Here is a 57,671-nt window from a genome sequence, read left to right as displayed (position 1 = left end):
GCACCTGTTAAATGTAGGAGGACGCTCGGCTGGGGTGGGTCTTTAGCGTTGCCGCCAATGCCCGGCGCGGCCTTGCCAACGCGGCCCCGCAGGTTCCCGGCGATGGGGTTGCCACTCGAAACCAGCTCGTGGGGCTTGCCAATATTCGGGGCGCCAAATATACCCGGTACCAACCCAATCCCAATAGCCGTTTATCCAAAAGTGGTCAAAACCCGGTGCAAGTCCTGCCGCCTCGACTCTGGTGGGAGGCGGGGCTAGTGGCGCCGCGGATGAGGGATAGGCACTTTCCATCTCCCAAATACCGGTAAGGATTTCGGTTAGCGGCAACTCACTCAATCCTTAATTTTTTCTGTGATTTCACCGTTATCGGTACCAGCAACGTGCCAGAGAGTTCCGCCGACATCGACATGAATTTCGTATTCCTCGCCGATGCCGTTAGGATTGACGATGAGTTCGGCCTTTTTAATCTGGCCTCCCGGAAATTGCTCGGTCAGTGCCTTTTTCAACTCAGGCGGGAGGCCTTCGCTGGGCGCCTCTAATGCCATTTTATTCGTGAACAGGGCGCCATTGTTACGAAACAGCTCCATTTTAGTGTCGCCTTCCACAGTTTTATAGCTGATGGCAAGCAATGGGTTTTTGAAATGGACTTCATTACCCGTGGCTTTTAATTCCTCGGCTTGTGGGTGCCGTTTCAGAACATTGGTCCGGACCTTGTCTGGTACGGTTATGGTTTCCGTTGCGGAAGTGTTGGTGATCCACATTGTTAGCGCGGCAACGATGAGGGGTGCTACAAGTTGGTGCATGTGTGCTCCTGTGGTGATTGTTTGTGTCCGGACATTTTAAATGCCAATCGTTTAATACGCGACTTTTGAACGGTCAGACATCTTGCGCCGCATTGCGTTCCTCCGGTCTACGATATTCACTTCAAGCGCTCGGTAACCCGTGGTTTTGGAAGCAGTGCAGCCGGGATTGTTCGTTCAAGCCTGGAGAACTTTTATAGGTGGCTTTGTTTTTGCTAAAGAAATTACCAAGGCGGTATTGTGTGATTCAGTTAAATAACATAGTTAAAAGTCGCGGCTTCGTTTGAATACCTAGTTAGACTGTTAACTCGTGTTCAGGGTGAGGCTGGCGGGAGATGCCGGCATTAGAGCAATTTCGGGCTCAATTTAAGGCCGCCTAACACCGTCGAAACCTTATGTTACCTAAGACCGTAGGAGTTAGCAGATGAATACTGATTTGGTACGAACTGCAGTTATCGTTCCCGTTTGGAATGCCAGTCAGCACTTGGATCGGCTGTTGCCGGCGCTGGCGAATCAGTCGTTACAACCCGATGAATGGTTGGTTATAGATAGCCACTCGACGGACGACACCGTTCAACGTTTTGTGGCGGCGGGAGCCAGGGTTGAAACGATTCCGCCGGGAACATTTAATCATGGCGGGACTCGGCGTTGGGCCAGCCATCAGGTGTCCGCCGACATACTGATCTTTATGACGCAGGACGCGATCTTGGCCGATACGGAAAGTCTGCGTAAGTTGCGCGATGCGGTGTTGTTGGATGTCAATGTCGGCGTGGCATACGGGCGGCAGTTGCCGCGCCCGGAAGCCGATATTCACGAAGCGCACGCCCGTTATTTTAACTACCCCTCGCGGAGCCGAACCAAGGTACTTTCCGATTCCGCCAGATTGGGTCTCAAGACTTGTTTCAGCTCCGACTCGTTCGCGGCATACAGACGCACTGCCCTTGAGGCGGTCGGCGGATTTCCGATCGACGTGATCGGTAGCGAAGACGCCTATGTTGCCGCTAAAATGTTGCTGGCCGGGTGGAGCGTCCGCTATGAAGCCGACGCTCTCGTTGTTCATTCGCACAGTTATTCTCTTTGGCAAGAATTTCGGCGTTATTTCGATATCGGCGTGTTTTACGGGCAGGAAGACTGGATTGAACGCCAATTCGGCAGAGCACGCGGGGAAGGGCGGCGTTTTGTCATTTCAGAAGTTAAGCACATCATTCAGTTGGGACAAACTTGGCGAATACCCGAATGCATTTTGCGTTCCGCGCTAAAATTGTTGGGGTATCGGCTAGGTTGGATACACAAGGCCTTGCCGCTGGCCCTGAAGCGGCGCATCAGCATGTTTCCTCGTTATTGGGAGTCTCTGGATCTATCATGACTTTTGAAAACCGCTACGGACGGGTACGGCGGCATTTTCCGGTTCTTGCATATCTTCTAACTCTGGGATTGGTTGCTTGCGGTTCGCCTGCTAAAGTCGGTTTACCGGATGAGGAAGCAATGGCGGAACGGGATTTGCGAAGGATGGATCTTAGTGAATTGCCGGTTCCGGTTACCAGGATCGTAAGCGGGGACACGCTACGTATCCTCAGGCAGTCTCCAACGCCGATTTCAAAAAGCGAACCAACGGTGTTCCTCGTGCGTCCGGACGGTAAGTTTGCTTACCCGAATGTGGGTTTAGTTCAGGCCGCCGGTCGTGCCCCGGAGCAGGTTGCTAACGAAATTACCGAAAAACTGGGCGAAATTTATCGTTATCCATTGGTGGCGGTCAACATTGCTAACGGGTCGGGCAATCGGGTGTTTGTCGGTGGGGCCGTCGCCAAACCCACCAATATTGACGTCAGCGCGCCCACGAGTTTGGAACAAGCAATACTGGACGCCGGCGGATTGCAAGCGGCGGCGGATGGTGAACACGTCGCATTGCTCAGGATAGGCGAGGACAATCTTTACCAAGTTTATTTTATTGACTACGCTCGGTTGCTGGACGACCCCTCCAGGCAAAAGCGTTTATTGTTGCAGCGCGGCGATGTCGTGTTCGCACCGAAATCCGATTTGGGCAACGCGATAGAAGTGGTGGATTTGTATTTCAGACAATTGATTCCGTTTAGCAAGTCCGTCGGCCTCGGGCTGAGTTACTTCAGTTACGGCTACATCCAATAGGCCGCGAATTTTAAAATGAGCACAATTCACGGAAACCGATACCGTTCCATCCAAATCGCCTGGTTGGACGCCAGCCGACCGACCTTAGCCGGCATTGGCGGATCGAGGCGGCGGACTTCGATCTGTGTGGGCGAGAAGGCATTCGAGCAGTTGTTGATCCCACTATTTCCGAAAACCTTACTCCTTGCGCTTTGCCTAAGCGGTATGGGTTTGACTGCTTGTAGTTCACCCAGCCAAATACCACTGCCCGAAGAAATAGCTTCGGATGCCATGGAATTGCAAGTAGCCGATATCAAAGATTTACCCGAATCGGAAACCCACGTCATGGCCGGAGACGTGTTGCAAATCGTCCGGGACATTGCGCCAAGGGTCGAACCTGAAGAAAATACCCGCTTTCAAGTCCGCCCTGACGGGGGATTCTCTTATCTGGACGCCGGTACCGTAGTAGCCGTTGGCCGTACTCCGGAACAAATTGCCGACGATATTTCCAGCAGGCTTGCCAAAATTTATCGTTATCCCAAGGTTACCGTGAACATCATGAGCGCGCCGGGAAACCGGGTACAAGTCGGTGGGGCGGTGCAGAATCCGGTATCGATCGACATTACGACGCCAACCAGCCTCGACCAAGCCATTGTCGGTGCCGGCGGACTACTTTCTACGGCCGATGCTAGTCACGTCGCATTGTTGCGGCTCGACGCAACGAATCGATACAAAGCGTACTTTACCGATTTCGGTCAGCTTTTGGAAATTCAGGCCCAGCGTCGTCCGGTGATGTTAAAACGCGGCGACATTGTGTTCGTGCCCAAATCCGCGTTGGGCAATGCCATCGAAGTCGTGGATTTGTACATGAATCAGTTACTGCCCTTCACCAAATCCATCGGGTTGGGCGCCAGCTACAGTTGGACGCCGGCCAACAACAACACGACAAACGCCGTTAACAATTCCAATGGAAATTAATTTCTGACGCCATGATTGAGATCCGCTCATTTAGAGACATCGCACGGCTATTTTTCATTTTTTACAACGAATTTCGGCTGGCTGTCGTCGTTACGGTTAGCGTGGCCGTACTCGGCGCGTTTTTATTGCCGTCCCGATTCGAGTCCGAAGCGCGGTTATTGGTCAAGCCGGGCCGTGAAACCAGTATTTTGCCGATCGAGTTTGGCGACCGGCAAACCTTGGTGGCGCCCAGCACGCAGCGCGATCCGGTGGTCGACGAAGAAAAAATGCTGACCGGCCGCCCCATCATACGTAAGGTCGCGGAATATTATTTGACCCAGATGGAAGGTCAAGCGCCCCAGGGCTTCTGGAAAACCCTCAAGCATCATATGAAGGAAGCCGCCGGTTGGGTATTGGACAAACTGCGAAGTGGCTTGGTCTCGGTGGGTTTGTCCGAAGACCAAACGCCAGTCGATCGATTGGTCGGAAAATTGGAGAAAGCCTTCGAGGTCACTCACGCCGCCGGTTCGAATGTGATGGAAGTGGGTTTTACCTGGGACGACCCTTATATAGCCCAACAGGTGGTTTCCAAGTGGATTGAGTTTTATCAAGAAGAGCGCGCGCGAGCGCTCGGGGACAAGAGTCTTTACGAATTTTACGAATCCGAGAGCCGGAAATTGGCAAGACAGATCGCCGAAGATAAAAATACGTTGGCGACATTGCTGATGAGCATCGACGGTATCAGCTCCAAGGATAAGTTGGAAGCCATTAGTAACCGCTTAAACAAGTTGAATGCCGAACGGTCTGAAGCCATCGCGGAACAATCCGGCCTGCAAAAAGGCGTAACCAGCGCCAATCAATTGGCGATGGGCTTGCCTAAGGAAGTCACCACTCTGCGGGAATTGAGTTTGAACCCGGTTCGTCAGGATTTGTTGATCAAACTGAATCAAATGCAGGTTGATCGGGTAGAGGCGCTGAAAGTTTATAAGTCTGACGCTCCGCAAATCAACGATCTGGATGCGGCCATCGATTCGCTGAAGGCTCAAATCGATTTGGAAAACCATTCCATCCAGAATATGGAAAATCGCGCGCCCAACGAGTTGTTTACGACATTGCAACGGAATTCCTTGCAAAGCAGTACGCGGGTCCACGAGCTTGCCGCGCGGATTGCCGCATACGACAACGAACTGGCCGAACTGAAAGGCGACTACCAACGCATCTTGACCATGGAACCGGAAATTTCCCGATTGGAACGCACCTTGGCAGAGGCCGAAAAGAGCCATGCCTTGTATTTAAGCAGTCTGGAAAAAGCCCGAATCGACCGAGAATTGGATAAAAGCCGGATCAGCAACATAGCGGTCATTGAGGAGGCTACGTTTAGTCCGGCCAGAGTGTTTCCCAAAAGTTTGACGATACTGCTGGCGGCGTTTCCGGCCGGTATCGCGGTTGGTTTTCTGGTGATTTATCTGAGCTATCTGCTCGACCAGCGCATCCATGACGGCAGTTCGATCGAAACCGCGTTCGGCGTACCGACTTGGTGCTCGATACCGGATCAGCGGGAGGAAGATAGCCAAACCGCGATTTTCGACGCCGCCATTTACCGCTTTTATAGTTTGCTACCCAGGGACAGACTTGCGAACGAAGGATTGACGATAGGCATAGCCTCGGCTAGGCATGGCGAAGGCGTCAGTTTTATCGCCCATGCGTTTCTGCAGGTATTGGCTGACCGCAAAATCGGCGCCCGAATCGCCGTAAACGAATCGGATGTCGCGAAACCCGGCGAAGTCGTGTTGATTGAAGCATCGGCCCTGTCCAGCAACAGAGCGGCATTTCTGATGCTTAGGAATGCCAATTTGATTCTGCTGGTCGTTCAAGCTGGCCAATCAACGGTGCCCGTCATCGAAAATGCGTTGTCGATCCTGAGAACCGCGTTCCAAAAGGTGGACGGCGTGATCGTCAATCGTCGCAGTTATGAGGTTCCGGCCAGCTTATTGGCTCGGTTCGAAAATTTGAAGCGAGCAATCTGATGCGCATAGCTCTGATTTCGCCATTGCCTCCCGAGCAAACCGGCATTGCCGATTACGCGGCCGCGTTCAAAAATGCGCTTGAAGGGCAGGGCGTCACTGTCGACGTGCCTTTTTCCGGGATGGCTATCGCAGGTACGCCGGAAAGCGTGGCCCGGTACATGGCGACAATCGATTGGGCGGTTTATGACGTGGTGCATGCTGAGTTGGGCGGAGGACGGATACGAGAGTTTCTGGCATTGGAATGGCTAGCCGCGCATGCTCCGACGGTGGCGTTAACCGCCACCGTGCACGATCCCGAGCGCTTAATCTGGAAGCCCGCCAGTTTGCCGGGGCCGTTGGCGATGGCGGCCCGACTACCGCGCGCCGTTTATCAAGCCTTGGTATTGCTAGCCGATCCGTTGACGTTAGCGAGGGAGCGGCGCTTGGCGCGGCGTTTGTCGGGAATTGTCACCTTGACCGAAACTGGAGCGCGTTGTTTGGAGCAGCGGATGAAGCTCGCCAGCGGCGCGGTGACGACGATAGCGCACGGCAACTTTACGATCGACGAGCAAGCTCCACCGATAGCGCCACCGGACGGGCCGTTAAAGCTGTTGTATTTCGGTTTTATTTATAAAGGCAAAGGGATCGAGGACTTGATCGATGCGATTGCCTTACTGTTTCGGCAACGACCGGAAGCCCAGCAGAAATTGAGTTTGACCTTGGCTGGCGGAACCGCGCCAGACATCGCATTCGGCGACGATAATTCCTACATTGCCGGGCTGCAACGCCAATTGACGGAAGCGGGCTTGGCGGAAAGCCATGTTCATTGGCAGTTGGATGTGCCGGCTGCCGAGATTCCCCATATCATCCAGGCGCATCATGTGTTGGTGCTGCCTTATAAGGAGTCGAAAAAACTCGCCTTTTTGGGGCGCATGTTGGGCACCAGCGGCGCTTTGTCCTGGGCCAACGCTTGCGGTCGGGGGGTGATCAGCTCCGATGCCCGCGCATTCGTCGAAGAAGTTTCCCATGGCAACGGTGCCGTGTTTCCGCAAGGCGACAGTGTGGCGTTGGCGACCGAATTGGTCAAATTATTGGATCAGCCGGAAACGATTGGCGCGTGGAGCCGCTCGGCGACGGCAATGGGCCAAGCTCGGGCTTGGCCGCGGATCGCGTCTGCCTTCAGCGCGATGTTTAAATCAGTTTCGGGGAAAAGTCATGATTAGCAAATTTTGGCGTTTAATCGGCTTGGTCTTCTTGTTTGCGGGAATGGCGTTTAACCAGCCAAGGGCCGCGGACCTGTATTTGATTCCGCCCAAGCCATTAGTCTGGAAGGATTTCCTGGGTGTTAATGCCCACCTGCTATGGTTCAATGAGGCGCAATACAGCCAACAGTTGAGTCAACTGAAGGCGCTCGGGCTGGAATGGGTCAGGATCGATGTACATTGGGATCGCCTGGAGCCGGAAGAGAAAAAATTTGTGTGGGAACCCTTGGACGGCGTTGCCGATGCGTTGCAACAACAGCAGGTTAAATCGGTTGTTTATCTGGTTGGTTCGGCACCGTTCGCCAGTAGCTCTATTTTACCGTTCGGGCAGTCCGATCAGTATCCGCCCAAGGATGTCAATGTCTTTGCGGATCGGATGGTGACCCTGGCCAAACGGTATCCTGTAGTCAATGCCTGGCAAGTCTGGAACGAGCCGAATTTGCCGGCGTTCTGGCAACCCTTGGCCAGTCCGGACGACTACGGCAAATTGTTCAACGCATCTTACCAGGCTCTGCGCGGCGGCGCTGCGGACAAGACGGTGGTGATGGCCGGCATGGCGTATTACAGTCAAATGCCGTTGCGCAGCGGTTTGATGTTGGAAGAGTTGGCTCAGAAGATCGGTTCGCCGTGGCGAGGATCGATAGTCGCTTATCACCCTTACAGTTTGTCCCCGGAAGGGGACGACCCGAGCGTTGCGGATTTTGTCGTCCGCACCAAAACTCTGAATGCCCGTTTACGCGCTACCAGCCCGCTTGGGATTTGGGCCACCGAATGGGGATGGTCAAGCTATGACGGTCCTAAGGAAGAGCAGGACTTGATCGGCGTGGATGGCCAAGCCGACTATCTATTGCGGCGTTTGGCGTTGATCAGCGCCGTCGATTTCGATCGAGTATTTTTGTTTGCGCTGTCCGACCTGGACGAGCGCGCCAGTTACCGGGATCGCTATTATGGTCTACTGGACCTGAACGGCAATCCCAAGCCGGCCTATACCGCATTAGCCAAATTTCTGGCCATTACCGGACCGCGTCTTAATCCGGGGACCATGCCGAAAGTCAGCAGTTTGCCCAAGGACTTGGCAACGTTCAGCGTCAGTTGGATGAAACCGGACGGCACGCAGTTGTTGATGTTTTGGGCGAAGAATGCCGGCACGATGGAGTTGGCGAATATCCAGTCGGCGACCTTGCATCAACCGCTCAAGCAGACCTCGAAAGCATTAACCGTGAATGGCGGCAAAGTGTCCGTGCCGGTAGCCCAGCAGTTACAAATTTTGGAGTGGCGCTAATCGCTGCGACCTTTAGTCCATGATCGCCTCAGCAAATTCAACGATGCCAGCACTGAAAATATTGTGGACCTTACCGTATCTGCCGTGGCCGACCACCAGCGGCGGGAAGGTGCGCCAGTACCATTTACTGCGTAGCCTGAGTGAGCGCGGCCATCGGATTACCTTGTTGGTGCAAAGCAAGGAGACCTTGTCGGAATCGGCTCGGGAGCAGTTGGAATCGGTCGTCGAAAGATTGATCGTGTTGCCCAGGCGACCGTTGAAGCATCCCTACTCGCTGGCGGCCGCCGCATTCGCTCCTTATCCGTTGCTAACCAGCGTTAACGGACTGGCACCGGCATTGGAGCATCAGTTCTCGCAATTGCTGAAAGAGCCTTGGGATGTCGTCCAGATTGAACACAGTTACGCACTGCAACCCTATTTGCACTCCTTGCGGGATCGTCGGCAAGATTTCGTATTGACCGAGCACAACGTCGAGTCCTCGCTCGGTGCGGCAACCTATCAGCATTTGCCCAAATGGATTTGGCCTTTCGTGGTTTACGATCAATGGCGCTACCGGCGTTGGGAGAAGTCGGCATTGAAGTCGCCGGCCCGTTTGATCGCGGTCACCGAGAGTGATGCCGCCGAGTTGGGTAGAATTGCCGGGCGCGACGTGGACGTGGTGATTAACGGTGTCGATACTCGGGGGTTCGCTGGCGTCGTCCCGGATTTGACTAGCCAGCGTATCTTATTTGTCGGCAATTTCGAGTATCCGCCTAACCGCGATGCGGTGGAATGGTGTCTAAACGACATCATGCCCAAGGTTTGGGCGCGCATGCCGGAGGCGAAGCTTGCGGTCTGCGGTTACGCGATGCCCGAGAAATGGGCCGGACAATGGCCTGACCCTCGCGTGGAATGGTGCGGTTTCGTTAACGATTTGACCTTGGAGCAAGGGCGCTCGGCGGTGTTTCTGGCCGCGTTGCGCGAAGGCGGCGGGTCCAAACTCAAGGTGCTGGAGGCGCTGGCGGCGGGTTTGCCGTTGGTCAGTACCAGCCAGGGCGTGTCCGGATTAAGCTTGCAAGCCGATGTGGAGTATGCGCGCGGCGACGATGCCGACGGTCTCGCGACAGCCTTGATCGACAGTTTGCGCGATCCGGATCGGGCCGGCGACATGGGGAAGGCAGGGCGGCTTTATGCCGCTAATCATCATGACTGGCGAGTTGCCGCCGATCAATTGGAATCCGTTTACCGGAAAATGACCGATGCGCGTAGGAATTGATTATCGTCCGGTGGTGGCGGCTCCGTATTCCGGCATCGCCAGACAGGTGTTGGCCTTGGAGCAAGCCTTGATCGACGGCGGAGCCGAAGTCTTCCGCTTTAGTCCGGCTCCGGCCGACCACCCGTTGCGGCAACGGTTGCTGCGTCCCGATGAGCCTAGCCCAGCCGAAGGTTTGCACCGGCCGCGAGAGCGCCTCAAGTTCGAATGGGCATTCTTACCGAAAGCTGTCGAAGCTCAGTGTTTAGATTTGTATGTCGCGACCGCGAACACCGGCTTGCCGGTCAAACGCGTGGCGGGGACCCGCTACGCGTTACTGTTGCACGACGTGTTTCAATTGACGATGCAAAACTATCATGCGAGCCGCGTTAGAGCGCTGGTTTACCGGTGGATAGACCGTGTAGGGATTGCTCATTCAGTGCGACTGGCCGATGTAATCTGGTCGCCTTCCGCTTTTACCGCCGGCGAAGTTGCGAGATTGTTTCCCAAACAGGCGCGGCGTATTTCCGTATTGCCGAATGCCGTGCCGGCATCGGCGAATGCCGCCGATGCCCTGCCGGATGGTGTGCCCGATCGGTATTGGCTGGTGGTTGGGACGCGCGAGCCGCGAAAAAACATCCCTTGGTTCATCGAAAATTGGCGGCTGGCTAGGAGTAGCGATGCGGTAATCCCGGAATTGGTGTTGGTCGGTCATCCCCAGGATATACCGGCCGACCAGCGCGATTTGCCTGGTTTGATGATGATAAGCGGTTTGAGCGATAGCCAATTGGGGGCGCTTTATGCGCACGCCGATCGCCTTTGGCAGCCGTCGCTGGCGGAGGGTTTCGGCTTGCCGGTCGTCGAAGCATTGGGCCATGGCACGCCGGTGGCTGTCGCGACCGGTTCCGCGCTGGATGAAGTGGCGCCGCCGTCCGCGCCGAGGTTTTCGCCGTTGGACGGCGAGGCCCTGCAAATTATGATGCGGCGTTTGGCCGGCGACGCGCCTAGTCGCGACACCGATAGCGCGAGGCAATGGGCGGCCCGCTACGCCATGCCCGAATACACCCGGCGGGTTTGGGCCTTGGTTGACGACCTGATCAACGCCAACCACTGATGGCCGTACAGGGCAAATTCCTCGCCGTCGCGTTGGGCTTGCTGTTTGGTGGCTTGCTGACGCTGTTGGATCCGGCGAAAACCGTTTTGGCGTTGGTGGCGCTGGCGATGACGATTGCCGTCATGCGTCGTCCGCTGCTGGGCCTGTTGCTGTTTGCGTTCTTCGCCACCTTGATTCCTTATACGACGGTTCAGTTGGGAATACGGATCACGGTGTCCGAAGCCTTGCTGGCACTGACTTGGCTCGGCGTTTTCTGGCAATTGACGATACGCCGCTGCCGCTGGGTAGTCGGCAGCACCGAGCGGCAGCTGATTTGGCTGATGCTGTTTACGACGATTCCGTTCGCGGTCGGGCAACTGACCATCCAGGCCGAGGGTAGCGGACTGGTCAACTGGATACGTTGGCTGATGAACGTTTCGACGTTGTTGTTGGTGCCTATTTTGATCGACGACGATCGCAAGCGCGACAAACTACTCCTTGCCTTGCTGCTGGGGACTTTGGCGATGCTGACGCTGTCGATTTTTTATTTTTTGAAGGATCGCAACGCCAATACTTTCATTCCGGTGTTGGAAAAACTCAAATACGCGCATCCCGAGGCGGTCAAGGACATTTTCTCGGCCAATTTCAGTCGGATGGCTTCGCCTTGGGTGCATCCGAATCTGACCGGTGGCGTACTGGTGTTATTTTTGCCGTTGGCCTATTTCTATGCCCGTTTTCAAAACGGTTGGCGTAGCCTGCTGGGTTGGACGGTGGCGCTGATGGGCGCGGCCGGTTTGTTGTTCAGCATGTCCCGTGGCGCCATTGTCAGTCTGGCGCTAGTCTTGTTGTGGCTGACTTGGCTGCGAGTGCCGGGCGCCGGGCGAATTATCGGCACCGCGACGGTATTGGTCGTCGGCTTAGTGTTGTTTTATCCGCCGCTGCAAGAGCGTTTGTCGACCACCTTTTCGTCCACCAACGCCAGCACCGAAATTCGGATGGACGAGTACCGGCGTTTTCCGGATGCGATGGCCCGCTATCCCTTGGGCATCGGCTTCAAAACCGATCCGCCGCCGCCGAATACCGGTTTGCTCGGCATTTCCAATCTGTGGCTCAATTTTATTTATAAAACCGGCATTCCCGGCATGTTGCTGTTTATCGCGGTAACGGTGGCCTGGTGGCGAGAGATCAAACCCCGCGGTTGGCTGAATCTGTTGAACCGCGAACGGGCGGTTTGGATCGGCAGCAGCGCGGGCTTGCTGTCGGCCTTGCTGACCGGTCTGTTCGATCACTATTACAGTTTTACGATGGTTTTAGTCGCTCTGTTCTGGATGATCATGGCCCTCGGCCTGCATTCGGCGCGGCGCTTGGCGATTGAGGGCGATCCTTTGTTAATTTCCGGACAAAACAGGAGAGACACGCGATGAAACACCGCATTTACCATTCCAACGCCGTTCGCGATCGCTTGCCGGACTACGCCGTAAAACTGGCGGTCGACGCCGGCGAGTTACTCGTGGCCTATGAGTGGATGTTGGCTAACGACGTTGCTTTCGAGGAAGGCGACGCTGACCGTCCGCGGGTGTCGATTTGCTCGGTCAACATTGAAATGCGGATCGAGCAACCGCTGGCGCGGCGGTTTTACGCCTTATTGCGCGATGAAATTCCGACCACCTTCGTGCCGGCCTACGGCATCAATTGGCCGACGTTAAAGGACCGTTGGCTGCGGGCCTGGGAGCAGTGGTACAACATTTTGATCAACAAGATTCCCAGTCACCATCTACGCATCGCTTGGCTGAGGCTGGGGGGCGCTAAGATCGGTAAGGGATCGTCGATTTGGCGGAATACCGAAATTATCGGCGTCGAAAACTTGGTGATCGGCGACGATACCTGCATTGCTTGGCATTGCCAGATCGATGCCCGCGCCGGTTTGATCATTGGTAATCACGTTGCGGTGGCTTCGCACGCCAAGATCATTGCCGGCACCCACGATTTGGAAGCACCGGAATTTTGGTCGGTATCGGCGCCGATTTACATCGAAGACTACGTCTGGATCGCTACCGGAGCTTTGGTTGGGCACGGTGCCAAGATCGGCAAGGGCGCGGTCGTGACCGCCAACACCGTGGTCAGCAAGGAAATCGCACCGTATAAGATCGTCGGCGGTATGGGGGCCAAACCGATGGGCGAACGGCCTCACGATCTCACCTATAAAGTCGGCGGAAAGGGGCTGTTCTGCCTGTTCTACTAAATGCTGGGTTCCACACTGTTATTGACGCTGGCGACGCTGGCCGGCCTGGTCGCCGGCTTTGGTCGGGAATGGCTGTTGATCGCCGATTGGGGGGCGGGCGCCAAGACCGACGCCTTTCTGGTGGCGATGTTTTTACCGGAGGCGATTCGGGTCATGCTTGCCGGCGGCTTATTGTCGGCGGCGATGTTGCCGCTGTGGCAACGCGCGGATACTCAGATTCAGCCGCATTGGTTGAGCGGTCAAATCGCCCATTGGCTAGCGGCCGGTCTTGGTCTGGCGTTGGCGATCGCGGCCGCCGCTCCGCTATTGATCGGCTGGATCGGTCCCGGTTTGGCGGCGGCGGACCGCGAACGCGGCACCGAGGTTTTGATCTGGCTAGCTTTCACGATTCCCGGTTTTCTGACGCAGGCGGTGTTGACGGTGCCGCTGCAAGCCGCCGGCCGTTTTCTACTGTCGGGCTTGGGTTCTCTGTTGTTCAATTTGCCGCCGGTGGTGTACTTGGGGTGGGCCGGTAAACAGGCCGATGAAATTTGGTTGGCGCAGAGTTTTCTGGTCGGCAGTGCGCTGATGGCGCTGGTATTGTTTCCCTCCGCCTGGGGATTCGGCTGGCGGCCTTGGTTGGCAGGCGCGAAAGGCGAGTTTACTCAGGTTTGGCGCCAGCTTTGGCCGTTGTTGCTCAGTAGCGGCGCCAGCCAAGGTTTGGCGTTGTTAGAGCGACTGACCGCGTCGTTACTGGGCGAAGGTTCGGTGACGCTGGTCAATCTGGCACGTAAACTGGTCAATATTCCGCTGATTGCGTTAATGGGTTTGAACCAAGTGCTGCTCGGCAAAATGAGCGGCGAAGGTGAGCAGAGCCGTTTACGTCTGATGCAGCGAGGCTTGTCGATTTGCACCCGGCTGACCTTGTTGCCGGTGGCCGGACTGATGTTGATTTCGCCGTTATTGGTAACGAAATTATTGCCGGCCGGCTTGAGTCAAGGGCCGTTGCCGTTATTGCTGGCCTTGTTTGCGCTGTCCATCGTGTTCGGCAGTTGGAACGCCTTGCTGGCCCGCTATTTTTACGCCGGCGCCGATACCCGCACGCCGTTGTTGTGCGAATTGTCGGGCAGCGGCGTGCAAGCGGTGTTATTGCTGGCCTTGCCCGCTTACCTCGGCATTTGGGGGCTGCCCGCCGCGGTCATGGGCGGGGTGTTCAGTACCGGCGTGTTGCTGGCCGGCAAGGTTTCCAACGGACTGTGGCGGCGACTCGCCAAGCTCAGCCTACTGGCCTTGCTGGTGTGCGGTGCTTGTCTGTTCACGCTGTTTCAGCTCTATCCGGCGCTGGCCGCCACATTGTAGCGTTTCCCATGGCTTCGGCCACACTGTCGGATCAAGTTTCCAACGGTCTAACCTCGGCGGGCCGGCCCATGCATAATCTGACGAAAACGCGGGCGGCGGCGATGCCGTTGACGACGAAGGCGATCGTGATCGGTAACGCGAACCAGGGATGTTGATTGGTGGCGTGCGCGAGTAACAGGTCTTCGCCCAAAAAGGCCGGCGTGATTGGAAAACCGACCAAGCCCAAAAAGCTCAAAAACAGCAGCAAGGACCAGCCGGGTTGGGTTTCGGCCAACGCCCGATACCGGAATGGCATCGCCGCGAAATCTTCGTTGCGCAGTAGGCGTTTCAGGACGAAAATGCCAAGCAGCCAGGACGGTACAATCCCGCTGGCAAACAGCAGGACATCGGGGGCGGCCTCCGGCGTCATCATCCACACCGCCGCGCCGGCCAGTAGGCAGCTTAGCGCAATTGCGTGCCAAACCCGCAGCGGATTGCGGTTTTGACTGAATGCGCCCAGTGTCGCCAATACCATGGCCAGTGAGACCGGCATGGACAAATACGCCGGATCGACGGATTGTTGCAGTTTCGACACCGGAATCAGCGCCAGTACCGAAAATAGCACCAAGTATTTAATCGCCGGCCGCACGGCGTTCGCTCGACTGCCGATGGCCTTCAACGGGTCCCACAAACTCATTCTCACCAGCCGCTCCAGATTGCCTTCCTGCAACGCGAACACGTACAAGGTGTTTTGCAGCACACCCGGCAGGGTGTCGCGAATCGAGTAGGGCAAACGGTCGCGCATCGCGCTGGGTTTGATGACGAAGTCGGTATCCACCGAGCCCTCGACCCTTAACAGGTGAGCGACGATGGACGGCGAGACCAGCAATTGGTAGCAGCGCAAGAAGGCGTTACCGAGAAAATGCATCAAAACCAGAGGTTCCAGACCGAATGCCAGTTCGACGAACATGAAGCCAACCTGGGTAATCGATGCATAGGCGATCTGACCCTTGATGTTGGATTGGGTTTTTTCAGACAAACTGGCGACGACGATGGTCAGCAAGCCGATCGCCAACACGACCAGACGACTCACATAATGGTAGCTCCAGATCGGCATCGTCCGCAGTAGCAAAAACACGCCCAAATGGATGGACAAGGCACCGTAAAATATCGCGCTGGATGGGGTCGGACCTTCCATCGCCCGCGGCAACCAAAAACAAAACGGAAACTGCGCCGATTTGCCGGAAGCGGCGATCACAATCAACCACGACAAAAACAGCAACGAGGCATAGCCGGCCGGCGGCATGGCCGCGTGATCGAACAAGTTGGCCAGCTCGCTGAAGTGTTGGCTCTCGTGAAACAGCAAATGGCTCATCCAGGCGCCCAGCAACAGACCGACGTCGCAAAACCGGTAGATGGTGTAGGCGCGCAACGCATTACGGACCGGTTGCGGCCGATGTCGATAAAAGGCGATCAGCAGAAACGAACAAACGCCGACAATTTCCCAACCGGCGAACAACATATCGATCGAGCCCGACAAAATCACCAGATTTAAACCGAAGCTAAAGCCGAAGATGGTCAGGAAAAAGCGCTTATAGCCGGATTCGCGGTGCAGGTAGACCCGGCAATAGCGGACGATGATCGCGAATATCGCCCAGGCGCAGAACAGATAGGTCGCACCGACCACGTCCAAATAGAACAGTATCGGGAAGTGGTAGTCGCCGCGAGCGTACAGATCGAACCAAACGAATTCGTGATTCGGGAAGCCGTAAGCGGACCATGTCGCCAACAGGGTCAAAACGCACGAGCCCATCAGACGCGCGGTCCAAAGGCTGATTCTGGCGATGCGGTGTTCGTTCGGCGCCGATGCCAGAATCAGCAAAAAGCCGAGCATCGGTAAAAACAGGCTGGCGAGTATCAAGCCATTCATGCGGGTCTCCCAAGCAATTGATGGACCGGTATCGTTTCGGTTTTACCGACGATAATCCGTTCGGAATGCGGCGCGGCGGGCGGCTGTAACGACGCCGGTAGGCGTACGGCTTCCCAGCCCCGCGCCGAGTAATAAAACAGTTCGTGGCTGAGCGGATCTTGGCAGGCAAAGCGTATCCACTCGTTGTCCAGCCATTCCTTCAGATCGCCGATTAAGGCCAGGGCTTGATCGACGATGTCCCGGCGCTGCTCGATCACCATCAGCAGTCGGGCCGGTTCGTGAACTTCGATCATTTGCTGCGGCAGTCCGGTACGCAAGTCGCCCTCGACGCCATTGGCGACGCCCAGCAGGCCGATCACGTTGTGCGGTAGTTTGGTGCCGGCGCCATAGACCGAATTGTCGACGCGGGAAAATAGGTATTCGAGGTTGATGCCGCCGCACACCGGAATGATGGCGCCAAGGATTTTGGCCAGGATTTCCCCTTGCGGGTCACTGTCCGGCACGTAGGAATGCAAAAATGAACGGCGATCCAAAAATAATTGGCGGCTCAGTTCTCGGCGGCCGACCACGCAGTAAAGATTGTTGGAATGGTTGTATTCCGGACGCGGCTCGAAAATCGACGAGGCGCGCGCTACCACGTGGCGGTGGGCCTCCTTATTGGAATGCGATTGCGGTCCCAATTCGAACCAACGGCAGCGTTCGCGGGCGTTTCTGAGCAAGGCATGTTGCATCGCATGCTTGAACGTATGCAGTTTGCTTAGATCGCGGTGCCGGTAGGCGTTCGGATCGAAGTAGCTGATTTCGTCCCGGCTGGTGTTGTGCAGTGCGGCGACGAAATAGGTGTCGTCCGGAATCGAGATGCCCCGTTCGCGCAGAATGTCGCGTACCGACGAATGGTTGGCCATCCAGGCAAAGGCGCGGGCATTCGGCGCGCCCGGCTTGCCGGAGCAGGCGCCGCAATCGTAGGCGGCGAAGTGCGGGTTGTTGACGCTGCTGGAGCCGTGAGCCACGATGACTACCAATGGCGCGAACCCCTGGGTCAGGCCAATGTTACGCAGTAAACCGCCGACTCGGTCGGCCATCTCCGCAAACGAGAAACCCAGCAAATAACCTTCCTCGGTCGGCTCGTCGTTTTCTCGCAATAGGTGCAGATGCGAGTGGGCTTCGACTTCGCTGAGTTGTTGGACCTTGGGAACGCCGGCGCCGGGACGAAACACGTTCCAGGCCAAACGAATCGCGTATCCCAAGCCGATGGTTTGGGTAAATAGCCAGCCCCGAAACATCGAATGCGCCGAGAAATGCATGCCGGCCAGATTTTTGGTTTTGGTTTTGGTTTTTTTCCGGTGTTGATGGGGGGCTTCCTCGCGTATCAAATGCTTGGGGGTGATGACGGCCGGGCATTGGGCGACCGGGTAAACGTCGTCCAAACCCTGATATAAGAAGTCGATGCCGAAAAAACCGGCGGCGCCGAAAGTTTCGATGCTTGGATCGATTTCTTCCAGATGCCGACGCAGCGAGCATTCTCGGTCGTCGATGCAAAACAGGGCCTGGGCGGTCGGGCTGACTTTGGTCGTATTTGGAGTTGCTCGCGTTACCGGCTGGTTGACCAATGCGGCCAGCAACTCGCTGTGCATGGACCATTCCATCGCTTCGTGCCAGACCCGTAAACGCAACGGGATCGCCAAATCGGCAAGCTGGTGTTCGAAGCGCGGTAAGGTGTCCAACTGGGGTAGCTTGGCGATATTGCTAAACTGCTTGCCGCGTTTTTTGGTCAGAAATGCCAGCTCGCAGGCCATTTCGAAAGCGATCAACTGCTTCAACGAAATCGTCCGTTTAGCCAGCAAGGCTTGCGGATTGAGCTCGATCAACCTGACCATGCCGGCCCAACCGGGGTGAGAGAGCAGCAACTCCAACAGATATTGTTCGTACCAGGACTCCGCGCCGACCATGCGTTCGAGGCAATGAGCGATGACGCCGTCCGGCCCTTGATTTAACAATTCGCGCACTTCGGCGATATGAAAAGGATAGAGCGGCAGCAAACTGTTTTGCGTCAAGCGCAGCACGCAATCCCAGAAGCTTTCGCCGTCCTTGGCCAAGGTCCAGCGGCTGATACCTTGGTCGAGAAAATTGCCCAGCAGGCGGAATACCACCGGATGGGCCAACGCGTTCAAATCGACTTCCAGAGCCGTCATCCAATGCGCGCGTATGCCGTGGTTAGCGAGCGAAATCGGCGGATAGTGACTGTGCTTGTCGTCTTCGAACAGGCGTTCCCGTAGCGCGGCGCGTTCGGCCTCCGGGCAATCGCAGTGCGCCAAGGCCCAGTCGATCGCATCGTCGCGAATACGGCCTTGCCGGTAGCGGCTTTGATAATCGGCTAACGGCAAATAGCTGCGGGCGCCAAAGATGCGAGCGGCAATCGCCACGCCTTCATGGAAGGGCTTGTCCTGCACCGCGTGCAGCGTATTGTGGTGGATAAAATCTTTTAGCGGGCCTTGTGTAGGCAGCCAATGGGCTATGTGTTCGATCGCCGCATCCAGATCGAAGCCTCCGGTACTGCCGAGAAGCTGATCGTTTAGCGGTGTAGTGGGTTTGGAAACCGTCATGGGTACATCAACCTCGTATCAAAAGAAAAGAGCCGGCAAACCTGAGTTCCGTGGGTTGCCCGATGCGCGGGTGGGCGACCACGAGTAAGCGGTCCGGTTTACCTCGGGGCATGCCGGGCTTTAATTTAGTAATGCACAAGTCATGCCTGTTCGTAAATCATTGAATCGTAATATCTAATTCGAGAATATCGATAGGCTTCGGTGCAAATCGCCGGGGTGGCCGGTTGATTTCAACCGGACGCCGGCCACAGTTCGGCGGCTTGAATAGACCGCTAGCCAGGCAGCGTTTGTTCGGTTTGGTGCGGCGCGCGCACCGGAATGATAGGGAGCGTTTTCGTATAGCCGTGCAGCGCGCTCTGTTGGCGTGGATTTGAGGGGCGTGGACCGGGCGATTCGCCGGCAATCAGCAAGAGTTTGCACCGCGAGTGGTGCAAATCGCGCGCGTGGTGGATTTCAACCAAGGTGCGTGGTTTTAATAAACCAGCCTGGTCGAATGCCAAGCGATTGGACGCGAGCCAAAGCCGTGCAAACCTAGTATTTGCGGGAGGTTGAGGTGCTTGGCATATTTCTGGCTTAACAAAGGTTTTCCATTAAGCTGAGATTTACCATGTCGCAAGCATCCACTGTAGCTTTACCTAAAACAGGTATACCGGGGTTGGTCGAAAACTGGCGTAGCGATTTGCTGTCCGGTTTTTTGGTGTTTTTGATTGCGCTGCCGCTATGTTTAGGGATAGCGATGGCGTCCGGGTTTCCGCCGATGGCCGGCATTATTTCCGCTATTATCGGCGGCGTGGTGGTCTCGCGGATCAACGGCTCCTATATGACGATCAATGGCCCGGCCGCCGGTTTGATTGTCGTCATCGTCGACGCAGTGCAATCGCTCGGACAAGGCGATGCGATGGCCGGATACCGCTACACCTTGGCGGCCATTGTCGTTGCCAGCGTGTTGCAGGTGTTGCTCGGCGTCTTCAAGGCCGGCAAGCTGAGTGCGTTTTTTCCGTCCTCGGTGGTGCATGGCATGCTGGCCGCGATCGGTATCATCATCATGGCCAAGCAGATTCATACCTTGTTGGGGGTTAAGCCCGAAGCCAAGACCTTATTGGGGACCATAGCGGAAATCCCGCATTCGATCGTCGAAATGAACCCGGAAGTTTCGTTGATTGGTTTGTGCGGATTAGCTTTATTAATCCTGTGGTCTGTCATCAAACAGCCGACTTTGAAAATGATTCCGGCGCCGCTGTTGGTGGTGATGTTGGGTTTGGCCCTGGGCCAGTTTTTCGATTTGGATCATATCCATCAATACCTGTTCTTGCCCGATGCGGAAATTTTGCCGCACCACGAATTTACCGTGGGTCCGGCCTTTTTGGTGGCGGTACCGGAAAACTTCATGTCCGGGTTTTATTTTCCGGATTTTTCGAAAATCGCCGACCACGAATTTTGGATTTCGGTCGTTACGATCTGGCTGGTTGGTAGTTTGGAAAGTTTGTTGAGCGCCTCGGCGGTCGATAAACTCGATCCTTACAAACGCAACTCCAATTTGAACCGCGATTTGGCGGCGGTTGGGGTCGGCAATTTGGTGTCGGGTATGATAGGCGGCTTGCCGATGATCGCCGAAATTGTCCGTAGCTCCGCCAACATTAACAACGGCGCTAAAACCGGCTGGGCCAACTTTTTCCACGGCTTGTTCTTGCTGATTTTCGTCGCCTTGTTTCCGCGCTTGATACACGAAATTCCGTTGACCTCGTTGGCGGCCTTATTGGTATTTACCGGATTTCGTTTAGCCTCTCCGAAGGAATTCGCCAAAACCCTGACCGTGGGCTTGGACAACTTCGCGGTCTTCGTGATCACGATTATCGGCGTGATTGCCACCGACTTGTTGGTCGGCGTGGCAATCGGCATCGTTGTCGAGTTATTGATCCACGTCAGCCGCGGCTTGAAGCCCGGCAATATCTTCTCGATGGCTTACCACGTTAATCAAACCAACGCCGATACCTACCATATCGCGGTCAGCGGCGCGGCGGTGTTTTCGAACTTCATCAGCCTGAAGAGTTTGCTTGCGGATTTTCCGGAAAAACAAAACGTGTTCTTTGATTTGACGGACGTCGATTTGATCGATCATACCGTGATGGAGTTTATCCATCACTACACCGAGGAATACAATCATGCGGGCGGCCGTTGCCAGATCCTCGGATTGGACGATCATCATTCCTACTCGGATCACCACTTGGCCGCGCGCCGAAAATTGAGTGTCTGAGCGGTCTTAACCGGTGGCCGGTCGGCGTGTGAGCCGGCCGCCGACACCACCTCGAATAATCACCTTTTCCGCCTAAGGCGCAGTCATGCAGCCCAGGCCGGAGGCATGCCCGCGAGACGGGTATTGAAACTTTAGTTTTGTCGTCGGAGGACCGAAATGACATCGAATCGATTGATATTGGCAACGCTTACGGTAACCGCGTTTTTCGTCGCCGGACCGGGTATCTCCAGCGCGCAAGCCGGCGAGTTGGCCGAGGATACCGGGGCCTGGTTGCAAATGGTTGGCGAAGGCAGTCTGAAAGCCGTCAACCCGGATTTGGAAAAGGCCAGAGTTTGGGTGGAAGGTCAGACGCGTTTCGACGGTAACTGGGAGCACTGGTACCAAGGCATGGTGCGCGGCGCGCTGGGCTACTCGTTGAGCGATCGCGCCACGATTTGGCTGGGCTACACCTGGCTGCCGACCCAAAACCAAAACAAGCCGTACATCGCCCAACAGGATTTCTGGCCGGCATTCCGTTACGTGCTGCCGACCGACATCGGTACTTTTACCTTCAGGACCATGTGGGAAAGCAACTTCCTGCGCGGCAACCAAGTCCGCGAACGTCCCCGGCAAATGATCAAATTCGTGCATCCGTTCGAGTTCGAGCCGCGTTTTAGTCTGGTGGCTTGGGACGAAGCGTTTTATCGGGTCAACACCACCGATTGGGGCGGCAAATCCGGTTTCGATCAGAACCGGGTATTCGCCGGGTTTGGGTGGAATTTCAACAGTCATGTCCGTACCGAAATCGGCTATATGAATCAATATCTGGAAGATGCCAAGCACGTGAATATGACTATGCACCATTTAGGGATGGCTTCCGTATTTATTAATTTTTAATGGCTTTGATGTCGTTTATTAAAAGATAAACGGGGGTGGCCTGTTTATACCAGCTTTAGTTCCGTCACTGTTTTAGAGAGTTGTTGATAATAATTTTATAAAATTGGAAAGGCGTTGATTTTTGTCGGCGCTTGGGATTTTATTTGCTTTTTGTATTTATAACTTGTTGTTTTTAACGTAAATTAACGTATTTTTTAATATTTGATTAATCTTGGCTTGGCTATAATTTAAACTCTATTTTAATGGAGTTACTTATGGAAAAACATATTATAACGAGACGATTGATTCGGCGTTTCTTTTGGTTGTTTTGTTCGGTTTTGTACTGGGGTTTCGTCGGTCAAGCGCAAGCCCTGCCGAGTTTTGCCAGGCAAACCGGCATGGCCTGCGCGATGTGTCATACGCAAGCTTTCGGTCCGAATTTGACGCCTTACGGCCGGCAATTCAAATTAAATGGTTACGTGTGGGGTAACAACGATTCGGCCATCAGCCGTTTCGGCGGCATGGCCGTCGGTTCGCTGACCAATACCAAGCGCAACGATAGCGATATACCCGCCGACCCGGTATTGGCGCGGCGCGACTTTAACAGCAACAACAACCTGGCGTTAGATCAGGCCTCGTTGTTTTACGGCGGAAAGGTTTACGGCAACATGGGCGCTTTCGTGCAGTTTACCTACGATGGCGTGGCCAGTCGTTTCGCGTTGGACAACACCGATATTCGGATTGCCGACGAAGCGGATTGGCTGGGGCGCAATTTTGTCTACGGCGTGTCGTTCAATAACAGTCCGACCGTTCAGGATTTGTGGAACACCACGCCGGCTTGGGGATTTCCGTATTCCGGATCGCCGTTGGCGCGTACGCCCGGCGCCGAACCGGCGTTGGCCGCACTGGGCGGTCAAATCGGCGGGGCAACCTTGTACAGCATGATCGACGATACGGTTTTCCTCGAAGCCGGTGCCTATACCAGTTTTGCCAAGTACGCCCAAAAAGGTATGGGGCAGTGGGACGACGGCGCGGTCAAAGTGGATGGCGGAGCGCCGTATTGGCGGATCGGTTTGCAAAAAGATTGGCAAGGCCACTATATATCGTTGGGGCATTTCGGCTTCAGGGCCAACGTTCAGCCCGACCCCACGTTGACGGTCAGCGACCGCTACACCGATTTGGGCGTGGATTTTAATTACCAATACTTGGCCAACCCCAAGCATATCTATGAATTCAAAGCCAGCTACATCCGCGAATCTCAAGATCTACTGGCCAGCGCGGCCGCGGCATCCGCGGCACAGCGCAACCAGCAATTAGGCTTTTTGGGCTTGAACGGCGCTTACACCTTCGAGCAAACCTACGGCTTGACGGTTGGATACAACCATATCCACGGTAATCAGGACGCGGTGTTGTACGAAGCATCGCCGAACAGGCGGCCGAATTCGGACTACTTTACCTTCGAGTTGAATTACATCCCGTTCGGTAAAACGGCGGGTGTTGCCGAGTCCTACTTGAATCTGCGTTTCGCGGCCCAATATGTGGCTTACACGCGTTTCGACGGCGGCGACAAGAATTACGACGGCTCGGGACGCAACGCCAGCGACAACAACACCTTGTATTTCAATACCTGGTTAAGTTTTTAAAGTCGTCCTTAAAGACCTCGATAAACCTCGTGGCTCCCGCTTGACCGGCACTTTGCGTGCCGGTCTTTTTTTGCCAAGTTAAACTATCCATCCAATCAATCTCCGAGGGATCGCATGGGCAAGCAATACACCCGTTTCAAGGATATTTCCGTCAGCGAACGTATCCTCAACACCGTGTTTTTATTGACGATAGGCCTGGGCTACCTGATGGCCCTGGTCAATATGTACTACACCCACCAGGGCCGCGACGGCAAGCGCGGCTTGTCGATCGACGACATCGTCATCATGTACCACGGTTCCAACAGCCAAACCCGCCTGGGCGCGGCGATCAACGGCATCATGGAACCTAACCTGAAATACAAGAGCGACAAGGAAGTTATTCAAAAATGGATACAGGACGGCGCGGAAAAGGACGGCTACGACGAAAAAATCGCGCCGATTCTGAACCGCGATTGCGTGCATTGCCACAATCCGGCCGCCAATCCGTCGCTGCCGGATTTGACCACTTTTACGGGCGTCGCCGAAGTTGCCCACACCGGCGGCGCGTCGATTCCCGCCTTGGTCAGGGTATCGCACATCCATTTGTTCGGCATCGCCTTCATCCTGTTTTTCATCGGCAAGATCTTTTTATTGTGCGACATGAATATTTACGTCAAACGGATCGCGGTGGTGATTCCGTTCGTCGCGATGCTGCTGGACGTCGGCTCCTGGTTCGTCACCAAACATGTCCGCGAGTTCGCTTACGTGGTGGTGCTGAGCGGCGCGCTGATGGGCTTGTCGATGGGCGTGCAAATCCTGCTCAGCGTGTATCAAATGTGGTTTTACCCCAGGGACTGACGGGTGATCGACGTTCACGTTACGCCGGTTAAGCCTTGTCCGGCCATCCTAATCAGCGCGCCGGCGTCCGGTCAGGGTAAAACCACGGTGACGGCCGCGCTGGCCTATTACCATAGGCGGCTTGGTCGCGAGGTGCGGGTATTCAAAACCGGGCCGGACTTCATCGATCCGCAGATTTTGGCCTTTGCATCCGGACACCCGGCCTATCAGCTCGATCTGTGGATGATGGGCGAGGCCCACTGCCGCGAGTTGCTGTATCGCGCGGCCGGCGAAGCCGATTTGATCCTGATCGAAGGGGTGATGGGTTTGTACGACGGCGACAGCAGCAGCGCCGATCTGGCCCAAACGCTTGCTGTGCCGGTCGCGGCGGTGATCGATGCTCACGGCATGGCGCAAACCTTTGCGGCGGTCGCTTACGGCTTGGCCCACTACCGGCCGGGCTTGGCCTTCGCCGGCGTCATCGCCAACAAGGTCGGCAGCGCCGGCCACGCCAATCTGCTGGCCGAAGCCCTTCCGGACGACATGCCGCTGCTGGCGGCGATGCTCGGCGCCGCTTCGGTCGGTTTGCCAGAGCGTCACTTGGGCTTGCACCAAGCCGGCGAAATTGCCGACCTCGATCAGCGCTTGGCCCGCGCCGCCGACCTGCTCAGCGATTGCCGCTTGCCCGATCCGGTGGCGTTCGCCGAGGTCACGAGCGAGCCGCCGCCGCGCCTGTTGGCCGGCCGGACCATTGCGGTCGCTAGGGACGCGGCCTTTTCGTTTCTCTATCCGGCCAACCTGGACTGCCTGCAAGCCTTGGGCGCAACCTTGACCTTCTTCTCGCCGCTGGCCGACAGCGGCTTGCCGGCGGCCGACGCCGTTTACTTGCCCGGCGGTTATCCCGAATTGCATTTGGCTGAACTGGCCGGCAACCAGGCGATGAAGCAGGCCTTGCGCCAGCATCACCAAGCAGGCAAGCCGATGTACGCCGAATGCGGCGGCTTTTTGTATTTGCTGGACAGCCTGGCCGACCGCGACGGCCAGGCCGCCGAGATGGTCGGCCTGTTGCCCGGCCAGGCCCGGATGCAGACCCAACTCGCTAATCTGGGCATGCACAGTCTGGAACTGGAGCACGGCGAAATACGCGGCCACAGCTTTCATTTCTCGACCTTGCAAACCTCGCTGGCGCCGCACACCCAATCCACTACCCGCCGCCATCACGGTCAAGCCGAAGCGTTTTACCGGGTCGGCCGCTTGCAAGCCTCCTATCTACATCTGTATTTTCCGTTCAATCCATGCCAGGCGGCCGCGCTGTTCGCCTGAGCCGGCCGCGAGAAAAGCTGTTTCGAGGCCCCGGCCTATGGGATAATCGCCGGCTTTCAGTAGCCAAACCAAGGCAGGCAACAATGGACGAAAACAAGAAAAAGGCGCTGGGCGCGGCGCTGATCCAAATCGAAAAACAATTCGGCAAAGGCTCGGTGATGCGGATGGGCGACGTCGCCGCGACCCGCGACATCGAAGTCGTTTCGACCGGCTCGTTGTCGGTCGATATCGCGCTGGGCTGCGGCGGTCTGCCGCGCGGCCGGATCATCGAAATCTACGGCCCGGAATCGTCCGGTAAAACCACGTTGACCCTGCAAACCATCGCGCAAGTGCAAAAATTGGGCGGCACCGCCGCCTTCGTCGATGCCGAACATGCGCTGGACCCGGTTTATGCCCAGAAAATCGGCGTCAACATCGACGATCTGCTGGTCTCTCAGCCGGACACCGGCGAGCAGGCCTTGGAAATCACCGACATGCTGGTCCGTTCCGGCGCGGTCGATATCGTGGTTATCGACTCGGTTGCGGCGTTAACCCCGAAAGCCGAAATCGAAGGCGACATGGGCGACTCGCACATGGGTTTGCAAGCACGCCTGATGTCGCAAGCCTTGCGCAAACTCACCGCCAACATCAAGCGCTCCAACACCCTGGTGATCTTCATCAACCAGCTGCGGATGAAAATCGGCGTGATGTTCGGCAACCCAGAAACCACCACCGGCGGCAACGCGCTGAAATTCTACGCCTCGGTGCGCATGGACATTCGCCGCATCGGCGCGATCAAGAAAGGCGACGAAGTGATCGGCAACGAAACCCGTGTCAAGATCGTCAAAAACAAAGTCGCGCCGCCGTTCAAGCAAGCCGACTTCGAAATTCTGTACGGCGAAGGCGTGTCCTTCTTCGGCGAATTGGTGGATTTGGGCGTCGAATTCGGCTTCGTCCAAAAATCCGGCTCGTGGTACAGCTACAACAACGACAAAATCGGCCAAGGCAAGGACAACGCCAAGCAATTCCTGCGCGAACACCCGGAGGCCGCCGCCGAATTGGAAAAAGCCATCCGCGAAAAAGCCTTCGTCAGCCGCGTGACCAACGCCCCAGCGCCGGCCGACGACGAAGACGCCGAGTTCAACGACGCCGACTAACTCCGTCGGCTGAGCGGAGCCGAAGCCGAGCGGAATCGAAGCCGGGCGGAATCGAAGCCGGGCGGAGTCGGGTTGGCTGGCCGCGGCGATCGCTTCGACTCCGCTCAGCGAACGTGGCTCCGCTCAGGGAACGGCGCGTCCGGCTTAACGCAGTTCGCCGCTCAACTCGGCGAACCTAGCCGAATCTTTGGGGGGTACTCAATGCCTTACCTGTATATTTTGCAATGCTCGGACGGCAGCTATTACACCGGCAGTACCTGGGATTTGGAGCGCCGCTTGTGGGAACACCAAAACGGCTTGGGCGCCAAACACACCGCAACGCGATTGCCGGTCCAATTGGTTTATTGCGAGATGTGCGAGCGGATTGAAGACGCTTATATCCGGGAAAAACAGATTCAAGGCTGGAGCCGCAACAAGAAGCGGGCGCTGATGGCGGGTGACAGCAATTTATTGCATCGATTGGCCGAGTGCCGGAATGCGAGTCATAGCCAAAACGCTGGCTTCGACTCCGCTCAGCCAACGGTCCCTGACTCCGCTCAGCCAACACACCCCGAGTAGCCAGCAATACCCGGCACCGCGCAGCCAACGATTCCCGAGCAACTTGAAACACCCGACTCCGCTCAGTCAACGACTCCCGAGCAACCTGAAACACTCGGAGCCGCTCAGTCAACGGGTTCGGAGCAACCTGAAACACCCGGCACCGCTCAGCCGACGGGTTCCCAGCAGCCTGAAATACAGCGTGCCTTCTAGCTAACCGGTTCGAAGTGACGTGAAACGCCGGGTTCAGTTAAACCAGTGAGGTCCAAGCAATCTGAAATATGGGGCTCCGTTGAGCCAATGAGGCTTGAGCGACCAGCGAGTTTGATCTCCGATGAACCTATCAGCATCAAGCGACCAGCAAGTTTGAGATACATTGAGCCAATTAGATCAGAGCGATCTGCAAGTTTGCGCGCCGTTCAGCCAATGAGATTCGAAGGAGCGGCAAGTTTGTGATCCATTGAGCCGATGAGGTCCAAGTGATCAGCAAGCTTGGGCTCGGTTGAGCCGATCAGGACCGAGCAACCAGCAAGATTGGGGGCTGCTCAGCCAGTGGGGCGCGAGAGCCACCTGAAGTTTGGATCCCGCTCTGCCGTCGAGGTCTGAGCGACCTGAAAAGCTGGATTCCGCACGGCTAACGGGCGGAGAGCGTTGCGGAGTGTCGGAAGACCGAAACTGAATCGGCGTGCAGTCGGAGAAGCGCGGATAGCAGCAGGCGGCGTAGGCGTGACTTGCTCGATAGGCTAGCGGAAGCGCGCCGACTTGAGCACGCGGTACAGGTTGGTTTTGGTTGGCCTTGATTGGGCCTGATTGGTCCTGGTTGGGGGCGTTCCCTGGTTAGAGCGCCGTTCCCCGGTTAGAGCGCCGTTCCCTGAGCGGAGTCGAAGGGAACAGGCCACCCCAATGACAGCACCAATCCCGCAAGCCAGGCGATTTTCCACCCCGCAAGCAACGCATCGCCCGGTCTTGCGGTCGCGCCGGTTTTCCGAGATAGTAATCGACCGGAACCGCAGCGGCCGAACAACCCAGCCGCTTTTGCCAACGCTACAACGATAGGGAACGAGGACCCGGTGCCCGACATATTTTTAAGCTACGTGCGCGAAGACAAGGAGCAAGCGCAACGCCTGGCGCAAGCCTTGGAGCGCCAGGGTTGGTGCGTGTTTTGGGACCGGTCGTCGATTCATATCGGCGAGGATCTGGACGAGGTGATCGAAAACGCTATCGAGCAATGCCGTTGCATGATCGTCGGCTGGTCGCGGCTTGCCAAGAAATCCGACTGGGTGCGCGGCGAAGCCACGATAGGCCGGGAGCGCCGCATATTGTTGCCTCTGAAGTTCGAAACCGTCGAGCCGCCGATCGCTTTTCGCAGCTTGCATACCGAGGATTTCTCCGATTGGCGCGGCGAAGAGGCTAGCAGCGAGTTCCAGGCCTTGTGTAAATCGGTCAGGCGTTTGCTTGGCGAACCTGCGCAATTCTCGCCGCCCGCCGCCGACCTTGCCAAAGCCGTTGAAACTAGCCCACCGTTAATCCAGGCTAACCGGTTGGTCACCGAACCCGAAATGATCATAATCCCCGCCGGCTCGTTTGCGATGGGCGGCGATCAATACGACAACGAAAAGCCAATTCACACCGTGACCTTCGCCAAGCCTTTCAAGTTGGGCAAATACCCAGTGATGTTCGTCGAGTACGACGTCTTTGCCGAACAAACCGGGCGTGCCAAGCCCGAAGATTTAGGCTGGGGACGCGGACGGCGACCGGTGATCAATGTTACTTGGCAAGACGCCGCGGATTATGCCGCCTGGCTGCGAGAAACGACCGGCAAACCCTACCGGCTGCCTAGCGAAGCGGAATGGGAATATGCTTGCCGCGCCGGCAGCCGCGGCGAGTTTTTCTGGGGCGACGATGCGGGCCTGGCTAAACACTATGCCTGGTTCGACCAAAATGCCGGCGGCACAATCCAAGAGGTTGGGCTAAAGCTCGCCAATCCTTACGGTCTGCACGATATGGTCGGCAATGTCTGGGAATGGCTGCAAGATGGTTGGTACGAAGACTATCAAGGCGCGCCGATCGATGGCTCGGCCTGGATAGGGGGCTACGGCGGCCGGCGAGTGATCCGGAGCGGTTCCTGGGGCAATAGCATGGCCTCTCTCCGTTCGGCTCACCGCCTCTGGAACAGTCCGGAATACCGATTCAACTTCCTCGGCTTCCGTCTAGCCCTGGACTTACCCTAAGCCCTTTGTCCTTTTACCCTTTGCGGTTTTGGTTTTTGCGTTGTCGAGCGGCCGTCAGGCCTCTCGCGATTTTTTAGCGGTCGGCCGGGTCGTCGAAGGCCGCCGCCGTCAGGTCTTCCACTTGGGCGATCGCCGCCAACGCTTTTGCGTAAATCAGCAAATCCAGTTGCAGCGCTTTTAATTCGTCGCGGAACTCCCGGCAATGCTGGGGTTGTTCGAAGGCGCCGGCCAAGGCCAGTTTGTGCCATTTCGCGGTAAACGGCCGGACGACTTGGTTTAAGACCACGATCGCCACCTTGCTGAATTGCTCGCAGTTGCGGCCCTGGCGGCGCAGAATCTCGCGGGTGATGCCGAACAGGCTGTGCACGCTGTTCAGCGCGGCTTGCTCGTCGCCGTCGCGGTCCGGCAAGGGCTGGGTGACGACTCGGGTCAGCAGTTCCACGTACAGTTCCCAGGCCGCGTCCCGGTCGGCGGTTTGTGCCTGCCATTCCGATTCGAAAAAGCCGGCCGTCAGCTTGATCTTGGTCAAGCCCCATTGTTCGAACCAATCTTTCAGCTTCATCAACCGCCTCCCGAAGTTTGCTAGTGCGATTATAGCCGCTGCCCGGTCGCCGCGCCCGCGTGCATCGGGCCGGTATGCCGGTTTAAGGGGGCGGATATCTGTGTGATAATGTCCGCATTTTGCGGCCCGCGCCGAATGACGGACGAATCGATAGCCAACTCGCTGGAACGCCGCCAACGCATCGAAGCCATCTGCGTGCGCTTGCTGGCGCGCCGCGAGCACAGCCGCCGCGAGTTGCTGGACAAACTGGCGATGCGCGGTTTCGAGCGCGACGAGGTGGCGGCGGTGATCGACGATTTGAGCCGTCAAAACTGGCAAAACGACGCGCGCTACGCCGAATGTTACATCCGCGAGCGGATCGCCAAGGGTTACGGACCGCTGCGAATCGCTTACGAATTGCAGCAGCGCGGCATCGCCGACGCCGATCTGGATGCGCAAGCCGAGGAACAAGGCGGTTGGCTGAACCTGGCCTTGGATGTTTATGCAGGCAAATACGGCGATGAAACCTCGCTGCCGCCCAACGAATGGGCCAAACGCAGCCGGTTCTTGCAACAACGCGGCTTTAGCGGCGAGACGATTAAGCGGGTGTTTGTGGTGTTGAAGATTAAAATGCGGAGTTTTTGACTCCGAATAGTGAAGCGATACCTTTCGCACTTCAAATTTCTGCGCATCCGCTCCCTCGCCATCCGGGAGAGGGACGGGGTGAGGGTATCAAAAAACCGAAATTTGAAGAGCGATGGTAATAGCTCGGATAACGGAAGTTGGTAACTAAGTACGACCGTATGTTGTTGCATTAAAGGATAGAGAATATGAAAGTGACGCTACCATTAAATGAAATGTCGGTCGCCGAGAAAATTGCCGCGATGGAAGCTTTATGGAATGACTTATCCATTCAGGCCGCTGAATATTCATCTCCTGATTGGCATGGTGAAATATTGATGGAGAGAACGCGTTTGGCGAAAGCCGGCTTGGTGGGGTTTACCGATTGGGACGAGGCAAAAAAGGAAATTCAAGATAGGATTCGATGAAAATTCGCATCTTTGACAATGCCAAGTTTGATTTGTTGGACGGTTTCGAGTTTTACGAACGACAGCAAAAGGGTGTCGGTCAGTACTTTTTAGACTCGCTGTCTGCTGATATCGACTCTTTGGCGCTATATGCCGGCGTGCATCCCAAAAAGTTTGGCGATTTTTATTGGCTGTTGGCCAAGCGCTTCCCCTATGCGATTTACTATACCTTCGATAGCGAGTTTGTTTCGGTTTTTGCGGTATTGGATTGTCGCCGCAATCCGACCAATATTCAAACCCGATTGGACAATGAGCGACATGGGCGGCAGAGTCAATGATCGCGTAGCCGTTGAATTTGTAACGTTGAATCATATTAGCGAGCCTTAGATTAGTCCTCGGGTAAACCTCGAAAGGCTAAATGCGAGAATCAAACTCGACCAACGAACGAATATTTTTGAAGAATATAAACATTAACGACCTAACCACCATGAAAAACATGACCAGCGCCGAAATCCGCGCCGCCTTTTTGGAATTCTTTCGCCAACGCGGCCATGCCGTGCGTCCATCCAGCAGCTTGGTGCCGGGCAACGATCCGACCCTGCTGTTCACCAATGCCGGCATGGTGCAGTTTAAGGACGTGTTTCTGGGGAGGGAGAAAGTCGACTTTAGCCGCGCCGCGACCAGCCAGCGTTGCGTGCGGGCCGGCGGCAAGCATAACGATCTGGAGAACGTCGGCTATACCGCTCGCCACCATACCTTCTTCGAAATGCTGGGCAATTTCAGCTTTGGCGATTATTTTAAGCGCGACGCGATCCATTTTGCCTGGGACTTTTTGACCCAGGAAATGGGCATACCGCCGGCCAAACTGTGGGTGACGGTGTTCGACGAAGACTCGGAAGCCGAAGCGATCTGGCTGGAAGAGGTCAGAATCGACCCGACTCGCTTCTCGCGGATCGGCGCCAAGGACAATTTCTGGGCTATGGGCGACGTCGGCCCGTGCGGCCCGTGCACCGAGATTTTTTACGACCACGGCGAGCACGTGGCCGGCGGCCCGCCGGGCAGTCCGGACGACGACGGCGACCGTTATATCGAGATTTGGAATTTGGTGTTCATGCAATACGAGCGCGACAAGGACGGCAACTTGACGCCGCTGCCGGCGCCGTCGGTCGATACCGGCATGGGCCTGGAGCGCATCGCGGCGGTGATGCAGGGCGTGCACAGCAACTACGAGATCGACATTTTCCAAAATCTGGTCAAAACCGCCGCCGCATTGGCGGGCACGACCGATCTTTCCAACAGCTCGTTGCGGGTGATCGCCGACCACATCCGCTCGTGCGCGTTTCTGGTGGCCGACGGCGTGTTGCCGTCCAACGAAGGTCGCGGCTACGTGTTGCGCCGCATCGTCCGTCGGGCGATCCGCCACGGCTATCGCCTGGGCATACAGGACACGTTCTTCTACAAATTGGTCGCGCCGCTGGCCGCCGAAATGGGCGAAGCCTATCCGGAATTGGTCAAGGCGCAAGAACAGGTCGAGCGGGTGCTCAAGAAGGAAGAAGAGCGTTTCGCCGAAACACTGGGCCAGGGCATGCGCATCCTGGAAAACTGCGTCGCCAAGCTGGATGGTCATGTGATTCCCGGCGACGTGGTGTTCTTGCTGTACGACACCTACGGTTTCCCGGTGGATTTGACCGCCGATTTTGCCCGTGAGCACAACTTGAGCGTGGACCATGCCGGTTTCGAGATAGAAATGAGCGCCCAGCGCGACCGGGCTCGGGCCGGCGGCCAGTTCGCGGCCGATTACGACCAGGACATTCGCCACGACAGCGTCACCGAATTTACCGGCTACTCGCATTTGGACGGCTCGGTGCAAGTCATCGGTCTGTTTAAAAAAGGCCAGCCGGTCGAAAGCCTGGAAGTCGGCGACGAAGGCGTCGTGATTCTGGACCAAACCCCGTTCTATGCCGAGTCCGGCGGTCAGGTCGGCGACAGCGGCGTGATCGAATGCACCGGCGGCAGCTTCGAAGTCAGCGACACCCAAAAGCAGGGCGGCCAGTTGTTCCTGCATAAGGGCAAAGTGGTCAAAGGTGTGATTGCCGAAGGCATGGCTTGCGAAGTCAGCGTCAACGCCGACATCCGAAAATCCACGGAACGTAACCACTCCGCGACTCACTTGCTGCACGCGGCCTTGCGCGCGGTGTTGGGCGAACACGTCGCCCAGAAAGGTTCGCAGGTCAATGCCGAACGGCTGCGTTTCGACTTCTCGCATTTCGAGCCGATGAGCGCCGCACAAATCGCCAGCGTCGAGCGCATCGTCAACGAACAAATCCGCGCCAATAACGCCGTCTGCGCGCAAATCATGGCGAAAGACGAGGCGGTCAAGGCTGGCGCGATGGCATTGTTCGGCGAAAAATACGGAGACGAAGTGCGGGTGTTGACGATGGGCGATTTCTCGACCGAGCTGTGCGGCGGTACTCACGTGCAACGTACCGGCGACATCGGTCTGTTCAAAATCGTTGGAGAAACCGGCGTTGCCGCCGGCGTCCGCCGTCTGGAAGCAGTGACCGGCCAAGGCGCGTTGGAATGGATCGCCCATCGCGAGCAAGCCTTGCTCAGCATCGCCGGCCTGCTGAAAGCCGCGCCGGATAAAGCCGCAGACAAAGTCCATCAGTTGCTGGAAAAAACTCGCGGCCTGGAAAAAGAGCTGGAAAAACTCAAATCCAAACTGGCCAGCTCGGCCGGCGACGAGATGACCAGCCAGGCGGTCGACGTCAACGGTGTCAAGGTTTTGGCCGTCAAACTCGACGACGTCGATCCGAAAGCTTTGCGCGATTTGGCCGATCAGTTGAAAAACAAGCTGGGCAGCGCCGCGCTGGTATTGGCTGCCGTCAGCGGCGATAAAGTCAGCCTGATCGCGAGTGTTTCCAAGGATGCGATGGACAAGGTCAAGGCCGGCGAGTTGGTCAATTTCGTCGCCACCCAAGTCGGCGGCAAAGGCGGCGGCCGGCCGGATATGGCCCAAGCTGGGGGTAACGATCCATCTAATTTGGGCGCGGCGTTGGCGGCGGTGCCGGATTGGGTCAAAACCAAACTCGGATAAATCAAGCGGCGGACTTTAGGGTTCGCCAAGAAATTCGATTTCAAAAAGCCAATAAGGTTAAGAAAACATGGCATTGTACGTCTATAAGTTTGGCGGCACTTCCGTTGGTACGGTGGAACGTATCAAGGCGGTGGCCGAGAAAGTTAAAGCAGCCCACGACAAGGGCGATCAAATCGTCGTCGTGGTGTCGGCGATGAGCGGCGAAACCAACCGTTTGGTCGCGCTCGCCAAGGAAGTGCAGGTGCAACCGACCGACCGCGAGTTGGATGTGTTGTTGTCCACCGGCGAGCAAGTGACGATCGCGTTGTTGGCGATGGCCTTGCACCACGTGGGTGTCGAGGCTAAGTCCTATACCGGTCCGCAGGTGCGGATTCTGACCGACAGCGCTCACACCAAAGCACGGATTCGCGAGATCGACGAAGCCAATATCCGCGCGGATCTGGACGCCGGCCGGGTCGTCGTCGTCGCCGGATTCCAGGGCGTGGACGAGGACGGCAATATCACCACGCTGGGCCGCGGCGGCTCCGATACCACCGGCGTGGCATTGGCGGCGGCATTGAAAGCCGACGAATGCCACATCTATACCGACGTCGACGGCGTGTACACCACCGATCCGCGCGTGGTACCGAAGGCCCGCCGGCTGGACCGGATCACCTTTGAGGAAATGCTGGAAATGGCCAGCCTGGGCTCGAAGGTCCTGCAAATCCGCTCGGTCGAGTTCGCCGGCAAATACAATGTCAAATTGCGCGTATTGTCTTCGTTCATGGAAGGCAACGGCACCCTTATTACCTACGAGGAATCAGAAATGGAAAAAGCGTTAATCTCAGGTATTGCCTTCAATCGCGACGAGGCGAAACTGACGTTGACCGGCGTACCCGATCTGCCGGGCGTGGCGTCGAAAATCCTGGGACCGATCGCCGCCGAAAACATCGAAGTGGACATGATCGTGCAAAATATTTCCGCGCACGGCACCACCGACTTTACCTTCACCGTCAACCGTAATGATTTTGCCCGCGCTCAAAAAGTCCTGGAAGGCTTGCGCGTCGAACTGGGCGGCAATACTGCGGTAATCGGCGATAACACGATTGTTAAAGTGTCCATCGTCGGCGTCGGCATGCGCTCGCACGCCGGCATCGCCAGCACCATGTTCAAGGTGCTGGCGGACGAAGGCATCAATATTCAGATGATTTCGACCTCGGAGATCAAGATTTCGGTAGTCGTCGACGAGAAATATCTGGAACTGGCGGTGCGTGCGCTGCACACCGCGTTCGGGCTGGATCAAGAATAAGATAAGGTTGGTCCGGGCCGTTTCGGTCCGTGCTCTGACAGAGCAAACACCGAGAGTAGGGGCGGCAAACGCCGCCCCTACACACCGCAATCAATGCGGCATGGTTACGCCGCGCAACTCGTAAAACTCCCTGACGAATTCGTCGAAACGGCCGGCTTCGATCGCATCGCGAATGTCTTGCATCAATTCCAGGTAGTAATGTAGATTGTGGATGGTGTTCAGGCGCGCGCCGAGCATTTCCTTGCATTTGTCCAGATGCTTTAGGTACGAGCGCGAGTAATTGCGGCAGGTGTAGCAGTTGCAATTCTCGTCCAGCGGCCGGGTGTCGAACTGGTATTGCTGATTGCGGATTTTAATGACGCCGCAGCGGGTAAACAGATGGCCGTTGCGGGCGTTGCGGGTCGGCATCACGCAGTCGAACATGTCCACGCCGCGCCGTACCGCTTCCACCAAATCCTCCGGCGTGCCGACGCCCATCAAGTAGCGCGGCGTATCTTGCGGCATATTCGGCATGATCGCGTCCAGCGTCGCCAGCATTTCGTGCTTGGGTTCGCCGACCGATAGGCCGCCGATTGCATAGCCGTCGAAGCCGATTTGTGTCAAACCGTTGATCGACTCCCGGCGTAGCTCCGGATACATGCCGCCTTGCACGATGCCGAACAAGGCGGAATTGTTGCCCTCGTGGGCGCGTTTACTGCGTTCCGCCCAACGTAACGACAGGCGCATCGAATCGGCGGCTTGCTGGTAGGTGGCTGGGTAGGGCGTGCATTCGTCGAAAATCATCACGATGTCCGAGCCCAGATCGCGCTGCACCTGCATCGATTCCTCCGGCCCCATGAAAATCTTGCTGCCATTGACCGGCGACTTGAAGGTCACGCCTTGCTCGCTGATCTTGCGCAACGCGCCCAGGCTGAATACCTGGAAGCCGCCGGAATCGGTCAGAATCGGCTTTTGCCAGCGCATGAAGTCGTGCAGATCGCCGTGCGCCTTCATCACCTCCATGCCGGGTCTCAGTAACAGGTGAAAAGTGTTGCCGAGGATGATTTGCGCGCCTAGCGCTTCCAAATCCTCGGGGGTCAGCGCTTTCACGGTGCCGTAGGTGCCGACCGGCATGAAGATCGGCGTTTCGACCACGCCGCGCGCGAAGGTCAATTGGCCGCGGCGGGCTTGGCCGTCGTGGGTTTTGAGTATGAATTCCATGAACCGCAAATCAGATGAAAAAGGCCGGCATTATCCTGTCTTTGCCAGGCTAACGCCAAGCGAATAAATGACGGCGTTTGTGTGGCGCCAAACCGAGGTTTAGCACTCGGAATCCTAGATGTCCATCAGCAACATCGGGATGCCGTACGTCATCACGAAATAGCTGAACGCGAAGGCCACACTGGTGCCGGTGGGGTAGGTAAAAAAGCGCCGGAAGATGTAGCTGACGATGGCGATATACCAAATGACCAAAAATACCGCGAGGCCGATGCCGACTTCCTCGCGGTAGGGGTAATGTTTCATCACCAACCAAAAGTCCAGGCCTTCGGCGGCCACCGCTAGAGTCATGATGAAGTTTTCGCAGACGAAAATCGACGTGTACAACTGGCTGAAGCGCGGCCATTGCTTTTCCTTCAGTAGCAGCAGGGCCACGCTGCTAAACGCCATGATGGTGCGGCCGGTCACTTCCAGGGTGCCGTCGGCCGGATCGGCGATCAAGCCTTCGACGATGCAGCCGGAGATAAAGTAAAAGGTCACGTTCTTCCACATGAACGACTTAGGCGGCGTCAGTTCGGTCGGGTCGTTCAGAAACCAGCAGGATGAGAGGTATTTTAGTAATAAATTCATGGGCGTCAGTCGCGTAGCGAATTTCGGCTGGGACAAGTCGAAAAAGCCCGACATTATAGCGGCTACCGCCGGTAAACACGAAAACCGCTCGCCGATTCGGTTAGCGGTGATTTCAGGTACATTCGCCGACCCGTCAAAGGCTATGGCTGGTTTTGGTCCAAAGACGGCCTGCCCACGATTCCATTTAGCGGCACTCGGGCGCTTATTCGGCAGTGTCTTCTCGAGCGATGATTACCGGCGACAAGCCGCAGTCGCCGTACAGGCAGTAGCCGTTACGGCCCAGGCGTTTGACTTCGTACAGCGCGATATCGGCTTTGTGCAACAGGCTGACCAAATCGGTGCCGTCCCTGGGGTATTCGACGACGCCGATACTGGCACCCACGTAATCTCGAGTGGTCGCTTCGATTTCGATGTCGGCGCTGATGCTTTCGATCAAGCGCAACAGAAACTGGTGCAAGGCGGGTTCGCTGCGCGACCGGCGCAAGCAAATCAAAAATTCGTCGCCGCCCAAACGGGTCAGTAGGTCCGCGCCGCGCACCAAATTCTTCATGCGCTTGGCGACTTCGATCAACACCCGGTCGCCGGCCAAATGTCCCCAGCGGTCGTTGATTTGCTTGAAGCGGTCCAGGTCCAGCAACAGCAAGGACAGCGTGTCGTTTTCCCTGGCCGCGTAATTTAGGTTTAGGCGGGCTTCCAGGCCGCGCCGATTCAACAGTTGCGTCAAGGTGTCGTGATGCGATTGAAATACCGCTTCGTCTTCCTGCTGTTTGCGTTGGCTGATGTCGATAAACAGGCATTCGGCGACCAGTTTGTGTTCCGGATGCGGATAGCAAGACACCAGCAAATGCATCCACTCTCGGACTTCGTCGTTCTGGCGTTGCAAGCGTAAATCCATGGCCTGCGGAATTTGGGTCAATGCGGCTTGCACCAGCAAGGCTCGAAATTCGTCGGGTTCCGAAAACAATTGAACTTCCCAGTTGGGTAACAGCGAGAACACGCTGTCCACCGCATGCCGCCAATCTTCGAATAGAAGACTGACCGCCGGATTGGCGATCAGACATTGGCCGTCCGGGTTCAGCAGCAGGATGCCGGTGGAGGCTTGGGTAAAAATCGCTTCGTACTGCTTTTCCAGGGCTTCGACGTGTTGCCGGAGCCGGCGTTCTTTCCGCATCGAAACCGATACGGCGCTTAACAAGGCGTTGATGTCTTGGGTTAGCCCGGCGAGCTCGTCCTGGCGGTCGCCGCTCAGGCTCAAGCATTGTTGGTCGCCGGGCTTGATGGCGGCCAGTTGCGCCGACAATTTCAGTAAAGGCGTGGTTACCAGCCGGCTAATTGCCACCCAAAACAGCAGCGTGGGGAAAAAGACGATTCCACCCAGCGCCAGTGCCATGTTTCTGGCGCTGGCGGCGGCACGCTGATGAATCGCCGGCGGATGCAGGGCGACTTGCAACTGACCTAGCGTTTCGTTGTTATCGAACGGCGATTTTAATGCCCGTGCGATTATCGGTTGGTTTGGGGCGTCCGGGGCCTTGGCCAGCTTGACATCCAGACCAGTGTCGTTGGCTAAGCGCACCGAGGCCACGAAGCTGCCGCGCAGAACGCCGCGCACCACGTCGTCGGCGATGCGCGCATCGCTGGCATACAACGCGATCGCGGCCGAATATTCCATGGCGTCCAGCAATTCGCCGGTTTGTTGTCTGGCGTCCTGTTCGGCTCCTTCAAAAGTCAGGATATAAGCCCCCAACACAATCGCGGCGCTGAGAACCAACATGCCAAGGAATACCCGAATCGACAGACGGGTTTTCAGGCTGTGGACGACGTGACCTTTCATGGCGACGGCTTGAAAAGTGCGGCGAGAGCGCTTCGCCGTTAAAACACGAAGTCCAGCGTCGCCGAAAACAGATTGGAAAATTCGGCGGGGGCCGGCAGTCCGGCCGCCTGCGCATGCCATAGGCCAATGCCGTTATGATTGCGGACGTGGACCAGATCGTACTGTAATTTCAACGCCAGATTGTTGTAAAAGTCCCAACGTCCGCCTAGCGATAAGGTTTCCTGGTTGGAATAGGCTTCTAAGAACGGGGTTTCGGCAGCGGCTTGCAGACGGGGGGCGGGCAGAGGACTGGGCAATTGCGGCCGTTTCTCGGACGGCCACAGACTGCTGTAGCCGATGAACGGCGTGACCGAACCCAGCCGATAACCGACGGTGGCGTAAATCATGTAAAGGTCGGTAACAAAGCCGTTGCCGTGAAACAGATGACCAAATTCCAGTTGGGCCCGCCACGGATCGCCTTCGTAACCCAAGCCGGCGGACAGAAAGTGATTCTGGGTGCCGCGCAGGATGTAGCGGCTGCTTAAATTGTTGGCGTCCGGATAAAAACCGGCCGCGCCCAGTTGATCGATCGCATGCCGCAATTCGGTTAGTCCGGGATGGTCGCTATGCAATTCGGTACCCACGTAGGACATTTGAGCGTGCCAGTCCTGCCAGCGCAAATTCACGTTGCCGCCCCACAGCGGAGCGATATTGATGTTGTAATCCGGCCGGGCGGGGTAATACGGCGAGGCTTCGCCGGCAAAGGCCTTGATGCTGATATTCAGATTTTCGACGTCGAAGCTGTAGCTGGCATCGCCGCCGTTGAAATGAAACAAGGGCAAACGACCGTAAAATTCGATCGGCGGCCTTACCCATAGGTAGCTGTAGCCGATGTTGCGTTGGTCGGATACCAATCCCATATCCAGGCCGACCCGGCCGACCCGCAACTGCCAATGGCTGTCCGGCCGGTAACTGATGAAGGCCCATTGCAGGCTTTCCTCGATACTTTGCGAGGGTCTGTCCTTCAAAACCGCCTGCACGGTAGCCGACCAGCGTGGATTGATAATGGCGTCGATCTGTAGCCCCAGACGGCTATCGGCCGATAGCGGCGAACTGTTGCTGCTAATGCCTTCGCGATCGGCGATGTCGCGCGTCAATTCGGCTTGGGATTGATCGCTGGTCGCCAGACCCAATGTGCCGAAGCCGCTGATGCGCAGCCGGGATTCGTCGCTAAGGTCGATATTCCATTCCGCTCGAATACCCGCCGCGAACAGTAGTCCGACCGCCGCGACTCGGGGTAGCGTGTTGGTTTTCATCTCTGGGCTCCCGATCATTCAAGATAAAACAGAACCCGTACCGACGGGCTGACTTTGTCGTCTTCCACATAGCCGATGGCGTCGCGGTTTTGGGATACCGTTTCCAACACGCTGGCGCTGTCCGGCAACATGCGCGGCGGCGTGGCGCGGCCGCTGAACATCAGCCGAGCCCAATAGGCATTGATTTGCGCCAACGGCTTTTCGGTTAGCGTTTCGTAAAAACGCTCGCGTAACGGCGAGCCGCCTTGCTGGTCCAGCGGCAACGGAATGCGATTGTTGGGAAGGCTCACCAACCGGCCTAAATAGATGTCGACGATTTGCTTGCGCGACATGTCGGCGAAACCGTTGTCCGGGTGAACGATGACCGCAATGCGCGGCTGTCCGGCGGCCATCTGCCACCAGAGCACAAACAACAGCGACAGGCATTTCGCATTGGAGCGCAGTGTCGATAACAATCCCGAAGTCTCCCGGTGTGGCGATGGCTGGAGCGATTCTAACAAGAATAATAGCTCAGTAGACCGTAGAGATTTGGGGGCGCTCAAGGACGTTTCGCTACGAGTCTGCCCGCGAGCCGCCAGCGATTTTCCAGGCAACACTTTCGTTACGCGTTACCACTCCGAGCAAGGGGATTGTCGGCACGCCGAGGTTTTTGGAGGAAATTACTGGGGCAAAGGGCCGGAACATCCGTCACGCCCCGACGCTGTTGAGAGCTAGGGAACGCGGGGAGCAGATTTAGGCCCCCGAAAAATGGGGCGTTGATATCAAGTCCGGTGGCGGTAAGGCGCCGGTTTATTTCGAACGCATCAGAATGTGTAAGCTTGTCGGCAATTCCGAGCAAACCGAGAATAGTTGCCGCGACTCGCTAGCGTCTAGTGTCGTGCGCGCATCCGTGGTTGCCAAGCTACGCGTAGATGAAGCGGAGAATGATTTGAGGAGTTCGGTACGCGACCCGCACCGGTCCAACGAAAGCGACATTTCCGCGTAAAAAATTCCGAACCTCGAACGCTAGCGTTTCAAAAGTCAACGCGCTTGATCTATTGAGCTAGGCGGCTTGGAGCGGGCGATGGGAGTCGAACCCACGTCTTTGGCTTGGGAAGCCAAGGTAATGGCCGTTATACGACGCCCGCTAAGCGGTGAGGGCGGCCGGCATATCGGTGAGCAGGCCTGCCGAATCGAATTCTATCTCAAGTCAGTGCGGGTGGCTAACGCGTATCTGCGCTGTGCCAAGCTTCAGAGAAAAAGGCCGAGAGTTCCAGATAGAGTGCGCGCACCAATTGAATCGCGGCGACCGCTAATATGGCGCCAATCGAGAATCCGGCAAACAGCATCAACACGACTTTCATATTGTCCTCCACTTACTTAGGGTTATGACTCGAAATCACCGCCAATCAGGTCGGCGGGCGCTAAGTTTCAAGACTTTCGATAAGATTTTCAATATGTTTATTCGCAACAAAAGTGGTGAATTTGTAACGTTAATTCAATCAGTTAGTTAATGCTTGATCTTGATGCAGAGTAGTAGGTCGGGTGGCGTGATTGATACGGCTAAATGCGGTGTTGATCACAGAAATATACAGGCTTGGCTGGCCCTAAGGTCCGTTCGCAAGCGGAACTGTCCTCAAGCTTGAGGCAAAACGGTAAGACCTTAGCGACTGCGAGCGTCAACGCCTACGGTCGATCAGGTACTTACTTCGATGGCGAATGGGCTTTTTCCCAATTCGAGTAATCAGGCCGATAGCCGGTTTTGTTTGTTTATCTGGCGACATCTTCGCAAAATTCAGCTAATGATCAGGAGCGCCCATGAGTTTCGCCGGAAACTTTGTTTCGGTTAACTATACTGTCAACCGACTTCTAAGATCGCCGGCTCGCCTATTCCAGGCGATAAAACGTTTCGCCGGGTTGCGAACGGCGGATGACAAAATCTTTAATTTGGAGGAAATCTCAGTGACCTCGATACTTGCTGTGGACGATTCCGCATCCATGCGCCAAATGGTGTGTTTTACCTTGAAAGGGGCGGGTTACGACGTCGTGGAAGCGGTTGATGGCGTCGACGGACTCAATAAAGCCAAGAGCCAAGCCTTCGATTGTGTTGTCACCGATGTCAACATGCCGAACAAGGACGGTATCCAGCTGATCAGGGATTTGCGCGCCCTGCCGAACTACAAATATACGCCGTTGCTGATGCTGACCACCGAGGCCGGTATGGATAAGAAGCAACTGGGTAAGGAGGCAGGGGCGACGGGCTGGATCGTCAAGCCGTTCAATCCGGAGCAGTTGTTGAAAACGATCCAAAAGGTTTTGGGTTAAGCCGCTGTCTGCGAGGCGCCGTTGACTATCGACATGTCCCAGTTTCATCAAGTCTTCTTCGAAGAAAGCTTCGAAGGGCTTGATGTCATGGAATCCGGGTTGTTAAGCCTTGATGTTGGTTCGGCGGACGCCGAATCAATCAATACCCTATTCCGGGCGGCCCACTCGATCAAGGGCGGTAGCGGCACATTCGGCTTCACCGAAGTCTCCGACTTTACTCACGTCATGGAAACCTTGCTGGACGAAATGCGCGACGGTCGTCGGCAAGTCGCCGATGGGACGGTGAGGGCATTGTTGGAATCGGTCGATTGCCTAAGAGACATGCTGGGCCGCTTGAAAGGCGCCGAGCCATTGGATCAAGCGCGCATCGCTCAAACCAAAGCCGTGTTGGAAGCCGAATTGGCCGGTTCGCATTCCGATGATCCAAACGCTGGCAACGGCTTACCGGCTTCGTCTCTACCCAATGATGCCGACGCGACCAATTTATCGGGGAGCGCTTGGGCGATCGCGTTCAGCCCGCATCGGCATTTATTGAAAACCGGCAACGAACCGGTACGGATGTTCCGCGAATTGGCCGGTTTGGGCGATTTGAAGGTTGCCGTCGATTTGCGGGGCGTGCCAAATTTTTTCGATTTGGACCCCGAGGAATGCTACCTGTCCTGGAAGTTGACGTTAAACGGCGATGTCGGGCGGGATGATGTCGCCGAGGTCTTCGATTGGGTGGAAAATGATTGCGATCTGGCAATCTACCCGTTACTAAAACACGATTCGGCTGCTGTCGTGGCCGAGCAGCGGCAGGGTGAAGCGGAGGCGGTCAAGACGATCCAACCAGCGCCTTTCCAAATCATCCCTAACAGCGCCGAGCCGACCGCTCACGAAGACGCTAAGCCCGCCGCGAAGAGCGCGGGTTCGATTCGGGTGGATATCGCGAAAATCGATCATTTGATCAACATGGTTGGCGAACTGGTCATCACCCAATCGATGCTCAGTTTGGTCGGCGAGCGCTTCGAGGCCGGCAAACTGGACCAATTGCGCAACGGATTGACTCAACTCGAACGCCATACCCGCGAGTTGCAGGAAAGCGTCATGAACATTCGGATGTTGCCAGTCAGCTTTGTGTTCAGCCGTTTTCCGCGCCTGGTACACGATTTAAGCACTAAACTCGGCAAGAAAATCGAATTGAAGCTGATCGGCGAAAACACCGAGGTCGACAAGACCGTGGTCGAGTTATTGGCCGATCCTTTGGTCCATTTGGTTCGCAACAGCTTGGACCATGGCATCGAAATGCCCCAGGTTCGTCTGGCGGCCGGCAAACCGGAGACAGGCACCGTTACGCTACAGGCTTATCATCGCGGCGGCAATATTGTCATCGAAGTCAAAGACGACGGCCAAGGCTTGGACGGCGCCAAACTACGCGCCAAAGCGGTGGAGAAAGGATTGATTGGCGCGGACGCCGCGCTATCCGAACGGCAGTTGTACGACCTGATCTTCCTGCCCGGCTTTTCGACCGCGGACAAGTTGACCGATATTTCCGGGCGGGGCGTCGGCATGGACGTGGTGCGGCGTAATATTCAAGCCTTGGGCGGCAATATAGAAATCGCTTCGGAATTGGGTAAGGGTTCCACCTTCGCAATCTATTTGCCGCTGACCTTGGCGATACTGGACGGTCAATCGGTAGCGGTCGGCGACGAGATCTACATCCTGCCGCTGGGTGCGATCGTCGAATCGTTGAATATCAGCGAAGACAGAGTCAATCGGGTAGCCGGCAAGGGCGAGACCTTCCACCTGCGCAGCCAATATCTGCCGATCATCCGCCTACATCGAATTTTTCAGGTGCCTGGGGCCAAAGCGACCAAATTGACCGACGGGTTGTTGGTGGTCGTGGAAAGTCACGGCGTGCGCTGCGGTCTGTTCGTCGACGATCTGCTCGGCCAGCAACAAGTGGTGATTAAGTCCCTGGAAGCCAATTATCGGCGGATCGACGGCGTATCCGGCGCGACGATTCTGGGCGACGGGTCCGTGGCGCTCATTCTGGATATTCCGGGGTTGGTCGCCTTGGCCAATCAATGAGCGAAACTTACGCATGCTAATGGAGGCAATATGAGCGATGCAGCGCCAGCGGTCGCCAATAAGGCCGGCGATATTCGGCAATTTCTGACTTTCGTTTTGGGCGACGAGCGTTACGGCGTCGATATTTTGCGGGTTCAGGAACTGCGCTGCTGGGAGCCGGTGTCGCGGATACCCAACGTCCCGTCTTACGAAAAAGGCGTCGTCAATTTGCGTGGCGCCATCGTACCCATTATCGATTTACGCGAGCGCTTTCAGCTGGGTACCGGTCAAGTCGGCCCGATGACCGTCGTGGTCGTGTTGCAGGTCAATGTAGGGGCCGCGATAAAAATCATGGGCGTGGTCGTCGACGCGGTATCCGATGTCGTTGACGTTGAAAAAAATGCAATCCAAAGCGCGCCGCATTTTGGCACCAAGGTCAGTACCGAATTTATCGCAGGACTCGCGTCGGTGCGTAACGAGATGGTGATGTTGCTCGATGTCGATCGATTGTTAAAGCTTGAAGGTTTGGAAGACGCCGACGATGGTCGGACCCCGTGACGCGCAAGGCCGAATTTCAACGGAGAAATTGCAATGAGAGTGAACCAACCTGTGACCGACCGCGAAGTCACGATGACACCGGGTACGGTGCTGGTGACGCGGACCAACCTGAAAGGCATCATCACTTACGCCAATGAAGCGTTCATTGAAATTAGCGGTTTCAGTCGGGATGAATTAATCGGTGCCAACCACAATCTGGTTCGCCATCCCGACATGCCGGAGGCGGCATTCGCCGATCTTTGGCAATGCCTGAAAGCGGGCCTCCCCTGGACCGCGCCGGTCAAGAACCGCACCAAGTCCGGCGATTTTTATTGGGTCGAAGCCAATGTCACGCCGGTCCGGAAGAACGGTAAAGTCCACGAGTATTTGTCGGTTCGCTATGCGCCCAGTCGCGAGCAAATCAATCAGGCCGAAGCGTTCTATGAAAAATTGGCGAACAAGCAGGCCTCGATCCGGCCGGTTGGCTTGCGGGCGGCGCGGGCGAAATTGGCCGACATCGGTATCGGTACTAAATTGGCGATCGCCGGGCTGCTATTGGCCTCGCCCACGCTGATTTGGCTTGCGCAAGCGATTGCCGAGCAAAAATACCCGATGGCGGCCGCGGCAGGCGCGATGATCACGGTTGGCGGCTGGATAGGTGTATCGGCGGTGCGCCGCATTCTCGAACATTTACGCGAGTCGACGCGGATTTGTTACCGCTTGGCCGACGACCAATTCCGGAACGAGATCGAGTTGAACCGCAACGATCAGATCGGCGCGTTCAACCGGGCTTTGTATACCACCCAAGTCAAACTGATCGCCGATTTGGCTTACTCGAAGCAGGTCGCCTACGAAGCCACCCGCATCAAACAGGCTTTGGACAATGTCGAGTCTTGCGTGATGGTGGCCAATAACGATTTGGACATCATCTATATGAATAATACCGTCAAGGCGATGTTTAAAAACGCGGAGGCCGACATTCGCCGGCAATTGCCGAATTTCAATGCCGATGCCTTGCTGGGCGCCAATATCGATCAGTTTCACCAACACCCGGCGCACCAGCGCGGGCTATTGGCCGGATTGGCGCAAACGTTTAGCTCGCAATTGGTCATCGGTGGCCGGCATATGAATATCGTCGCCAATCCGGTGGTTAACGACGAAGGTGCCCGTATCGGTGTCGTGGTCGAATGGCTAGATCGCACGCGCGAGGTCAAGGTCGAAAGGGAGATCGAGGCCATCGTTCAAAGTGTCAAGACCGGACAACTGGATAAGCGCTTGGCCCTCGACGACAAACAAGGTTTTTTCGCCAAGTTAAGCCAAGAAATCAACGATCTGACCGATGTGATCGAACGGGTGTTCGAAGAAGTCGGCAGCACGATGAAAAGCATGGCCGAAGGCGATCTGAGTAACCGGATTACCAGCGATTATCAGGGGGTCTACCTGACCTGTAAGAACGACATCAACAGCACGATCGATAAGTTGGGCGACATCTTCGGCGAAGTTACCGAGTCGGCGAACTTCATCAACAATTCGTCGCGGGAAATCGCCAGCGGCAACAATAATCTGTCGCAACGCGCCGAACAACAGGCCGCAAACCTGGAGGAAACCGCGGCCAGCATGGAAGAATTGACCAGTACCGTCAAAAACAACGCCGAGAACGCCCAGCAGGCGAATCTGGTGGCGGACAACGCCAGAGAACTCGCCGAGAAGGGCGGAAACGTGGTGACCGCCGCCGTCAAGGCCATGCAGGATATCAACGAAAGCAGCAATAAAATCGCCGACATCATTGGCGTTATCGACGAAATTGCGTTCCAGACCAACCTACTGGCGTTGAACGCGTCGGTGGAAGCGGCCCGAGCCGGCGAACAAGGCCGTGGCTTCTCGGTGGTCGCGACTGAAGTTAGAAATCTGGCGCAACGTAGCGCTACCGCCGCGCGGGAAAGCAAGGAACTGATTCAGTCCAGCGTGCAAAAAGTTCGGGTCGGGACCGATTTTGTCAATCAAACCGGTAAGGCTCTGGTCGAAATTGTCGCCAGCGTCAAAAAGGTTGGCGATATCGTCGCCGAAATAGCGAATGCCAGTGCCGAACAATCGGCCGGCATCGCTCAAGTGAACCAAGCCGTGGCGCAAATGGACGAGATCACTCAACAAAACGCCGCGTTGGCCGAGCAAGCTTCGGCGGCCAGCGTATCGATGAGCGATTTGTCGATGAACATGGTAGAACTGCTGTCGTTTTTTAAGCTGGACGAGCGCCAGCAGCGGCAGGCGAACACGCCGCAAAAGTCTGCGGTAACGCCCGACATTGCGAATAACGCCGCGCCGGCTTTCAGCAAGCGTCCGATTTCTCCGGCGTTTAAACCGGCGAGCGGCGACGACGAATGGCAAGACTTCTAATTGCAGCCTGTCATCGCGGCCTTAACCTTCCAATTCAATATGAACGACAGTAACGCGACCGACCGCAATATCGAACAATTTTTGACATTCGAGTTGGCCGGCGATGCCTATGCGCTGAGCATCTTGAAGGTCCAGGAAATTCGCGGTTGGGAACCTGTGCGCAAACTGCCGGATACGCCGGCTTTCGTCGTCGGGGCGCTCAACTTGCGCGGCATGATCGTGCCGGTCGTCGATTTACGGATTCGCTTCGGAATCGAGCGAGCGGAGTACACGCCGACCACGGTGGTGATTGTGGCATGCGTGGAGACCGCCGCGCACGACCAAGTGGTGATGGGCGTCATTGCCGATGCGGTTTCCGATGTGCTGGATGTCGATCCCGCCGAGATCAAACCAGCGCCGAATCTGGGCGCGAGGATCGATACCCGCTACATGCGCGGAATCTACGTGGCCAAGCAGCACATGGTGATGGTCCTGAATGTCGATAAATTACTGGATCCGGAAGAATTCGTCGGTCTCGGCGCCGCGTCATGAGTCGGCGCATCGTCGCGATCCTGAATCAAAAAGGTGGCGTCGGCAAAACCACGACCGCGGTTAATCTTTGCCACGCCTTGGCTCGGATGGGGCAACGGATAGCCGTGATCGATTTGGACCCGCAATGCCATCTCTCGGTATCGTTGGGCGTCAGGTCCAACACTCGGTCAGGCGTCGATGAAACGATGTTGGGCGGCGCTAATCTGGACGGTTGCGCGGTCCAGGCGCGGGAAAATTTGTGGTTGATACCGCCAGGGCCGCGCTTGCAAGAAATCGAACAGCTCAGCCAGGGTGAAACTCACCGTGGCGATTTGCTGGCGATCGCGCTGGCGAATAGCCTGACGGAGATCGACTCGGTGTTCATCGATTGCCCGCCGTCGTCCGGCATTCTGGTGGCGAATGCGTTAATGGCCGCCGACGAGATTTTGATACCGATGACCAGCGATTATCTGGCCTTGCAGGGTTTGTCGCACTTGATGGGGACTTTGCTGAAATTCGAGGCGGCGTTAAATAAACATTACTTGCTGCGCTTGGTGATGTCCCGTTACGTGCCGACGCGGCGCTTGTCGCAAGATGTGTTGCGGACCTTACGCGAATATTTCAGCGGCAAGATTCTGGCGACGCCGATACGCGAGACCGCATTCTTGGCGGAATGCCCAAGTTTTGGCAAAACGATCTTCGAGTACCGGCCGGGTTGTCGCTCGGCGCGGGATTTTAACGCGTTGGCGCGTGACTTTTTGACCGGAACGGTGATCTGATGGCGGATAAACACGAACCCAGTTTGATCGGTTACGACCCTCTGGCTTGGTTGCGCGAGCCCGGCGTGGCCAAATCGTCCGAACCGAGCGAGGTATTGGCTATCCCGCAACCCAAGCAGCCGGTTTTGGCGGAAGCCGACGCCGACGGCGTTGCCGATAGCGCGACAATGTCGATGGCTCATGCCACGCGTATTGCATTGGAGGCGGTGCAAAGCATCCAGAACGTTTGCAATTTGCATGAGCGGCTTTTGACGGCGCTGGCGGACGCCGAGGCCATTGAAATCGACGCGTCGGCGGTGAGTATGGTCGATACCGCGACCTTGCAACTACTGTTGGTGTTGAAGCGGACCGCACTGGATGCCGGCAAGCAAGTCAGTTTCGATTTTCCGTCGGACCGTTTTGTCGAGGCGGCTCGATTGCTCGGCATTGCCGAGTTGTTGGAGGTCGACCAGGCTTACGCCGGTTTTTTCTAAACCGGTCGGGAGCTGGATTTGACCGATAATCCATGGCCAGTGCGCGATAGCCAGCGCGAATTTGCCTACACGCGCGCCGATTTCGACCGACTCCGGCAGTTGTCTCGAGATCATTCCGGCATCCAGGTTCCCGACGACAAGTTCGATATGTTCTATTCGCGCTTGGCCAAACGCTTGAGGGCCTTGGGCTTGTCGACGTTTCGGTCTTACGTGGATTATTTGAGCGCCCATCCCGACCTCGAATTTACCGAATTCATAAATTCGGTGACGACCAATCTCACGGCGTTTTTTCGCGAGAACCATCATTTCGAATTTCTGGCTAAACAAGTCCTACCGCAAATCTGTAAGCAGTCCGTGGGGCGTAAAACGTTGAGTGCCTGGTCTGCCGGCTGTTCGACCGGCGAGGAAGCGTATTCGTTGGCAATGACACTGCACGAACATTTACCGGGCGATTGGCGGTTTCAAGTGCTGGCGACCGATTTGGATACCCAGGTTTTACGGACGGCCGCCGCCGGAGTTTATCCTCTCGAAGCGGTCGCGCGCTTGGGCGAGCGACGATTGAAGCAGTGGTTTCAAAAAGGGGTGGGTCGGCAAGATCGTAGAGTGCGGGTCAAGGCCGAGTTGCGCGAATCCATTGAGTTTCGCCAGCTCAACTTGATGCGGGATTGGCCGGAGCTGAGCGGCTTTGATCTGATTTTTTGCCGAAACGTGCTGATTTATTTCGACCGAAGCACCAAGGAAGCCTTGGCAAAACGCTATTGGCAAGCGCTACGCCCCGGTGGGTATTTGTTCATCGGTCATTCCGAGTCGTTACACCAGCTCGATACCGGGTTCGAAGCGTTGGGACAGACGGTTTACCGGAAGCCGGAACGATGACGGCGGACACCTTGGCGTTGGCGCCGATTCAAGGGTTCGAACACATCAATCGCTATTGGGACCGCCAGCGCGGGATACAAGCCGCCAAGTTGCTGCCCGGCGATTATTACGTTACCGACCGGGCCGAGCTGATCACGACGGTCTTGGGGTCGTGCGTCGCGGCTTGCGTTTACTACCCTGGCACCGGCGCCGGCGGTATGAATCATTTCATGTTGCCGCATACCGACCATGCTCGCTTTGCCTCTCCCGAAGAACGTTGTCTCAGCCGCGCCTCGCGTTACGGCAATTTCGCGATGGAGTTTTTGATCAACGGGGTATTGCGCTATGGCGGATGTCGGCGGGACCTGCAAGTCAAACTGTTCGGCGGTGCCAGCGTCGTCGCCAATCTTGGCGGCGTTGGCGTTAGCAATGTCGAATTCGTGTTGGCCTATGTCGAGCGGGAAGGCATGGCATTGGTGTCCTACGATTTGGGCGGCGTGTTTCCGCGCAAGATTGTTTTCGATCCGCGTACCGGCTCGGTGAAGCTGAAAAATCTCGAGCAATTGACCAACGATACGATCGTGCGGCGCGAATCCAGTTACCAGCAAATTGTCAACGGCATGGCGCCGGAAGGTAGTGTCGAACTGTTCACAGGGTGATCGGATGAAGAAAATAAAATTATTGATCGTCGACGATTCGGCATTGATTCGGCAGCTATTGGCAAAAATCGTCGGAGAAGTCGACGATATCGAAGTGATCGGTACCGCCGGCGATCCCTACGAAGCCAGGGAAAAAATCAAGACGCTGAATCCGGATGTGTTAACGTTAGACATTGAAATGCCTAGGATGGATGGCTTGACCTTCCTGGGTAATTTGATGAGGCTCAGGCCGATGCCGGTAGTGATGATTTCGACCTTGACCGCGCAAGGCGCGGAGGCGACCATGGCGGCGCTGACGCTAGGAGCGGTGGATTTCGTTACCAAACCGCAATTGAACAGTGTCGAAAACCTGCGGCAATACGCCGATGAAATCGTTAACAAAATAAGAACAGCTGCAAAAGCGAACATGAAGGTGTGGGATGTCAATCGAGCGCGCGCGGCTGAGCCCGCGACGGCGCTATCCTCGGAGACCGGCCGGCGGTTTACGGCGTCGTCTCGCAAAATTGTCGCGTTGGGCTCGTCGACCGGCGGTACAGAAGCCTTGCGCTTGCTGGTCGGCGGTTTGCCCAGTACCGCGCCGGCGATTCTGGTCGTACAGCATTTACCGGTTGCCTTCAGCGCGTCGTTTGCGAAACACGTCAACGATGCGACCGAGATGCGGGCTGGCCTGGCCATTGACGGCGAACCAGTAATGGCGGGGCATATCTATATCGCTCCCGGTGATCGCCATCTGGCCGTGGCGCTGGAACGGCACGGCTGGGTTTGCCGCTTGTTGGACGGGCCGCCGGTCAACCGGCATAAGCCGTCGGTGGAAGTCTTGTTCAAGTCGGTGGCGGAGCAGGCCGGCTCGGCCGCGATCGGCGTGATGTTGACCGGCATGGGCGCGGACGGTGCCAAGGCCATGTTGGAAATGCGAGACGCCGGCGCCGTCAATATCGTACAGGATGAAGCGACTAGCGTGGTTTGGGGGATGCCCGGCGAAGCTTATCGGCTAGGAGCGGCTCATCACGTCGTGCCGCTGGAACGGATCGCCGCGCAAATCTTGGCCTTGACGCGTTGATCGAGTTTCGACCGGCGCCAAACAGGCCGTACTGTTTCTTTTCCGCATTACTAGGCGGTTTCCGATCGCGGTGGCGGTTGCGGCCGTCGTCTGGAGACTTTGAATGATGCTATACGGCGACCACGCCAATTCCCGATTGCTGACGCGGCTTATTAAGCGGATTTTGCCTAACTCGCAAGCCGTATCGTTGGCCATTATTTTATTGGTCGGTTCGGTCTTGATCTACAGCCTGTTGGGTTTGCTGATGCCGGTATTCGTTGCCATCGTGTTGGCCTATCTGCTCGAGGGCATGGTGGTCAAGGTCGAGCGGAACGTCAGTCGCATCGTGGCGGTACATCTCGTGTATTTCACGTTTCTGACCGTTTTCGGCTTCGTGTTGTTCGTGCTCGTCCCGGTCGTTTCGGAACAAACCGTACAATTGGTCCAGCACATTCCCGACTTCATACACAGTGCGGAAGCCGAAATCATGCGGTTTCCGGAGCGCCATCCGGAGTTGATTACCGAGGCGCGGATTCGCCAATTGATGTTTTCGGTTCAGCAGGATTTACTCAAGTACAGCCAGGATCTGATTTCCGGTTCGGCACAGTCCTTCGTCGGCTTGGTCGCGTTGGTGATCTATCTGTTTTTGGTACCGATGATGGTGTTTTTTCTGCTCAAGGATAAGGCCGTCCTATTGAGTTGGTTTCAACAGTTTTTGCCGAAAGACCGGCATTTGAGCCTGCGGGTGTGGCGGGAAGTCGATAGACAGATTGCCAACTACGTGCGCGGTAAATTCGTTGAGGTCTTCATTTTGTGGGCCGTCAGTTTTCTGGTGTTTTGGTGGCTGGATCTGAATTACGCGATGCTGCTGGCGGTCTTGATGGGCCTGTCGGTGGTGATTCCCTATATCGGCGCCACGCTGGTGACGCTGCCGGTACTGGCGGTGGCCTATTTGCAATGGGGCTTGGCGAACGGCGACCATTTTATGTACGTGTTCGTCGCCTATTCCGTGGTGCAGGCGATGGATGGCGTGATTCTGGTGCCCTTGCTGTTTTCCGAGGCGGTGAATTTGCATCCGATCGCCATCATTGTCGCGATCCTGTTTTTCGGCGGCTTGTGGGGATTTTGGGGCGTGTTTTTCGCAATCCCGTTGGCGACCGTGGTCAATGCGGTATTGACGGCCTGGCCCAATTCGGACGGCTTAAGCGTCGACGTTTAATGCCGGCTGTCGAGCCACGGTCGCGCAAACCTCGGTGTCGCCGATACGCGACCGGATGCCGGTCGTGATTCAGCCGGAAGCTTATACCGATTGGTTTAAGCCATTGATAGACCAGGTGCGGCCGGCATGGCGATGGTGGCCGCACCGGCAGGTCTTGGTTCAACCACCTCGCCTCGACGATGAAAACCGCGTCCACCAGGCGCCGAATCTGGGTCAGTTCTCGCCGTTGTTATAAATTGTCCGACGCGAAATCCGCCAGCCGCGAACGCTCGCCACGCCGCAACGTGATGTGCGCGCTGTTTGCCCAGGCCTTGAAGCGGTCGACGACGTAAGTCAAACCGGAACTGGTCGCGGTCAGGTAGGGGGTGTCGATCTGTCCCAGGTTGCCGATGCAGATAATCTTGGTGCCGGGACCGGCGCGAGTGATCAGGGTTTTCATCTGCTTGGGCGTCAGGTTTTGCGCCTCGTCTATGATCAAGAAACGGTTCAGAAAGGTCCGGCCGCGCATGAAGTTCAGCGAGCGGATTTTGACCCGGTTCATCAGCACGTTTTGCGATGCGCCTTGTTCCCATTCGGTGTTGCCGGAGCGGCTGCCCAGCAGTTCCAGGTTGTCCATCAACGCGCCCATCCAGGGTGCCATTTTCTCTTCCTCGCTGCCCGGCAGAAAGCCGATGTCCTGACCGACAGGCACGGTCTCGCGGGTCATGATGATTTCCTGATACAACTTGTGTTCCATCGTCAGCGACAAGCCGGCGGCTAGCGCCAGCAGCGTCTTGCCGGTGCCGGCGGTGCCGAGCAGCGTTACAAAATCGATATTGGGGTCGAGCAGTGCGTTCAACGCAAAATTTTGTTCGCGATTCTTGGCGCACACGCCCCAAACGCTGTTGTGCTTGGTGCGAAAATCGCGGGCCAGTTGCAAGACCGCGCTCTGGCCGTCGCAAGTTTTGACGATGGCTTCGAAGCCGGATTCGTCGTCCATATACACAAACTGGTTGGGAAACCAGTCGGCCACCGCCGGCCCGCTGACTTTGTAGTAGGTATGGTTGTTTTCCTGCCAGGACTCCATCTTGCCGCCGTTTTCTTCCCAAAAATCGGCTTCCAGCGCCATCGTGCCGTTGTACAGCAGATCGATGTCTTCGATGGTCTGGTCGTTGTGGTAATCCTCGGCGTTCAGTTGCAGCGCGGCAGCCTTGATGCGCATATTGATGTCCTTGGACACCAGGATGACGTTGACGTCCGGGTATTCCTTGCCCAAGGCCAGTACGATGCTCAAAATCGAATTGTCGGCAATCTGGCCGGGCAGATTATCGGGCAGCAGATGCGACAACTGCTTGGTTTGGAAATACAGGCGGCCGTCGTAATCGGCGTCCACGGCCAAACCGTGTTCGATGCGGGACAGCGGTAGGCCGTCGTTGATGGTCTGTTGATTGGCGTCGCGGATCAGTTCGTCCAAGAAACGGCTGACTTGGCGGACATTACGGGAAACGTCGGATAAACCTTTCTTGGCATGGTCGAGTTCTTCGAGGACCACCATCGGAATGAAAATATTGTGTTCCTGAAAGCGAAAGATGGCGGTTGGGTCGTGCATCAAAACGTTGGTGTCCAGCACAAACAATTTTTTGCCCGAAGATTGAATATTCATGGAGTCCTTGAACGATGGGGTGAAGTAACGTTGGGCGGCTTTCCGCTCAGCTACCTTTCTAACTCATCCGCCGAGCCAGCGTCAAATTCTTCACGAAGCCGCGTACGTTTTTTGAGTGTCGCCGCCGCGTCCGTCGGTTGGCGTGATTTGTGTTGCTTCGGCGATTCAACTAGAATCCCAACACCGCACTTTCATTACGGTTTGTCCGCTACACCCATGACTATGACCTATTCAGACGCAAGCCGGCCCGACTTGGATTGGAGCCAGATTAGAGAAACCATCAAACTGTTGACCGTGTCCGCCGCGCAGATGGACGGCAGCATGAAAGACGGCGACGCATCGGTCAATGCGCTGGCCACGGCGTTTACCGGCATGGTCGAAAATCTGGCCGCGATTCGCGAACAATTGACCGGTTTGGCGGAGAGCGAAAATCGGGAAAACGCCTTGGCGCAGTGCGATGCCGCTCGCCGCAAGATCGACGACGCCATCGTTGAATTCCAATTCTACGACCGGCTACAACAATGTCTCCAGCATGTGTCGGCCAACCTGAAGGATTTGTCGGCGATGATCGAAACCCCGCACAGGTTGTATAATCCCGCCGAATGGTGCGCATTGCAGGACGCGATTCGCGGCCGTTATACGATGGAGGCGGAGAAGGTGATGTTCGACGCGATTCATCAAGGCAAATCCATAGAGGAAGCGCTGGCGTTGTTCGAGGCCGCCAATCAGACCGGTGGCGATCCGGACATCCAGTTGTTTTAAATCCACACCTCCATCGCATAAGGTTTAATGAAGAAATCATCCTTGCTCGTCCTGTTCCCGCTAGTGCTGTTGTTGTCGGCTTGCGCCGGCGTTTCGGAATCCGAACGGCCCAGCCCGACCGCGGGCCAGGCCGCCGCCAAGAAAGCCCAGTCCAAGAAAAATCCGGCCGCCAAGGATAAGGCGCCGATACCGCCGGTCGCCAAGAAAGCGCAAGCCAGTGTGCCCGGTACCGGTACCTACGCCATCGAAGAGGTCACCACCAATTTCAAGGACGAACCGAATCTGCCGGCGTTTCGAGCCGAGCCGTTGACGCCGCCGGTTGAATCGGCCGCCACCACGCCGGTGGCGCCGACCGCCGAGGCGGTGCGCCTGAATATCGAAGACGCGCAGATTCCCAGCGGCACGTCGCCGGCCGTCGTCGCGCTGGTTAGCGAAGCCGACCGTAGCCGTAATGCCGGCGACCTGGATGCCGCGGTGGTGGTGATGGAACGGGCCTTGCGCATTGATGCGCGTAATCCGCTATTGACTTACAAATTGGCCTTGTTGCGGCTCAAGCAGAATAAGGCGCCGCAAGCCGAGGAGCTGGCCGGTAAGGCCGCATTGTTGGCCGGCGGCGATTTGAGCTTGAAACGCAAAAGCTGGTTGCTGATCTCCGAAGCCCGGCAGATGCAGCAAAATCCGCAAGGTGCCAAGGAAGCCAAGGCCAAGGCGGACAGCTTTTTCGGGCATTGATTTTCGCGCCGCGCTGACTTGCAAATGGCCGAACTCGCCGACATCTTTGGCGATGCCGGCGCGTTGGCCGAGGCCATCCCCGGCTACGCGCCGCGTGCCGCGCAAATCGAAATGGCGCAAGCCATCGCCGACGCCATCTCCGCCGGGCAACATTTGATTGCCGAGGCCGGCACCGGGACCGGTAAAACCTTTGCTTATCTGATTCCCGCCATCCTGTCGCGTAAGAAAGTCATCGTTTCGACCGGCACCAAGAATCTGCAAGACCAATTGTTCAACAAGGACATTCCGGTTATCCGAAAGGCGCTGACCCGCACGCCGTTCAAAGCCAGCCTGCTGAAGGGGCGCGCCAATTACCTGTGTACTTACCGTTTGGATCAGGCCTTGAATTCGGCCTTCGGCTACAGCCAGGAAGACGCCGCGGCGCTGGCCAAAATTCATGCCTGGGGTAAGCGCACCAAGGCCGGCGACGTTTCCGAAGTCGCCGACGTCCAGGACGGCGATCCGATCTGGTTTCACGCCACCTCGACCGCCGACAATTGCCTTGGCCAGGAATGCCCGGATTACGCCGATTGCTTTTTGGTCAAGGCCCGCAAGCAGGCCCAGGAATCCGACGTCGTCGTGGTCAACCACCATTTGTTGTGCGCGGATTGGTCTATTCGGGAAACCGGTTTCGGCGAATTGTTGCCGGACGCCGAAGTCGTCATCATCGACGAGGCCCATCAGTTGGCCGATACCGCATCCAATTTCCTAGGTGTGACGATTAGCGGCAAACAGTTGACCGATCTGGCCGACGACGCGTTGGCCGAATATTTCACCGACGCCAAGGATATGCCGGATCTACGCACCGCTTGCGAAGACTTACAGCACGAGGTCAAGGACATGCGTCTGGCCTTCGGCTTGGAATTGCGGCGCGGCGACTGGCAGGATATCGAGACCAACCCGAAAATCGCCGGCGCGCTGGAGTCCTTGCAAAAGCAATTGGCGCGCTTGACCGATCAGCTCGAACGCGCTTCGGTGCGTAGCAAGGGGTTGGAGTCCTGTTTCGACCGCGCCGAAGCCTTGGACACGCAGCTGGAAACGTTGATCAACGACCGGGACGGGCAGTGGATCAAATGGTATGAAACCTATAACAAGTCGTTCACGCTCAGCCGCACGCCACTGGACATCG

At 56.5% G+C, this 57,671-nt stretch carries 50 protein-coding genes and 1 tRNA gene (1 of these 51 cut by a window edge); 38 read left to right on the top strand and 13 right to left on the bottom strand.

Annotated features, from left to right (window positions below):
• Nucleotides 1-42: 42 nt before the first annotated feature.
• Both BJL95_RS26145 and BJL95_RS23395 read right to left on the bottom strand, forming a co-directional pair.
• Nucleotides 43-291, bottom strand: a complete 249-nt coding sequence (locus tag BJL95_RS26145) for a hypothetical protein (RefSeq protein WP_368086622.1) — start codon at nt 289-291, stop codon at nt 43-45.
• A gap of 41 nt (nt 292-332) precedes the next feature.
• Nucleotides 333-803 carry a hypothetical protein gene (locus tag BJL95_RS23395; RefSeq protein WP_071160955.1) on the bottom strand — a complete coding sequence of 157 codons (471 nt, stop codon included), beginning with the start codon at nt 801-803 and terminating at the stop codon, nt 333-335.
• 421 nt (nt 804-1,224) lie between these two features.
• Here BJL95_RS23395 and BJL95_RS23390 point away from each other — a divergent pair, with 421 nt between their 5' ends.
• The 11 genes from BJL95_RS23390 to BJL95_RS23340 all read left to right on the top strand — a co-directional run bounded on the left by BJL95_RS23390 (nt 1,225) and on the right by BJL95_RS23340 (nt 14,335).
• On the top strand, nt 1,225-2,166 hold the full coding sequence (locus BJL95_RS23390) for a glycosyltransferase family 2 protein (RefSeq protein WP_071160954.1): 942 nt from the start codon (nt 1,225-1,227) through the stop codon (nt 2,164-2,166).
• On the top strand, nt 2,082-2,945 hold the full coding sequence (locus BJL95_RS23385) for a polysaccharide biosynthesis/export family protein (RefSeq protein WP_217631730.1): 864 nt from the start codon (nt 2,082-2,084) through the stop codon (nt 2,943-2,945). Before BJL95_RS23390 ends, BJL95_RS23385 begins: the two co-directional genes overlap by 85 nt.
• Before the next feature lie 270 nt (nt 2,946-3,215).
• Complete coding sequence (locus BJL95_RS23380) at nt 3,216-3,902, top strand: polysaccharide biosynthesis/export family protein (RefSeq protein WP_217631729.1); 687 nt, start codon at nt 3,216-3,218, stop codon at nt 3,900-3,902.
• An 11-nt stretch (nt 3,903-3,913) separates the two neighbouring features.
• Nucleotides 3,914-5,908, top strand: a complete 1,995-nt coding sequence (locus BJL95_RS23375; RefSeq protein ID WP_071160951.1) for a lipopolysaccharide biosynthesis protein — start codon at nt 3,914-3,916, stop codon at nt 5,906-5,908.
• Entirely contained in the window at nt 5,908-7,110 is a 1,203-nt protein-coding gene (locus tag BJL95_RS23370; RefSeq protein ID WP_071160950.1) for a glycosyltransferase, read from the top strand. The genes BJL95_RS23375 and BJL95_RS23370 overlap by 1 nt, the downstream gene beginning before the upstream one ends.
• A complete protein-coding gene (locus BJL95_RS23365) occupies nt 7,103-8,431 on the top strand; it encodes a cellulase family glycosylhydrolase (RefSeq protein ID WP_071160949.1) in 1,329 nt (442 codons plus the stop codon). Before BJL95_RS23370 ends, BJL95_RS23365 begins: the two co-directional genes overlap by 8 nt.
• Nucleotides 8,432-8,474: 43 nt before the next feature.
• Nucleotides 8,475-9,686, top strand: a complete 1,212-nt coding sequence (locus BJL95_RS23360; protein WP_217631728.1) for a glycosyltransferase family 4 protein — start codon at nt 8,475-8,477, stop codon at nt 9,684-9,686.
• Nucleotides 9,670-10,776 carry a glycosyltransferase family 1 protein gene (locus tag BJL95_RS23355; RefSeq protein ID WP_071160948.1) on the top strand — a complete coding sequence of 369 codons (1,107 nt, stop codon included), beginning with the start codon at nt 9,670-9,672 and terminating at the stop codon, nt 10,774-10,776. Before BJL95_RS23360 ends, BJL95_RS23355 begins: the two co-directional genes overlap by 17 nt.
• Complete coding sequence (locus BJL95_RS23350) at nt 10,776-12,179, top strand: O-antigen ligase (protein WP_071160947.1); 1,404 nt, start codon at nt 10,776-10,778, stop codon at nt 12,177-12,179. Before BJL95_RS23355 ends, BJL95_RS23350 begins: the two co-directional genes overlap by 1 nt.
• Nucleotides 12,176-12,997, top strand: coding sequence for an acyltransferase (locus BJL95_RS23345; protein ID WP_071160946.1), 822 nt, complete (start codon nt 12,176-12,178; stop codon nt 12,995-12,997). The genes BJL95_RS23350 and BJL95_RS23345 overlap by 4 nt, the downstream gene beginning before the upstream one ends.
• Entirely contained in the window at nt 12,998-14,335 is a 1,338-nt protein-coding gene (locus BJL95_RS23340; RefSeq protein ID WP_071160945.1) for a lipid II flippase MurJ, read from the top strand.
• Nucleotides 14,336-14,366: 31 nt separating this feature from the next.
• Here the strand turns inward: BJL95_RS23340 and BJL95_RS23335 are convergent, their stop codons facing one another.
• Both BJL95_RS23335 and BJL95_RS23330 read right to left on the bottom strand, forming a co-directional pair.
• Nucleotides 14,367-16,244 carry a proton-conducting transporter membrane subunit gene (locus tag BJL95_RS23335; RefSeq protein WP_071160944.1) on the bottom strand — a complete coding sequence of 626 codons (1,878 nt, stop codon included), beginning with the start codon at nt 16,242-16,244 and terminating at the stop codon, nt 14,367-14,369.
• Nucleotides 16,241-18,847: a YbcC family protein gene (locus BJL95_RS23330; RefSeq protein WP_071160943.1), complete on the bottom strand. Its 2,607-nt coding sequence runs from the start codon at nt 18,845-18,847 to the stop codon at nt 16,241-16,243. The genes BJL95_RS23335 and BJL95_RS23330 overlap by 4 nt, the downstream gene beginning before the upstream one ends.
• Before the next feature lie 607 nt (nt 18,848-19,454).
• Here BJL95_RS23330 and BJL95_RS23320 point away from each other — a divergent pair.
• The 8 genes from BJL95_RS23320 (at nt 19,455) to BJL95_RS23285 (ending at nt 29,642) form a co-directional block, all read left to right on the top strand.
• Nucleotides 19,455-21,101, top strand: coding sequence for a SulP family inorganic anion transporter (locus tag BJL95_RS23320; protein WP_071160941.1), 1,647 nt, complete (start codon nt 19,455-19,457; stop codon nt 21,099-21,101).
• A gap of 156 nt (nt 21,102-21,257) precedes the next feature.
• Nucleotides 21,258-21,977, top strand: a complete 720-nt coding sequence (locus BJL95_RS23315) for a DUF2490 domain-containing protein (RefSeq protein WP_071160940.1) — start codon at nt 21,258-21,260, stop codon at nt 21,975-21,977.
• A gap of 254 nt (nt 21,978-22,231) precedes the next feature.
• Nucleotides 22,232-23,599 (top strand): hypothetical protein, encoded by a 1,368-nt coding sequence (locus tag BJL95_RS23310; RefSeq protein WP_071160939.1) that lies wholly within the window; start codon nt 22,232-22,234, stop codon nt 23,597-23,599.
• A 114-nt stretch (nt 23,600-23,713) separates the two neighbouring features.
• Complete coding sequence (locus tag BJL95_RS23305; RefSeq protein WP_064030603.1) at nt 23,714-24,436, top strand: hypothetical protein; 723 nt, start codon at nt 23,714-23,716, stop codon at nt 24,434-24,436.
• A 3-nt stretch (nt 24,437-24,439) separates the two neighbouring features.
• A complete protein-coding gene (locus BJL95_RS23300) occupies nt 24,440-25,738 on the top strand; it encodes a cobyrinate a,c-diamide synthase (protein WP_254786889.1) in 1,299 nt (432 codons plus the stop codon).
• Between the two features lie 83 nt (nt 25,739-25,821).
• On the top strand, nt 25,822-26,874 hold the full coding sequence (gene recA / locus BJL95_RS23295; RefSeq protein WP_064030604.1) for a recombinase RecA: 1,053 nt from the start codon (nt 25,822-25,824) through the stop codon (nt 26,872-26,874).
• A gap of 201 nt (nt 26,875-27,075) precedes the next feature.
• The gene (locus BJL95_RS23290) at nt 27,076-27,432 is read left to right on the top strand and encodes a GIY-YIG nuclease family protein (RefSeq protein ID WP_071160938.1); all 357 of its coding nucleotides are present in this window, start codon (nt 27,076-27,078) and stop codon (nt 27,430-27,432) included.
• Between the two features lie 1,049 nt (nt 27,433-28,481).
• Nucleotides 28,482-29,642: an SUMF1/EgtB/PvdO family nonheme iron enzyme gene (locus BJL95_RS23285; protein ID WP_071160937.1), complete on the top strand. Its 1,161-nt coding sequence runs from the start codon at nt 28,482-28,484 to the stop codon at nt 29,640-29,642.
• Nucleotides 29,643-29,715: 73 nt separating this feature from the next.
• Here BJL95_RS23285 and BJL95_RS23280 read toward each other — a convergent pair whose 3' ends face one another.
• Nucleotides 29,716-30,204, bottom strand: coding sequence for a hypothetical protein (locus BJL95_RS23280; RefSeq protein ID WP_071160936.1), 489 nt, complete (start codon nt 30,202-30,204; stop codon nt 29,716-29,718).
• Between the two features lie 135 nt (nt 30,205-30,339).
• Here BJL95_RS23280 and BJL95_RS23275 point away from each other — a divergent pair, with 135 nt between their 5' ends.
• The 5 genes from BJL95_RS23275 to BJL95_RS23255 all read left to right on the top strand — a co-directional run bounded on the left by BJL95_RS23275 (nt 30,340) and on the right by BJL95_RS23255 (nt 35,596).
• Nucleotides 30,340-30,828 carry a regulatory protein RecX gene (locus BJL95_RS23275; protein ID WP_175463787.1) on the top strand — a complete coding sequence of 163 codons (489 nt, stop codon included), beginning with the start codon at nt 30,340-30,342 and terminating at the stop codon, nt 30,826-30,828.
• A 185-nt stretch (nt 30,829-31,013) separates the two neighbouring features.
• Entirely contained in the window at nt 31,014-31,232 is a 219-nt protein-coding gene (locus BJL95_RS23270) for an addiction module protein (protein WP_064025789.1), read from the top strand.
• Nucleotides 31,229-31,549 (top strand): hypothetical protein, encoded by a 321-nt coding sequence (locus BJL95_RS23265; RefSeq protein ID WP_064025791.1) that lies wholly within the window; start codon nt 31,229-31,231, stop codon nt 31,547-31,549. Before BJL95_RS23270 ends, BJL95_RS23265 begins: the two co-directional genes overlap by 4 nt.
• A gap of 149 nt (nt 31,550-31,698) precedes the next feature.
• The gene (gene alaS / locus BJL95_RS23260; RefSeq protein WP_175463789.1) at nt 31,699-34,308 is read left to right on the top strand and encodes an alanine--tRNA ligase; all 2,610 of its coding nucleotides are present in this window, start codon (nt 31,699-31,701) and stop codon (nt 34,306-34,308) included.
• Nucleotides 34,309-34,375: 67 nt separating this feature from the next.
• Complete coding sequence (locus BJL95_RS23255) at nt 34,376-35,596, top strand: aspartate kinase (protein ID WP_071160935.1); 1,221 nt, start codon at nt 34,376-34,378, stop codon at nt 35,594-35,596.
• A 90-nt stretch (nt 35,597-35,686) separates the two neighbouring features.
• On the opposite strand, the gene tgt is transcribed toward BJL95_RS23255, so the two are convergent.
• The 7 genes from tgt to BJL95_RS25405 form a co-directional block, all read right to left on the bottom strand.
• Entirely contained in the window at nt 35,687-36,796 is a 1,110-nt protein-coding gene (gene tgt, locus BJL95_RS23250; protein ID WP_071160934.1) for a tRNA guanosine(34) transglycosylase Tgt, read from the bottom strand.
• Between the two features lie 114 nt (nt 36,797-36,910).
• Complete coding sequence (locus tag BJL95_RS23245) at nt 36,911-37,423, bottom strand: hypothetical protein (protein WP_064025797.1); 513 nt, start codon at nt 37,421-37,423, stop codon at nt 36,911-36,913.
• A gap of 202 nt (nt 37,424-37,625) precedes the next feature.
• Entirely contained in the window at nt 37,626-39,254 is a 1,629-nt protein-coding gene (locus BJL95_RS23240; RefSeq protein WP_071160933.1) for a diguanylate cyclase, read from the bottom strand.
• Nucleotides 39,255-39,292: 38 nt separating this feature from the next.
• Nucleotides 39,293-40,549, bottom strand: a complete 1,257-nt coding sequence (locus BJL95_RS23235; RefSeq protein WP_064025801.1) for a hypothetical protein — start codon at nt 40,547-40,549, stop codon at nt 39,293-39,295.
• Nucleotides 40,550-40,563: 14 nt separating this feature from the next.
• The gene (locus BJL95_RS23230) at nt 40,564-41,004 is read right to left on the bottom strand and encodes a hypothetical protein (RefSeq protein WP_231883571.1); all 441 of its coding nucleotides are present in this window, start codon (nt 41,002-41,004) and stop codon (nt 40,564-40,566) included.
• A gap of 597 nt (nt 41,005-41,601) precedes the next feature.
• A tRNA-Gly gene (locus tag BJL95_RS23225) sits at nt 41,602-41,676 on the bottom strand.
• Between the two features lie 75 nt (nt 41,677-41,751).
• Complete coding sequence (locus BJL95_RS25405) at nt 41,752-41,892, bottom strand: hypothetical protein (RefSeq protein WP_157197760.1); 141 nt, start codon at nt 41,890-41,892, stop codon at nt 41,752-41,754.
• 598 nt (nt 41,893-42,490) lie between these two features.
• Between BJL95_RS25405 and BJL95_RS25855 the strand changes: the two genes are divergently transcribed.
• From BJL95_RS25855 to BJL95_RS23170, 11 genes are all read left to right on the top strand, one after another.
• On the top strand, nt 42,491-42,853 hold the full coding sequence (locus BJL95_RS25855; protein ID WP_064025843.1) for a response regulator: 363 nt from the start codon (nt 42,491-42,493) through the stop codon (nt 42,851-42,853).
• Between the two features lie 21 nt (nt 42,854-42,874).
• Nucleotides 42,875-44,923, top strand: coding sequence for a chemotaxis protein CheA (locus BJL95_RS23215; RefSeq protein WP_071160932.1), 2,049 nt, complete (start codon nt 42,875-42,877; stop codon nt 44,921-44,923).
• A gap of 30 nt (nt 44,924-44,953) precedes the next feature.
• Nucleotides 44,954-45,460 carry a chemotaxis protein CheW gene (locus tag BJL95_RS23210; RefSeq protein ID WP_071160931.1) on the top strand — a complete coding sequence of 169 codons (507 nt, stop codon included), beginning with the start codon at nt 44,954-44,956 and terminating at the stop codon, nt 45,458-45,460.
• A 33-nt stretch (nt 45,461-45,493) separates the two neighbouring features.
• The gene (locus tag BJL95_RS23205) at nt 45,494-47,833 is read left to right on the top strand and encodes a methyl-accepting chemotaxis protein (protein ID WP_071160930.1); all 2,340 of its coding nucleotides are present in this window, start codon (nt 45,494-45,496) and stop codon (nt 47,831-47,833) included.
• 39 nt (nt 47,834-47,872) lie between these two features.
• A complete protein-coding gene (locus BJL95_RS23200) occupies nt 47,873-48,364 on the top strand; it encodes a chemotaxis protein CheW (RefSeq protein ID WP_064025845.1) in 492 nt (163 codons plus the stop codon).
• The gene (locus BJL95_RS23195) at nt 48,361-49,122 is read left to right on the top strand and encodes a ParA family protein (RefSeq protein ID WP_071160929.1); all 762 of its coding nucleotides are present in this window, start codon (nt 48,361-48,363) and stop codon (nt 49,120-49,122) included. Before BJL95_RS23200 ends, BJL95_RS23195 begins: the two co-directional genes overlap by 4 nt.
• Nucleotides 49,122-49,595: a lipid asymmetry maintenance protein MlaB gene (locus BJL95_RS23190; protein ID WP_071160928.1), complete on the top strand. Its 474-nt coding sequence runs from the start codon at nt 49,122-49,124 to the stop codon at nt 49,593-49,595. The genes BJL95_RS23195 and BJL95_RS23190 overlap by 1 nt, the downstream gene beginning before the upstream one ends.
• An 18-nt stretch (nt 49,596-49,613) precedes the next feature.
• Nucleotides 49,614-50,471, top strand: coding sequence for a protein-glutamate O-methyltransferase CheR (locus tag BJL95_RS23185; RefSeq protein ID WP_254786888.1), 858 nt, complete (start codon nt 49,614-49,616; stop codon nt 50,469-50,471).
• A complete protein-coding gene (locus BJL95_RS23180; RefSeq protein WP_071160926.1) occupies nt 50,468-51,109 on the top strand; it encodes a chemotaxis protein CheD in 642 nt (213 codons plus the stop codon). Before BJL95_RS23185 ends, BJL95_RS23180 begins: the two co-directional genes overlap by 4 nt.
• Before the next feature lie 4 nt (nt 51,110-51,113).
• Nucleotides 51,114-52,169: a chemotaxis response regulator protein-glutamate methylesterase gene (locus tag BJL95_RS23175; RefSeq protein WP_071160925.1), complete on the top strand. Its 1,056-nt coding sequence runs from the start codon at nt 51,114-51,116 to the stop codon at nt 52,167-52,169.
• 103 nt (nt 52,170-52,272) lie between these two features.
• Entirely contained in the window at nt 52,273-53,367 is a 1,095-nt protein-coding gene (locus tag BJL95_RS23170; protein WP_064025821.1) for an AI-2E family transporter, read from the top strand.
• Between the two features lie 229 nt (nt 53,368-53,596).
• On the opposite strand, the gene BJL95_RS23160 is transcribed toward BJL95_RS23170, so the two are convergent.
• Nucleotides 53,597-55,009, bottom strand: coding sequence for a PhoH family protein (locus tag BJL95_RS23160; protein ID WP_064025823.1), 1,413 nt, complete (start codon nt 55,007-55,009; stop codon nt 53,597-53,599).
• A 216-nt stretch (nt 55,010-55,225) separates the two neighbouring features.
• Between BJL95_RS23160 and BJL95_RS23155 the strand changes: the two genes are divergently transcribed.
• The 3 genes in view from BJL95_RS23155 to BJL95_RS23145 are tightly spaced (at most 27 nt apart) and all read left to right on the top strand, a layout consistent with a single transcriptional unit that may run on beyond the window.
• Nucleotides 55,226-55,771, top strand: a complete 546-nt coding sequence (locus BJL95_RS23155) for a hypothetical protein (protein ID WP_331710111.1) — start codon at nt 55,226-55,228, stop codon at nt 55,769-55,771.
• Between the two features lie 27 nt (nt 55,772-55,798).
• Nucleotides 55,799-56,503 (top strand): M48 family metallopeptidase, encoded by a 705-nt coding sequence (locus tag BJL95_RS23150; RefSeq protein WP_064025827.1) that lies wholly within the window; start codon nt 55,799-55,801, stop codon nt 56,501-56,503.
• A 24-nt stretch (nt 56,504-56,527) separates the two neighbouring features.
• Nucleotides 56,528-57,671: the 5' portion of an ATP-dependent DNA helicase gene (locus BJL95_RS23145; RefSeq protein WP_071160923.1), read on the top strand. 776 nt of this gene lie beyond the right edge of the window; only the first 1,144 of its 1,920 coding nucleotides appear in the window; the start codon lies at nt 56,528-56,530; the stop codon falls past the right edge of the window.

The sequence above is a fragment of the Methylomonas sp. LWB genome, from assembly GCF_001856095.1.
Lineage (GTDB): Bacteria > Pseudomonadota > Gammaproteobacteria > Methylococcales > Methylomonadaceae > Methylomonas > Methylomonas koyamae_A.
Note: the sequence above shows the minus strand (reverse complement) of the source record. Positions and strands in the feature narration are given on the sequence as shown.

Bases quoted from the DNA above. Each gene is read 5' to 3' on its own strand.
- BJL95_RS26145 (WP_368086622.1), bottom strand. From the start codon at position 291: ATGGAAAGTGCCTATCCCTCATCCGCGGCGCCACTAGCCCCGCCTCCC.
- BJL95_RS23395 (WP_071160955.1), bottom strand. From the start codon at position 803: ATGCACCAACTTGTAGCACCCCTCATCGTTGCCGCGCTAACAATGTGG.
- BJL95_RS23390 (WP_071160954.1), top strand. From the start codon at position 1,225: ATGAATACTGATTTGGTACGAACTGCAGTTATCGTTCCCGTTTGGAAT.
- BJL95_RS23380 (WP_217631729.1), top strand. From the start codon at position 3,216: ATGGAATTGCAAGTAGCCGATATCAAAGATTTACCCGAATCGGAAACC.
- BJL95_RS23375 (WP_071160951.1), top strand. From the start codon at position 3,914: ATGATTGAGATCCGCTCATTTAGAGACATCGCACGGCTATTTTTCATT.
- BJL95_RS23370 (WP_071160950.1), top strand. From the start codon at position 5,908: ATGCGCATAGCTCTGATTTCGCCATTGCCTCCCGAGCAAACCGGCATT.
- BJL95_RS23365 (WP_071160949.1), top strand. From the start codon at position 7,103: ATGATTAGCAAATTTTGGCGTTTAATCGGCTTGGTCTTCTTGTTTGCG.
- BJL95_RS23360 (WP_217631728.1), top strand. From the start codon at position 8,475: ATGCCAGCACTGAAAATATTGTGGACCTTACCGTATCTGCCGTGGCCG.
- BJL95_RS23355 (WP_071160948.1), top strand. From the start codon at position 9,670: ATGCGCGTAGGAATTGATTATCGTCCGGTGGTGGCGGCTCCGTATTCC.
- BJL95_RS23350 (WP_071160947.1), top strand. From the start codon at position 10,776: ATGGCCGTACAGGGCAAATTCCTCGCCGTCGCGTTGGGCTTGCTGTTT.
- BJL95_RS23345 (WP_071160946.1), top strand. From the start codon at position 12,176: ATGAAACACCGCATTTACCATTCCAACGCCGTTCGCGATCGCTTGCCG.
- BJL95_RS23340 (WP_071160945.1), top strand. From the start codon at position 12,998: ATGCTGGGTTCCACACTGTTATTGACGCTGGCGACGCTGGCCGGCCTG.
- BJL95_RS23335 (WP_071160944.1), bottom strand. From the start codon at position 16,244: ATGAATGGCTTGATACTCGCCAGCCTGTTTTTACCGATGCTCGGCTTT.
- BJL95_RS23330 (WP_071160943.1), bottom strand. From the start codon at position 18,847: ATGACGGTTTCCAAACCCACTACACCGCTAAACGATCAGCTTCTCGGC.
- BJL95_RS23320 (WP_071160941.1), top strand. From the start codon at position 19,455: ATGTCGCAAGCATCCACTGTAGCTTTACCTAAAACAGGTATACCGGGG.
- BJL95_RS23315 (WP_071160940.1), top strand. From the start codon at position 21,258: ATGACATCGAATCGATTGATATTGGCAACGCTTACGGTAACCGCGTTT.
- BJL95_RS23310 (WP_071160939.1), top strand. From the start codon at position 22,232: ATGGAAAAACATATTATAACGAGACGATTGATTCGGCGTTTCTTTTGG.
- BJL95_RS23305 (WP_064030603.1), top strand. From the start codon at position 23,714: ATGGGCAAGCAATACACCCGTTTCAAGGATATTTCCGTCAGCGAACGT.
- recA (WP_064030604.1), top strand. From the start codon at position 25,822: ATGGACGAAAACAAGAAAAAGGCGCTGGGCGCGGCGCTGATCCAAATC.
- BJL95_RS23290 (WP_071160938.1), top strand. From the start codon at position 27,076: ATGCCTTACCTGTATATTTTGCAATGCTCGGACGGCAGCTATTACACC.
- BJL95_RS23280 (WP_071160936.1), bottom strand. From the start codon at position 30,204: ATGAAGCTGAAAGATTGGTTCGAACAATGGGGCTTGACCAAGATCAAG.
- BJL95_RS23275 (WP_175463787.1), top strand. From the start codon at position 30,340: ATGACGGACGAATCGATAGCCAACTCGCTGGAACGCCGCCAACGCATC.
- BJL95_RS23270 (WP_064025789.1), top strand. From the start codon at position 31,014: ATGAAAGTGACGCTACCATTAAATGAAATGTCGGTCGCCGAGAAAATT.
- BJL95_RS23265 (WP_064025791.1), top strand. From the start codon at position 31,229: ATGAAAATTCGCATCTTTGACAATGCCAAGTTTGATTTGTTGGACGGT.
- alaS (WP_175463789.1), top strand. From the start codon at position 31,699: ATGAAAAACATGACCAGCGCCGAAATCCGCGCCGCCTTTTTGGAATTC.
- BJL95_RS23255 (WP_071160935.1), top strand. From the start codon at position 34,376: ATGGCATTGTACGTCTATAAGTTTGGCGGCACTTCCGTTGGTACGGTG.
- tgt (WP_071160934.1), bottom strand. From the start codon at position 36,796: ATGGAATTCATACTCAAAACCCACGACGGCCAAGCCCGCCGCGGCCAA.
- BJL95_RS23245 (WP_064025797.1), bottom strand. From the start codon at position 37,423: ATGAATTTATTACTAAAATACCTCTCATCCTGCTGGTTTCTGAACGAC.
- BJL95_RS23240 (WP_071160933.1), bottom strand. From the start codon at position 39,254: ATGAAAGGTCACGTCGTCCACAGCCTGAAAACCCGTCTGTCGATTCGG.
- BJL95_RS23235 (WP_064025801.1), bottom strand. From the start codon at position 40,549: ATGAAAACCAACACGCTACCCCGAGTCGCGGCGGTCGGACTACTGTTC.
- BJL95_RS25405 (WP_157197760.1), bottom strand. From the start codon at position 41,892: ATGAAAGTCGTGTTGATGCTGTTTGCCGGATTCTCGATTGGCGCCATA.
- BJL95_RS23210 (WP_071160931.1), top strand. From the start codon at position 44,954: ATGAGCGATGCAGCGCCAGCGGTCGCCAATAAGGCCGGCGATATTCGG.
- BJL95_RS23205 (WP_071160930.1), top strand. From the start codon at position 45,494: ATGAGAGTGAACCAACCTGTGACCGACCGCGAAGTCACGATGACACCG.
- BJL95_RS23200 (WP_064025845.1), top strand. From the start codon at position 47,873: ATGAACGACAGTAACGCGACCGACCGCAATATCGAACAATTTTTGACA.
- BJL95_RS23195 (WP_071160929.1), top strand. From the start codon at position 48,361: ATGAGTCGGCGCATCGTCGCGATCCTGAATCAAAAAGGTGGCGTCGGC.
- BJL95_RS23190 (WP_071160928.1), top strand. From the start codon at position 49,122: ATGGCGGATAAACACGAACCCAGTTTGATCGGTTACGACCCTCTGGCT.
- BJL95_RS23180 (WP_071160926.1), top strand. From the start codon at position 50,468: ATGACGGCGGACACCTTGGCGTTGGCGCCGATTCAAGGGTTCGAACAC.
- BJL95_RS23175 (WP_071160925.1), top strand. From the start codon at position 51,114: ATGAAGAAAATAAAATTATTGATCGTCGACGATTCGGCATTGATTCGG.
- BJL95_RS23170 (WP_064025821.1), top strand. From the start codon at position 52,273: ATGATGCTATACGGCGACCACGCCAATTCCCGATTGCTGACGCGGCTT.
- BJL95_RS23160 (WP_064025823.1), bottom strand. From the start codon at position 55,009: ATGAATATTCAATCTTCGGGCAAAAAATTGTTTGTGCTGGACACCAAC.
- BJL95_RS23155 (WP_331710111.1), top strand. From the start codon at position 55,226: ATGACTATGACCTATTCAGACGCAAGCCGGCCCGACTTGGATTGGAGC.
- BJL95_RS23150 (WP_064025827.1), top strand. From the start codon at position 55,799: ATGAAGAAATCATCCTTGCTCGTCCTGTTCCCGCTAGTGCTGTTGTTG.